53 protein-coding genes and 3 tRNA genes are annotated in these 56118 nt (G+C 63.0%); 11 read left to right on the top strand and 45 right to left on the bottom strand.

All coding sequences use genetic code 11. The annotated features are described in order from the left end of the window. The first annotated feature begins 210 nt into the window (after window positions 1-210). Window positions 211-957 (top strand): SCP2 sterol-binding domain-containing protein, encoded by a 747-nt coding sequence (locus AB5I84_RS06175; protein ID WP_369454982.1) that lies wholly within the window; start codon window positions 211-213, stop codon window positions 955-957. Between the two features lie 4 nt (window positions 958-961). Here AB5I84_RS06175 and AB5I84_RS06170 read toward each other — a convergent pair whose 3' ends face one another. The 23 genes from AB5I84_RS06170 to AB5I84_RS06060 form a co-directional block, all read right to left on the bottom strand. Next, window positions 962-1291 carry a hypothetical protein gene (locus AB5I84_RS06170; protein WP_369454981.1) on the bottom strand — a complete coding sequence of 110 codons (330 nt, stop codon included), beginning with the start codon at window positions 1289-1291 and terminating at the stop codon, window positions 962-964. Window positions 1292-1422: 131 nt separating this feature from the next. Beyond that, window positions 1423-2430 (bottom strand): zinc-binding alcohol dehydrogenase family protein, encoded by a 1008-nt coding sequence (locus AB5I84_RS06165; RefSeq protein ID WP_369454980.1) that lies wholly within the window; start codon window positions 2428-2430, stop codon window positions 1423-1425. 13 nt (window positions 2431-2443) lie between these two features. Further along, window positions 2444-3403 (bottom strand): tRNA 5-methoxyuridine(34)/uridine 5-oxyacetic acid(34) synthase CmoB, encoded by a 960-nt coding sequence (gene cmoB / locus AB5I84_RS06160; RefSeq protein WP_369454979.1) that lies wholly within the window; start codon window positions 3401-3403, stop codon window positions 2444-2446. Then, window positions 3400-4125: a carboxy-S-adenosyl-L-methionine synthase CmoA gene (cmoA, locus tag AB5I84_RS06155; protein WP_369454978.1), complete on the bottom strand. Its 726-nt coding sequence runs from the start codon at window positions 4123-4125 to the stop codon at window positions 3400-3402. Before cmoA ends, cmoB begins: the two co-directional genes overlap by 4 nt. 69 nt (window positions 4126-4194) lie before the next feature. Beyond that, window positions 4195-5778, bottom strand: a complete 1584-nt coding sequence (locus tag AB5I84_RS06150; protein WP_369454977.1) for a Na/Pi cotransporter family protein — start codon at window positions 5776-5778, stop codon at window positions 4195-4197. Between the two features lie 257 nt (window positions 5779-6035). Continuing rightward, window positions 6036-6112: transfer RNA gene (locus tag AB5I84_RS06145), tRNA-Pro, on the bottom strand. Between the two features lie 82 nt (window positions 6113-6194). Further along, window positions 6195-6554 carry a MerR family transcriptional regulator gene (locus AB5I84_RS06140; protein ID WP_369454976.1) on the bottom strand — a complete coding sequence of 120 codons (360 nt, stop codon included), beginning with the start codon at window positions 6552-6554 and terminating at the stop codon, window positions 6195-6197. Beyond that, complete coding sequence (ihfA, locus tag AB5I84_RS06135; protein ID WP_369454975.1) at window positions 6535-6837, bottom strand: integration host factor subunit alpha; 303 nt, start codon at window positions 6835-6837, stop codon at window positions 6535-6537. Before ihfA ends, AB5I84_RS06140 begins: the two co-directional genes overlap by 20 nt. A 15-nt stretch (window positions 6838-6852) precedes the next feature. Next, window positions 6853-9243, bottom strand: coding sequence for a phenylalanine--tRNA ligase subunit beta (pheT, locus tag AB5I84_RS06130; protein ID WP_369454974.1), 2391 nt, complete (start codon window positions 9241-9243; stop codon window positions 6853-6855). Window positions 9244-9313: 70 nt separating this feature from the next. Continuing rightward, window positions 9314-10333 (bottom strand): phenylalanine--tRNA ligase subunit alpha, encoded by a 1020-nt coding sequence (gene pheS, locus AB5I84_RS06125; protein ID WP_369454973.1) that lies wholly within the window; start codon window positions 10331-10333, stop codon window positions 9314-9316. Window positions 10334-10489: 156 nt separating this feature from the next. After that, window positions 10490-10849 (bottom strand): 50S ribosomal protein L20, encoded by a 360-nt coding sequence (gene rplT / locus AB5I84_RS06120; protein ID WP_369454972.1) that lies wholly within the window; start codon window positions 10847-10849, stop codon window positions 10490-10492. Between the two features lie 50 nt (window positions 10850-10899). Continuing rightward, window positions 10900-11094: a 50S ribosomal protein L35 gene (gene rpmI / locus AB5I84_RS06115; protein ID WP_369454971.1), complete on the bottom strand. Its 195-nt coding sequence runs from the start codon at window positions 11092-11094 to the stop codon at window positions 10900-10902. A 48-nt stretch (window positions 11095-11142) separates the two neighbouring features. Beyond that, on the bottom strand, window positions 11143-11697 hold the full coding sequence (gene infC / locus AB5I84_RS06110; RefSeq protein WP_369454970.1) for a translation initiation factor IF-3: 555 nt from the start codon (window positions 11695-11697) through the stop codon (window positions 11143-11145). Between the two features lie 149 nt (window positions 11698-11846). After that, a complete protein-coding gene (locus AB5I84_RS06105) occupies window positions 11847-14006 on the bottom strand; it encodes an insulinase family protein (RefSeq protein WP_369454969.1) in 2160 nt (719 codons plus the stop codon). Then, window positions 13979-16351: a S9 family peptidase gene (locus AB5I84_RS06100; protein ID WP_369454968.1), complete on the bottom strand. Its 2373-nt coding sequence runs from the start codon at window positions 16349-16351 to the stop codon at window positions 13979-13981. The genes AB5I84_RS06105 and AB5I84_RS06100 overlap by 28 nt, the downstream gene beginning before the upstream one ends. Beyond that, window positions 16317-17459: a pyrroloquinoline quinone biosynthesis protein PqqE gene (gene pqqE, locus AB5I84_RS06095; protein ID WP_369454967.1), complete on the bottom strand. Its 1143-nt coding sequence runs from the start codon at window positions 17457-17459 to the stop codon at window positions 16317-16319. Before pqqE ends, AB5I84_RS06100 begins: the two co-directional genes overlap by 35 nt. Next, window positions 17431-17703 carry a pyrroloquinoline quinone biosynthesis peptide chaperone PqqD gene (pqqD, locus tag AB5I84_RS06090; RefSeq protein WP_369454966.1) on the bottom strand — a complete coding sequence of 91 codons (273 nt, stop codon included), beginning with the start codon at window positions 17701-17703 and terminating at the stop codon, window positions 17431-17433. The genes pqqE and pqqD overlap by 29 nt, the downstream gene beginning before the upstream one ends. Beyond that, on the bottom strand, window positions 17700-18464 hold the full coding sequence (gene pqqC / locus AB5I84_RS06085; protein ID WP_369454965.1) for a pyrroloquinoline-quinone synthase PqqC: 765 nt from the start codon (window positions 18462-18464) through the stop codon (window positions 17700-17702). Before pqqC ends, pqqD begins: the two co-directional genes overlap by 4 nt. Next, window positions 18461-19369 carry a pyrroloquinoline quinone biosynthesis protein PqqB gene (gene pqqB, locus AB5I84_RS06080; protein ID WP_369454964.1) on the bottom strand — a complete coding sequence of 303 codons (909 nt, stop codon included), beginning with the start codon at window positions 19367-19369 and terminating at the stop codon, window positions 18461-18463. The genes pqqC and pqqB overlap by 4 nt, the downstream gene beginning before the upstream one ends. 47 nt (window positions 19370-19416) lie before the next feature. Continuing rightward, entirely contained in the window at window positions 19417-19488 is a 72-nt protein-coding gene (gene pqqA, locus AB5I84_RS06075; protein ID WP_369456067.1) for a pyrroloquinoline quinone precursor peptide PqqA, read from the bottom strand. Window positions 19489-19644: 156 nt separating this feature from the next. Beyond that, a complete protein-coding gene (locus AB5I84_RS06070; protein ID WP_369454963.1) occupies window positions 19645-20550 on the bottom strand; it encodes a c-type cytochrome in 906 nt (301 codons plus the stop codon). Next, the gene (locus AB5I84_RS06065; RefSeq protein ID WP_369454962.1) at window positions 20547-21329 is read right to left on the bottom strand and encodes a c-type cytochrome; all 783 of its coding nucleotides are present in this window, start codon (window positions 21327-21329) and stop codon (window positions 20547-20549) included. The genes AB5I84_RS06070 and AB5I84_RS06065 overlap by 4 nt, the downstream gene beginning before the upstream one ends. After that, on the bottom strand, window positions 21226-21909 hold the full coding sequence (locus AB5I84_RS06060) for a c-type cytochrome (RefSeq protein WP_369454961.1): 684 nt from the start codon (window positions 21907-21909) through the stop codon (window positions 21226-21228). The genes AB5I84_RS06065 and AB5I84_RS06060 overlap by 104 nt, the downstream gene beginning before the upstream one ends. A gap of 206 nt (window positions 21910-22115) precedes the next feature. On the opposite strand from AB5I84_RS06060, the gene AB5I84_RS06055 reads away from it, so the two are divergent. Next, window positions 22116-23180, top strand: coding sequence for a linear amide C-N hydrolase (locus AB5I84_RS06055; protein WP_369454960.1), 1065 nt, complete (start codon window positions 22116-22118; stop codon window positions 23178-23180). A 55-nt stretch (window positions 23181-23235) separates the two neighbouring features. Here the strand turns inward: AB5I84_RS06055 and AB5I84_RS06050 are convergent. Together AB5I84_RS06050 and uvrB are read right to left on the bottom strand one after the other, a co-directional pair. Continuing rightward, window positions 23236-23312, bottom strand: a tRNA-Val gene (locus AB5I84_RS06050). Window positions 23313-23367: 55 nt separating this feature from the next. Continuing rightward, window positions 23368-25425: an excinuclease ABC subunit UvrB gene (uvrB, locus tag AB5I84_RS06045; RefSeq protein WP_369454959.1), complete on the bottom strand. Its 2058-nt coding sequence runs from the start codon at window positions 25423-25425 to the stop codon at window positions 23368-23370. Between the two features lie 89 nt (window positions 25426-25514). On the opposite strand from uvrB, the gene AB5I84_RS06040 reads away from it, so the two are divergent. Further along, window positions 25515-26699, top strand: a complete 1185-nt coding sequence (locus AB5I84_RS06040; protein ID WP_369454958.1) for a pyridoxal phosphate-dependent aminotransferase — start codon at window positions 25515-25517, stop codon at window positions 26697-26699. 69 nt (window positions 26700-26768) lie between these two features. Beyond that, window positions 26769-26844 (top strand) — tRNA-Asn (locus AB5I84_RS06035). Window positions 26845-27088: 244 nt separating this feature from the next. Here the strand turns inward: AB5I84_RS06035 and AB5I84_RS06030 are convergent. From AB5I84_RS06030 to AB5I84_RS06015, 4 genes are all read right to left on the bottom strand, one after another. Further along, a complete protein-coding gene (locus tag AB5I84_RS06030) occupies window positions 27089-27904 on the bottom strand; it encodes a heme ABC transporter ATP-binding protein (RefSeq protein ID WP_369454957.1) in 816 nt (271 codons plus the stop codon). An 8-nt stretch (window positions 27905-27912) separates the two neighbouring features. Beyond that, on the bottom strand, window positions 27913-28941 hold the full coding sequence (locus AB5I84_RS06025; RefSeq protein ID WP_369454956.1) for a FecCD family ABC transporter permease: 1029 nt from the start codon (window positions 28939-28941) through the stop codon (window positions 27913-27915). Then, window positions 28938-29804, bottom strand: a complete 867-nt coding sequence (locus AB5I84_RS06020; protein ID WP_369454955.1) for a heme/hemin ABC transporter substrate-binding protein — start codon at window positions 29802-29804, stop codon at window positions 28938-28940. Before AB5I84_RS06020 ends, AB5I84_RS06025 begins: the two co-directional genes overlap by 4 nt. Window positions 29805-30025: 221 nt before the next feature. Continuing rightward, entirely contained in the window at window positions 30026-30634 is a 609-nt protein-coding gene (locus tag AB5I84_RS06015; RefSeq protein WP_369454954.1) for a biliverdin-producing heme oxygenase, read from the bottom strand. Between the two features lie 382 nt (window positions 30635-31016). On the opposite strand from AB5I84_RS06015, the gene AB5I84_RS06010 reads away from it, so the two are divergent. Then, on the top strand, window positions 31017-31679 hold the full coding sequence (locus AB5I84_RS06010) for an epoxyqueuosine reductase QueH (protein WP_369454953.1): 663 nt from the start codon (window positions 31017-31019) through the stop codon (window positions 31677-31679). A 473-nt stretch (window positions 31680-32152) separates the two neighbouring features. Further along, on the top strand, window positions 32153-32347 hold the full coding sequence (locus AB5I84_RS06005; protein WP_369454952.1) for a hypothetical protein: 195 nt from the start codon (window positions 32153-32155) through the stop codon (window positions 32345-32347). A gap of 10 nt (window positions 32348-32357) precedes the next feature. Here AB5I84_RS06005 and AB5I84_RS06000 read toward each other — a convergent pair whose 3' ends face one another. The 6 genes from AB5I84_RS06000 to AB5I84_RS05975 all read right to left on the bottom strand — a co-directional run bounded on the left by AB5I84_RS06000 (window position 32358) and on the right by AB5I84_RS05975 (window position 40487). Next, complete coding sequence (locus AB5I84_RS06000) at window positions 32358-33023, bottom strand: class I SAM-dependent methyltransferase (protein WP_369454951.1); 666 nt, start codon at window positions 33021-33023, stop codon at window positions 32358-32360. Between the two features lie 68 nt (window positions 33024-33091). Further along, window positions 33092-35020 (bottom strand): polysaccharide biosynthesis protein, encoded by a 1929-nt coding sequence (locus AB5I84_RS05995; RefSeq protein WP_369454950.1) that lies wholly within the window; start codon window positions 35018-35020, stop codon window positions 33092-33094. A 243-nt stretch (window positions 35021-35263) separates the two neighbouring features. After that, the gene (gene cysN / locus AB5I84_RS05990; RefSeq protein WP_369454949.1) at window positions 35264-36928 is read right to left on the bottom strand and encodes a sulfate adenylyltransferase subunit CysN; all 1665 of its coding nucleotides are present in this window, start codon (window positions 36926-36928) and stop codon (window positions 35264-35266) included. Window positions 36929-37003: 75 nt separating this feature from the next. Next, complete coding sequence (gene cysD, locus AB5I84_RS05985) at window positions 37004-37918, bottom strand: sulfate adenylyltransferase subunit CysD (RefSeq protein ID WP_369454948.1); 915 nt, start codon at window positions 37916-37918, stop codon at window positions 37004-37006. A gap of 225 nt (window positions 37919-38143) precedes the next feature. Further along, window positions 38144-39682 (bottom strand): MFS transporter, encoded by a 1539-nt coding sequence (locus tag AB5I84_RS05980; RefSeq protein ID WP_369454947.1) that lies wholly within the window; start codon window positions 39680-39682, stop codon window positions 38144-38146. A 79-nt stretch (window positions 39683-39761) separates the two neighbouring features. Next, on the bottom strand, window positions 39762-40487 hold the full coding sequence (locus tag AB5I84_RS05975; protein WP_369454946.1) for a spermine/spermidine synthase domain-containing protein: 726 nt from the start codon (window positions 40485-40487) through the stop codon (window positions 39762-39764). A gap of 190 nt (window positions 40488-40677) precedes the next feature. On the opposite strand from AB5I84_RS05975, the gene AB5I84_RS05970 reads away from it, so the two are divergent. Next, window positions 40678-42273 carry a DNA recombination protein RmuC gene (locus tag AB5I84_RS05970; RefSeq protein ID WP_369454945.1) on the top strand — a complete coding sequence of 532 codons (1596 nt, stop codon included), beginning with the start codon at window positions 40678-40680 and terminating at the stop codon, window positions 42271-42273. Between the two features lie 66 nt (window positions 42274-42339). On the opposite strand, the gene AB5I84_RS05965 is transcribed toward AB5I84_RS05970, so the two are convergent. Continuing rightward, on the bottom strand, window positions 42340-43758 hold the full coding sequence (locus AB5I84_RS05965; RefSeq protein WP_369454944.1) for an alkaline phosphatase PhoX: 1419 nt from the start codon (window positions 43756-43758) through the stop codon (window positions 42340-42342). A gap of 158 nt (window positions 43759-43916) precedes the next feature. Here AB5I84_RS05965 and galE point away from each other — a divergent pair, with 158 nt between their 5' ends. Then, entirely contained in the window at window positions 43917-44939 is a 1023-nt protein-coding gene (gene galE, locus AB5I84_RS05960) for a UDP-glucose 4-epimerase GalE (protein ID WP_369454943.1), read from the top strand. Between the two features lies 1 nt (window position 44940). Here the strand turns inward: galE and AB5I84_RS05955 are convergent, their stop codons facing one another. The 4 genes from AB5I84_RS05955 to AB5I84_RS05940 form a co-directional block, all read right to left on the bottom strand. After that, window positions 44941-45549: a hypothetical protein gene (locus AB5I84_RS05955; RefSeq protein ID WP_369454942.1), complete on the bottom strand. Its 609-nt coding sequence runs from the start codon at window positions 45547-45549 to the stop codon at window positions 44941-44943. 92 nt (window positions 45550-45641) lie between these two features. Continuing rightward, on the bottom strand, window positions 45642-45947 hold the full coding sequence (locus AB5I84_RS05950; protein ID WP_369454941.1) for a helix-turn-helix domain-containing protein: 306 nt from the start codon (window positions 45945-45947) through the stop codon (window positions 45642-45644). Further along, window positions 45928-46311 (bottom strand): type II toxin-antitoxin system RelE/ParE family toxin, encoded by a 384-nt coding sequence (locus AB5I84_RS05945; RefSeq protein ID WP_369454940.1) that lies wholly within the window; start codon window positions 46309-46311, stop codon window positions 45928-45930. The genes AB5I84_RS05950 and AB5I84_RS05945 overlap by 20 nt, the downstream gene beginning before the upstream one ends. Window positions 46312-46746: 435 nt before the next feature. Beyond that, a complete protein-coding gene (locus tag AB5I84_RS05940) occupies window positions 46747-47013 on the bottom strand; it encodes a DksA/TraR family C4-type zinc finger protein (protein WP_369454939.1) in 267 nt (88 codons plus the stop codon). A gap of 459 nt (window positions 47014-47472) precedes the next feature. Between AB5I84_RS05940 and AB5I84_RS05935 the strand changes: the two genes are divergently transcribed. Further along, the gene (locus AB5I84_RS05935; RefSeq protein WP_369454938.1) at window positions 47473-48780 is read left to right on the top strand and encodes an MFS transporter; all 1308 of its coding nucleotides are present in this window, start codon (window positions 47473-47475) and stop codon (window positions 48778-48780) included. A gap of 6 nt (window positions 48781-48786) precedes the next feature. Here the strand turns inward: AB5I84_RS05935 and AB5I84_RS05930 are convergent, their stop codons facing one another. Beyond that, complete coding sequence (locus AB5I84_RS05930) at window positions 48787-49056, bottom strand: hypothetical protein (protein WP_369454937.1); 270 nt, start codon at window positions 49054-49056, stop codon at window positions 48787-48789. Between the two features lie 163 nt (window positions 49057-49219). On the opposite strand from AB5I84_RS05930, the gene AB5I84_RS05925 reads away from it, so the two are divergent. Further along, window positions 49220-49891, top strand: a complete 672-nt coding sequence (locus tag AB5I84_RS05925; protein ID WP_369454936.1) for an AzlC family ABC transporter permease — start codon at window positions 49220-49222, stop codon at window positions 49889-49891. Further along, window positions 49881-50210 carry a branched-chain amino acid transporter permease gene (locus tag AB5I84_RS05920; RefSeq protein WP_369454935.1) on the top strand — a complete coding sequence of 110 codons (330 nt, stop codon included), beginning with the start codon at window positions 49881-49883 and terminating at the stop codon, window positions 50208-50210. The genes AB5I84_RS05925 and AB5I84_RS05920 overlap by 11 nt, the downstream gene beginning before the upstream one ends. A 23-nt stretch (window positions 50211-50233) precedes the next feature. Here AB5I84_RS05920 and AB5I84_RS05915 read toward each other — a convergent pair whose 3' ends face one another. The 4 genes from AB5I84_RS05915 to AB5I84_RS05900 form a co-directional block, all read right to left on the bottom strand. Further along, window positions 50234-51991 (bottom strand): hypothetical protein, encoded by a 1758-nt coding sequence (locus tag AB5I84_RS05915; RefSeq protein WP_369454934.1) that lies wholly within the window; start codon window positions 51989-51991, stop codon window positions 50234-50236. Between the two features lie 67 nt (window positions 51992-52058). Next, entirely contained in the window at window positions 52059-52643 is a 585-nt protein-coding gene (locus tag AB5I84_RS05910) for an outer membrane beta-barrel protein (RefSeq protein ID WP_369454933.1), read from the bottom strand. Between the two features lie 589 nt (window positions 52644-53232). Continuing rightward, window positions 53233-55425, bottom strand: a complete 2193-nt coding sequence (locus AB5I84_RS05905; RefSeq protein ID WP_369454932.1) for a sensor histidine kinase — start codon at window positions 55423-55425, stop codon at window positions 53233-53235. Next, the gene (locus AB5I84_RS05900; RefSeq protein WP_369454931.1) at window positions 55412-56071 is read right to left on the bottom strand and encodes a response regulator; all 660 of its coding nucleotides are present in this window, start codon (window positions 56069-56071) and stop codon (window positions 55412-55414) included. Before AB5I84_RS05900 ends, AB5I84_RS05905 begins: the two co-directional genes overlap by 14 nt. Between the last annotated feature and the right edge of the window lie 47 nt (window positions 56072-56118).

Below are 56118 nucleotides of genomic sequence, written 5' to 3'. Positions count from 1 at the left end.
GGCGGGACGCGCTGACTGCCTGGACTGGCCCCAGCGCTGTAAAATTGGCGCAAGTCAACGGTGATTCTCCGGCGGCGCGATAGTATAACGGAGCGGTAAAAACCGGTAAGTATTTGCGGATAAGTGGTCGGCGACCAGTGCTTTTGCGTAACCTGCCCGATATGACCGATCCACATCCTGACCAGCTCTGAGGACAGTTCTCTGACGCCCATGCAAGAACGTTCATCTTCCCTCACCCACTTCTTGGTGCTCGGCGCGCTGGAAGGCTTGCTCAACCAAGTGGCGGAGCATGACCCGCGCGCCCGGGCACGGCTGGCAGCGCTGGACGGCACCGTAGTGCGGGTGCGCTTGGACCGGCCACAACTTATTTTCTATGTGCTGGTCCACGCCGACGGTGTCGAGCTGATGGCCGACTTCGAGGGCCATGTGCATGTGCGCATCCGCGCCGCCACCGGCGCCTTGATCCAATGGGCGCTGGCGCCGAATGCACCCTTGCCGACGGAAGATCGGGTGCGCATTCTCGGCCCGGAGGAGCGTATCGAACTGCTTACCGCAGCGGTCAGCGAATTCAGCCTGTGGCAGCTGGTGCGCCAATGGCTTGATGCCCACGTACGGCTCAATGACCTGCTGACCTTGGTACGGCGGGAAGACCCGGTGTGGCTGGAACGCCTGCATGCTTTGCCGCAGCAACTCGACCGGCTGGGCGAAGAACTCGCCCACCAACGTCTGCTGCAGGAAGACACGCTGGCCGCGCTGGGCAAGTTGCGGCGCGACCTGCGCCACGCTCAGAAACTCGATCTGCTGTTCCTGATCTTGGCACTGGCGCTGCTGTTTGGCGCCTTCGCCACCCTCACCGGCCAGCTGCCGTTGGTCGGCTCGCTGTCGTTGGTACTGCAGGTGGTGGGCCTGGCCAGTCTTGGCCTTACGCTGGTGGCATCGCGACTGCTGGCGCGCTAAGCGCTCAGTCTTCGTCACGGGGACGACGCTTGCCAAACAGCTGACCCAGACGCTCTTCAACGATCTCCACACTGGTGCGGGCGATATTGCGCGTGGTGCCTTGCAGCACTTCACGGGTGGGTAGCGCGGTGACACCACCGACGATGCCGCGACGCACCGCCGCTTCCACTTCCGCAGCAATGGTTTCCGCCGCTTTTTCCGCCTGCTCAGTGAGCAGACCGCGGATCTCACGGGCCATGCGCGGACGCACCACCAGTGTCAGCCACGCCGCCAGCAGCACCAGCGTCAGCAGTGAGGACGTCGCGGCGATGGCCAGCATCCACATCAAATCCATGGGTTTCTCCTCGGGACTCACACCGCAGCGCCCTCGCCACGGCAATCCACGCGGCAATTATGGGAAGCTGTGGCAGCCCCGGCTATGACTGGTGCGCACCCGCCTGCGGGTACCCAACGCCAATGGCGTCCTCAGAACCCTTCCAGCACACACTTGCCGTGGTGCTTGCCGGCTTCAAGGTCAGCATGGATGGCACGCAATGACGCGGCATTGATTCGGCCACCATGGTGAGTGCGAGTGCTGCGCAACTGGCCGGCTTCGGCCAATCGGGCCACCTCCGCGAGAGTTTGTCCCTGCGCTGCCAGATCCGCCGTACCGAATAACGCACGGGTGAACATATATTCCCAGTGCAGACTCAAGCTCTTGCGTTTGAGTTTGCCAATCTGGAACTGTTGCGGGTCGTCGATCAGCGCCAATTGCCCGAACGGCGCCAGTATCTCGACGATGGCGTCCAGGTGCTGATCAGTGTGGTTAAGGCTGATCACCCGCGGCACGCTGGCAATGCCCAGCGCCCGCACCTGTGCCACCCAATCACCGTGATGATCGACAACGTGGTGTGCACCCAATGCCTGCAGCCACTGCTGGCTCTGCGGGCGCGAGGCGGTGCCGATTACCGTCAGGCCGGTACGAGCGCGCAACAGCTGCACCAACATGGAACCTACGCCGCCGGCGGCACCAATAATGACCACCGCACTGCCCTGCTCGTCCGGCTGGATAGCGAGACGGTCAAACGCCAACTCCCAAGCGGTCAGCGCCGTCAGCGGCACCGCCGCCGCGTCGGCATCGGACCAAGACGCCGGCGCCTTGGCAGCAAGCCGGTAATCGACACATTGCAGCTCGGCATTGCTACCCTGTCGCTTCAACTCGCCGGCGTACCAAACCCGATCGCCAGGTTGGAAACTGCTCACCTGCGCGCCGCAGGCCACTACCGTGCCCACGGCATCCCAGCCCAGCACACGCTGACCCGATGTTGGGATCGGCAGGTTGCGGCGCACCTTAGTGTCCACCGGGTTCACCGACACTGCTGCCACCTGCACCAACAGATCCGTTGCCGTGGGCAGCGGCGCCGGCAACTCAAGGTCCAGCAACGCGTCGGGATGATCGATCGGATGGTTGGCGGTGATGGCCACGGCTTTCATATCGCTCTCCGAGTCAGGGTTTGCGCGCCACCAGCGTGGCCCGGCGCGGGGCCGGGTAGCCCTCGCAGGTGCGCTGCGGATCAGCAGGGTCGAGGAAATCTGCCAGTGACTGGAACTGCATCCAATCGCTGGCGCGTTGCTCTTCCAGCGAGGTCTGGTTCACGTCCACAGTCCGCACGTCGGTGAAACCGCTGCGGCGCAACCAACGTTCCAGCAGTGGCACACTGGGCAAAAAGTAGACATTGCGCATTTGTGCGTAGCGATCTTCCGGCATCAGCATCTGCTGGTCATCGCCCTCCACCACCAACGTCTCCAGCACCAACTCACCACCCGGTACCAGCGCATCACGCAGCTCCAGCAGGTGGTCCAGCGGTGAGCGGCGGTGGTACAGCACGCCCATGGAAAACACCGTATCGAAGCAGGCGCTGGCCGGGGGCAGCTCTTCCATGCGTACCGGCGCCAGCCACACCGGCGCCGTCGGCGCGTAGCGTTTCAGCGCAAGAAACTGCATCAGGAACAACAGCGTCGGGTCGATACCGAGCACCCAGCGAGCACCAGCTTCCCACATCCGCCAGCAGTGGTAACCCGACCCGCAGCCCACATCCAGCACCCGCCGTCCGGCCAGCGGACTCAGGTGTGGCAGCACCCGCTGCCATTTCCAATCAGAGCGCCATTCGGTGTCGATGGTGCAATCGAACAGTTGGAATGGACCTTTGCGCCACGGCATCAGTGTTTGCAGATTGGCGCGCAGCGCCGGTAGGTTCGGCGCCACACCCGCTACGGTGACGGTATCACCTGGCAGCAGCGTCGCCGGCCCGGCTGGCAGCGCAGCCAGTGCGGACAGCCACTTGTCCTGATCACCGTGCGGATGCCGCACCAACCGCTCACGAGCCAATTCATCCAACGCCGCCGCCATAGGTGCCGGCAGCACTTCCGCGCAGGCCTCATGTAAGGCATCGCAGTAGGCCTTCATGCCTTGACCGCAAGCAGTGACATGAAATTGAAGCAGCGGAACCAGACATGCACGCTGTCAAAGCCTGCAGCCTGCAGCCGCTGGCGGTGGGTGGCGAGCGTCTCCGGGATCAGCACATTTTCAATGGCGGTACGTTTCTGGCTGATTTCCAGATCGCTGTAGCCGTTGTTGCGTTTGAAGGCATGGTGGAGCGCCTGCTGCAGGCTGTCCTCCGCAGCGTCTTCGAAGCGGATTTTCTCCGACAGCACCAAGATGCCGCCTGGCACCAGCGCTTCAGCGATGCGCGCCATCAGGGCATCACGGTCTGCCAACGGCACGAACTGCAGGGTGAAATTGAGTACGGCGACCGAAGCATTGGACAGCTCGGTGCTGCGGATGTCCTCGCAGCGCTGCTGCAGCGGTTGGGTCAGCCCAGCCGCCCGCAGCAACGCCTCGGCGCGCTCGATCATGGCGGCAGAGTTGTCCACAGCTACCAATTCGCAGTCCTGGTGCGGCAGCAGCGCGCCCATCGCCAGCGTCGCCGCGCCGAGCGAACTGCCGAGGTCATACAGGCGCGTGCCCGGGCGCGCGTAGCGGGCAGCGAACACGCCGATCATGTCGATGATGGTGCCGTAACCCGGCACCGAGCGACGGATCATGTCCGGGAACACCGAGGCCACCTGTTCATCGAAGCGGAAGCCGACCACCTGGGCGCGCGGCTCCGCGTAAATGCGATCTTTCATCGGCACTCCGCAGCTGTCTGAATCGGCGCCATGATACGCGCCGCTGTCACGGACTTGAATCGCGCCGCCTTACTCTAGCCCCGGCTCCCGCACCGCCACCGCTTGGTGACGATGCCAAGCAAGACTGCGGCCGTGATGTAGTGTGCGATACAGCCAGCGCATGGCGTCAGTGCGAGCAAACTGTACTTCCACCGAGGCCGCATGTCGGCGTGCCACGTCCAAGGTGCGACGGCGGTGCCGGTCGAGGCGGCGGCGCAGCAAGGCCTCTGCACGATCAAGCCGCAGTAGCAGCGCCTTGTCCACCGGCCCCTCGGCCAGCCGCCCGAGCAGCCCTCCTACCAACGTCGCTGTGCGGCAGATGCCAGCATCGCCGCGCAGCACCGCCGTCGGCGGCACATTTTCCGCACGCTGACCAAGCCGCCTTAAGTGGTCGGTCCAGTGCATCAGTACCCCATAGCGCTCCACCTGCCCGGGCACGTCGGTGCTCACCGGCACCTGGATCAGATAACGCTCAATCTGTGCCAGCATCATCGGCGCGTTGACCGACAGCGCCGCCACCGGCTGGCGCTCCCAGTCGCCCCCCAAGGCTGACGCCAGCGCCTCACACCAGTCGCGGGACAACTGCCCGCAGGCGTCCTGCACCGCATCCAATGAGGCGCCGGCATCTTCCAGCAGCGCCGCGTCCGGCATCGATATACCGGAGGATTGCTTGTCCGGCGCCACCCAAGCGATGAAACGGCAAAAGGGCTCCAGCAAGGGCAGGAACAACACAATCCCGAGCACACTGAACCCGGTATGGAACAGCGCCAACGCAGTCTGTTCAGCGCCGCCGGTCAGCCACAGCGCCGCATCCGCCGCTGGTGTCAGCATGAACCCAACCATCGCCGCGGTACCGAGGTTAAAGAACAGGTGCGCCAGCGCCGTGCGCCGCATCGCCACCGAGCCGCCAATCGACGCCAGCAACGCCGTGAAGGTGGTGCCGATGTTCAGCCCCACCACCACCGCCGTGGCCTGCTGGAACTCAATACTGCCGTTGCCAAGCAGTGTCAGCGTGATCGCCACCCCGGCACCGGACGACTGCAGCAGCGGCACCAGTGCCATCCCCAGCACTACCAACAGCGCACGACCAAGTAGGCTGTCATCCGGCATTTCGGCCGGCAGCAACCAATCCACGGCACCGGACGCTGCCGCGTCCTGCATCCACTCCAGCCCCATCAATAGCAGCGAAGCGCCGGCCAGCACCCGGCCCCACAGCACGGTGCGGCCGCGTCCCAGCAGCGCCAACATGGCACCACCAAACAAACTGGCGGCAGTCCAGCGCATTAAGCCGTCCGCCTGCCCGGCTCCGGTCACCAACCAACCCATCGAACTGGAGCCGAGGTTGGCGCCGAACACCACCCCCACCGACTGCTGGAATGTCAGCAACCCGCCGCCCACGAATCCCACCGTCATCACCGTGGTCGCGGTCGAACTTTGCAGCAGCGCCGTCACCCCAGCCCCCGTGGCGACGCCCATTAGTGGCGTCCCGGTGGCGCGCGCCAACCAGCGGCGCAGGCGCTCACCCGCCACCTCCCGCAGCGCATCAGACAGGGTTTTCATGCCAAACATGAACAGGCCGACCCCGGCCAACATGCCAAGCACTGCGTCGAGCATAGTTAGTGACTCCCACAACGGCAGACGCCGCGGCCCGGACAGGGTGGCGCGGCGAAGACAACAATCGAATTGAACAACCGGGAAAAAATGGTGGGCGGTGCCAAACGGAATGTTCTCACCCGTTCGCTAAGCAGCGATCATCAGCCGCTGCTGCTGACTTGTCCATCCATCGACGGCGTCGAAGGCCGCATCGAGCAACACAAATCATCCACGCAAAAAAAATCCAACCACTTTTCAGTGATTGGATTTTTTGAATTTGGTCGGGACGGAGTGATTCGAACACTCGACCCCTTGCACCCCATGCAAGTGCGCTACCAGGCTGCGCTACGCCCCGACATTTGCGACCTCGCCCCCGTGTGGGAAGGCGTTGAAGCGGCGGGCATGATAGCCAATTTCCACCGTCTTGGAAACACCCGTCAGGGCTTTTCCAATGACTGCAGCACTTCTTCCAGCTCGGACACCATCTGGCGAATCAGCTGTTGGTAGTGGCTGGCCTGCTCGCCGCTGTTGGCTTCCACCAGCTGCTGGCGGGCACCGCCAATGGTATAACCCTGCTCGTACAGCAAGCTGCGGATCTGACGGATAACCAGCACGTCTTGGCGCTGGTAGTAACGGCGGTTCCCGCGCCGCTTCACCGGCTTCAGCTGCGGGAACTCCTGTTCCCAGTAGCGCAGCACGTGGGGCTTCACATCGCACAGCTCGCTGACTTCACCAATGGTGAAATAGCGCTTGCCGGGGATCGCCGGCAGCTCGCTGTTATTCCCCGGTTCCAACATAGTCGTCTACCCGCTGCTTGAGCTTTTGCCCCGGCCGGAAGGTCACCACACGGCGCGCGGAAATGGGGATTTCCTCGCCGGTCTTGGGATTGCGCCCGGGACGCTCATTCTTGTCGCGCAGATCAAAGTTGCCGAACCCGGACAGCTTCACTTGCACGTTTTTTTCCAGTGCGGAGCGGATCTCCTCAAAAAACGCTTCCACCATTTCTTTGGCTTCACGCTTACTGAGTCCGAGCACTTCGTGCAGGGTTTCAGACAGATCCGCCTTGGTGAGTGCGGCCATAGACAGTCCCTCGCGTCACTCCCTCAAAGAGGCGTTAAACTCTTGTTTTACAAGCTGAATTACCGCCGTTACCAACTCATTGATATCGGCCTCGCCAAGCGTGCGCGAACGATCTTGGAACGTCAAGCCCAGCGCTAGGCTCTTCTGCTCCGGCGCCATGTGCTCGCCTTGGTAGACGTCGAACAGCCGCACATCGCGCAGTTGTTCGCCGCCCGCGCGGCGTACTGCGGTCAGCACGTCACCGGCCAGTACTGCGCGATCAACGACGAAGGCCAAGTCGCGGCGCACAGACGGCTGATCGGACACCGGCGCGAACCTGGGCAGCGGCCGCTGTGCCAGTGCGTCGGCGCACAGCTCGAACAGGTATAGCTCATCGGACAGATCCAGCTTGCCCGCCACCGCCGGGTGGATGCGGCCAAGCCAGCCCAGCTCGACCTCACCGTCAACGGTGTCACGCACCACGCGCGCGCTCTGCCCCGGATGGAGCACCGGATGTTGATCCGGCACGAAGCGCACCGGCTCTGCGCGCCCCGCCAAAGCCAGCAATGCTTCCACATCACCTTTGAGATCGAAGAAGTCGACTTTGCGGGCGGCATCATCGAAATGCTGCGGCCGGGCGGAGCCGTAAATCAGGCCGGCCACCATCGGCAGCTGCTCAAGCTGATCGCCCTGCGGCACAAAGCGCAGTCCCTGCTCGAACAGGCGCAGCCGGGTGATTTGGCGGTTGAGGTTACGCTGAGCCGCCGTCAACAGACCGGCCCACAGCGTGGTGCGCATCACTCCAAGTTCGCTGGAAATCGGATTGGCCAGCGCCAACGGCGTAACGTCCGGCGCCAGGGCGTGCTGCATGGCGGGATCGACGAAGCTGTAAGTAATAGCCTCCAGATAACCCCGGTCCACCAGTAGATTCGCCACCTGCCGGCCGGGAATACGGTTTTCCGGAGCGGTGTCGGCACTGCTGCGCACCGCCGGCAACCAGGACGGCAGCAGGTCATAGCCATAGACTCGTGCCACGTCCTCAATCAAGTCGGCCTCGATCGCCATGTCAAAACGCCAGCTCGGCGCCGTGACCAACCACTGGCCGGGCTGCTGCGGCGCCAGCGTCATGCCGAGCCGCTGCAGCATGTCCTCAATGTCGGCATCGGCGATATCCAGCCCTAGCACCTGGTTAACCTTGGCGGCGCTGAGCGCAATCGGGGTGGCAATCGGCAGATGTGCCTCGCTCACCACTTCCACAATCGGACCGGCTTCGCCGCCACTGATAGACAAAATCAGTGCCGTGGCACGCTCCATCGCCAGCCGCTGCAACTGCGGATCAACGCCGCGTTCGAAGCGGTGGGACGAATCCGTGTGCAGACCATAGCTACGCGCTTTGCCGGCCACCGAGAGCGGCGCAAAAAAGGCGCTTTCCAGCATCAGGTCGGTGGTGTCGGCGGTGACTGCCGATGCTTTACCGCCCATGACGCCCGCCATCGCCAGCGGGCCTTGGGCATCGGCAATCACCAGCGTATCGTCGCGCAAGGCGACCGACTGGCCATCGAGCAGCTCCAGCTTTTCACCGCTGCGTGCTTTGCGGACTTCAATGCCCTGCTGCAACCGTGCCAGATCGAAGGCGTGCATCGGCTGCCCCAGTTCCAGCAGCACATAGTTGGTCACGTCCACCACCGCGTCGATGCTGCGGATACCGGCGCGCCGCAGACGCTCGACCATCCACAGCGGCGTCGGTGCAGACAGGTTCACACCGCGCACCACGCGGCCGAGGTAGCGCGGGCAATCTTCAGGCGCACTCACCGCTACCGGGAAGCTCTGATCGTGGCTCGCCGTGACCGCATCGATGCGCGGCTCGGTGACCGGCACTCGGTTGAGCACGCCGACCTCACGGGCCAAGCCACGCAGGCTCAAGCAGTCAGCGCGGTTCGGTGTCAGATCCACTTCGATGACGGCGTCATCCAGTTGCAGGTATTCCCGTACGTCGACGCCCAGTGGCGCGTCCGCCGGCAACTCCAGCAGACCGTCAATTTTATCTTCCAAACCCAGCTCGCTGGCACCGCACAGCATGCCTTCCGACGGCTGGCCGCGTAGCTTGGCCGGCTTGATACGGAAGTCGCCCGGCAGCACCGCCCCCACACGGGCGAACGCCACACGCAGACCGGCGCGCACGTTCGGCGCACCGCAGACTACCGGCACCGTGCTGCTGCCGTCATGCACCTGGCACAGCGTCAGTTTGTCGGCATCGGGATGCGGCGCCGTGCTGAGCACTTCCGCCACCACCACGCCGCTGAACGGAGCACAGGCCGGCGCTACGCCGTCCACTTCCAGACCAGCCATGGTCAGCTGGTGCATCAGCGCCGCGGTATCAAGCTCTGGGTTGGCCCATTCGCGGAGCCAGGATTCGTTGAAAAGCATGTTGACCTCGTTGCCAATTGGGCGGTGGCGGCATCACGCCGCCCTGCGCCGGCCACGCCGGCGAAATGACTCAGGCAAATTGCCCAAGCACACGCACGTCATTCTCGAAGAACAGCCGCAGATCGTTGACCCCGTAACGCAGCATGGTCAGGCGCTCAATACCCATGCCGAAGGCAAAACCGCTGTACTGCTCCGGATCAACGCCGCCATGGCGCAGCACGTTGGGGTGCACCATGCCGCACCCCATTACTTCCAACCAACCGGTTTGCTTGCACACGCGGCAGCCATTGCCCTGACAGTGGGTGCAGCCAATATCCACCTCTGCCGACGGCTCGGTGAACGGGAAGTAGGACGGGCGGAACCGCACCGCCAAGTCGTCCACTTCGAAGAATTCACGCAGGAACGCGGATACCGTGCCGCGCAGGTCGGCAAACGAAATGTGTTCGTCCACCAGCAGCCCCTCCACCTGATGGAACATCGGCGTATGGGTCAAATCAGAGTCGCAGCGATAAACGCGACCCGGTGCAATAATGCGGAACGGCGGCTTGCCGGCTTCCATCACCCGCACCTGCACCGGCGAGGTGTGGGTGCGCAGCAGGCGCCCATCACCGAAATAAAAGGTGTCATGCATCGCCCGCGCCGGGTGATGGGACGGAATATTCAACGCCTCGAAGTTGTGGAAGTCGTCTTCCACTTCCGGGCCTTCGGCAATGGCATAGCCAAGACCGGTGAAGAAATCTTCAATGCGGCGACGAGTGCGGGTCACCGGATGCAAATTGCCGAGCGTTTCGCCGCGCCCCGGCAGTGTCACGTCAACGCGCTCACCCGCCAACTGCGCGGCCAGTTTTTCACTCTCCAACGCTTCACGGCGCGCATCCAGCGCTGCCTGCACCTGATCCCGGGCCACGTTGATCAGCGCACCCGCCGCCGGGCGTTCTTCCGCCGACAACTTGCCGAGTGATTTCAGCAGCGCACTGATCTCGCCTTTCTTGCCGAGGTATTGGACCCGGACCTCGTCCAGGGCACGCAGGTCGGTGGCAGCGTCGACGGCCGCCAGTGCCTGTTGGGTGACCTGTTGCAGATGCTCCATGACTCTCTCCGAACGGCTGCCCCAGCAGCCCGCTAGACCGATGGCGCAGGCTGCGCCGGCTTCAAAAATGACAACGGGGGAAGAGCCCAAGCTCTTCCCCCGTTGTTCACCGCCCCGCAAGCGGAACGGTGGGTCGTGCAGTCAGCATGCAGACGCTCAGGCGGCGAGGCTCGCTTTGGCCTTTTCAGCCAGCGCTGCAAACGTCACTTTGTCGCGGATCGCCAGATCGGACAGCACTTTGCGGTCGATATCGATGGCCGCTTTCTTCAGACCATTGATCAGACGGCTGTAGCTCAGACCGTTAGCGCGGGCAGCGGCGTTGATACGCACGATCCACAGGCGACGGAACTGGCGCTTACGGACTTTACGGTCGCGGTAAGCATATTGGCCGGCTTTGATGACCGCCTGGACCGCTACGCGGTACACGCGACTGCGGGCGCCGTAGTAGCCTTTTGCTTGCTTGAGGATTTTCTTGTGCCGGCGACGCGCCTGCACACCACGTTTTACTCGAGCCATGTCAGATCTCCAAAAACCTGTTCAATCAAAAAAGAGCGTGGAATGCGGACTTAAACGCCCGGCAGCATGCGCTTGACCAGTGCTACATCAGATGCATGCACTTCGGTCTTCGGACGCAGCTGGCGAATACGCTTCGCGCTCTTCTTGGTCAGAATGTGGTTTTTGAACGCCTGCTTACGCTTGAAACCGGAGGCGGTTTTCTTGAAACGCTTGGCTGCCCCGCGGTTGGATTTAATCTTTGGCATTGAACTGATCTCTAACGGTTTGGGTTAGGCTCAAGCAACCTTAATGGGTCACTTGTTCTTGCGCTGGGGCCCGATGACCATGACCATTTGACGCCCTTCCAGGCTTGGCCGCTGTTCAACAGTACCCAGTTCTGCGAGGTCCGCTTCCACGCGCTGGAGCAACTGCAGCCCCAACTCTTGGTGCGCCATCTCGCGGCCACGGAACCGTACGGTTACCTTGGCCTTGTCCCCGCCTTCGAGGAAGCGCACCAGAGAACGCATCTTCACCTGGTAGTCGCCGTCATCGGTGCCGGGACGAAACTTGATTTCTTTCACCTGGATCTGGCGCTGCTTCTTGCGCCCTTCTTTCGCCTTTTGCTTCAGGTCGAACAGGTGTCTGCCGTAATCCATGATTCGGCATACCGGCGGCTCCGCATCGGGAGAAATTTCCACCAGGTCGAGTTCTTTGGCCTGGGCCGCAGCCAAGGCTTCTTCCAGAGACACAACGCCTACTTGGTTGCCGTCCTGATCAATCAGGCGCACCTCGGACAGTTGGATCTGGTCATTGATACGGGCGCGTTTATCACCGCCCTTGCCAGCACCTTTAATGTTGGCTACCTCCAATCGGTTCTTGTATTCGCAGGGACCGCAGCCAGCGCCGTCGCACCGGGGGCCACCCCGCACCGGGTCATCCTGACCCCAGCCTTTTATGGCCGAGCGCGAATTGTATAGATCGGACCGGCGCGGCACAAGTCCCGCTCGGGGGCCGGGAGTCAGGATTCATCAGGGTTGCATGGGGTTTGCATCGCTACCGAAGGCACCGTGTGCCAGCGCCGCGACGCCCTTGCGGCCAGCGGTGGCAGCAGGTTGGCGAAGCCCTCCCCTGCACGCGTGGTCTCAGCCCATGCGGCGGCAACGGCGGTCTCCAGACGCTGCAGCAGCGCCAGCCCGCCTTCTGTGGGCGACTGCGCCCACACCAGCAGCCCTGTCTGCCCGGCAGCATGCTCCGCGGCGCGGCAATCGACCCAGTAAACCGGTTCGGTGCTGCCTCTCAGCGCGGTATAAATGGTCGGATACAAGCTCCGCGCCCAATGCTCGGCTGCCTCACCAGACAGCGGCACCGGCATCCACAGCAGCGCTGCATGACCGGGCATTTGAGTGGGAACCGGCTGTGGCGGGTCGCCTGGCGCCGGCGCTAAGGGCGGCGACAATGCTGGCGGCCAGTCGTCGGGCACCGACCACTGCCCACTTAACTGCGCCTGCCAGCGCCCGGCACGGCCCTGCCACTCTGGCGGCACCTGCCAGCTTTCAACCTTAAGGGTCACGGCGGACGGGCCAGTCACTGCCGCGCCAGCCGCCAGCCATCGCCGCACCTGTTGCAGCAGCTGCGGCCCGGGCGGGGTCTGCTGTGCACGACGAGCACGACACCGCTGCAATGTGAGCAGTCCCGCTGCGGTGATTCGGGCAGTTCGCCAGGACAGCGCCAGATCAACCTGATCGGGGCTCGCCACCTGCAAGCGCAGCTGCCAGCTGTCGGGTTGCTTGTCGATCACAAGCTCCGCCCCGGCCTGCCACGCCTGCCAGCGCATCACAGCTTCCAGCGCTTCCAATAACGCCGGCGCGGCGACTGTAAAGCGCCACTGCCAGCACAAAGTGTGCTCAGCTGGCGTCGGCGTTTCGATCACCAGCGGCTCCGATACTGTGCTGGCCACCGCCACTGCATCAGCAATGTAAGGCGTGCGAGTTTCGCGAGTGTAATGCGTCGCAGCGGAGCCACCGTCGGCCAAGAGCGACCAGTGGACCCCACTCAGTCGCTGCCCCAACTGACCCCAGCCTGCTGGTTCGGATTCGGCGCAGGTTATCGCCTCCCGCAAGGCGGCGCGCATCCGCGCCAATTGTGGGTCGGGCGGCCCCGGCGCGCCCTCCGGATCGCCCTCGGTCATAGGTTGCTGCGGCGCCAGCTGATGCCGGCGAGCAAACCACTGCTGCACTAAGCGACGCTGCTCTGCCAGCGCCCCGAGGGCATCAAGCTGGCACTGCAGCCACAGCTGGCCGCCACTGAGAAACTGCCCCTGCACCTGCAGCGACGCTGTCAGCCCCGCCCGCCGCAGCTGTCCAAGTAGTCCCGTCGCACTGCAATCGAGCATCGCGGCACGCCAAGCGGGCCAGGCGCGCCGTTGGGTAGCAGACACGCTCTCCAGCGTTGCCAGCAGCCAGGTGTCGGTATCAGAGCGCGGGCCGCGCCAAAGCAGATCTGGTAACGCCGGCGCCGGCGGTACCGGCAACCGCCGCCGCGACGGCCCCCCCGGCCAACGCGACAGTAGAGCCGCGATCGCCCGCTGTGAGGCTGCATCCACCGTGCCCGCGATCGCCACCTGCACATTGGCGGCGCCATATCCGGCGTGATGGAAGGCCTTGGCGGCCTGCGCCAACTTGTGTTCGTCACCGGCCAAACTGGCGGCATGGCCAGCGCTGAAACGCGACAGCGGATGGGCGGGTGGCAGCTGGGCCGCGATCAGCTGCTGCCGATGCAGCGCCGGATCCCCGAGCCGGGTCAAAAACTCGGCCTGCAACACCGCGCGTTCACGCGCCACCACCGCGGGCGTAGGCGCCAAGCGCCAAATGCGCGGCAACCAACGCGCTAATTGGGTCATCAGCGCCGACGCCGGCACTTGCAGATGGTATTCGGTGTATTCGGCTTGGGTGCTGGCGTTCCAACGGCCGCCGTAGTCGGCCACGATACGCAGCCAATGGCGCCCGTCCGGATCCCGACGCCGTCCGGCAAACACCAAGTGCTCCACCAGATGTGCCAGACCCGGCCATTGCTGCGGCTCGTCATGACTGCCGCTGTCGACACTGACCAACACCCTCACCGACGTCCCAGCGGCCGGCAACCACAGCAGCGTCAGGCCATTGTCGAGCTGCTCGCGCATGGCGACCTCCGCGGCAGCAGCTGTTGGTAGAACTGCCACTCGGCCTGCAACGCATGGGTTTGGTTGGCGCGCTTGCGCAGACCATGGCCTTCGTCTGGGTAATAGTGGGCAGCGACCAGGGTGCCTTGACGCCGCAGTGCCGCTTCAAGATCACGGGTTTGAGCCGGCGGCACGATGGCGTCTAGCTCCCCCTGAAAGAAAATCATCGGCGTGCGCAGCTCATCGACCCGTGCCAACGCCGAACGAGCCACGTAGCGCTCCGGCACCCGCACTGGATCGCCGATCAGCCAATCAATGTAATCCGCTTCCAGCTTGTGGGTCTGCTCGCGCAAGCGCAGCGGATCGGCGACGCCGTAACGGCTGGCCGCAGCGCGAAATAGGCCCGGCGCGCGCAGCAAGGTATTGAACAATGTGTAGCCGCCGGCACTCTGGCCGCGCAGGAACAGCCGCTGGCGATCCAGCACGCGCCGATCGGCTAACGCCGTAGTCAATGCCAACACGTCTTCCACCTCGCGCTCACCCCACTGCCCGGCTAACGCCTGCCGCCAGCCGCGGCCATAACCGGTGCTGCCGCAGTAATTCACCGCCAACACTGCCCAGCCTTGGGCAGTCCAGAACCCAGTATCCGCAGACCAAACGGGGTGGCTGGCAGACACTGGCCCGCCATGCAGCACCACCACCGCCGGCAATGCTGCGCCATGGCCACTCGCGGGCCGATACAACCAACCCGGCACGCCGGCGGCTTGGACCGGCTCAGGCATTGGCGGCGTCGCAATAAATGGTGTTGACGTCTGCCCCTCCTTGCCGCTCTGAACTGACCAGCGCGGACATGCCGATGACGGCTCTGCGCTTCGCCCCCGCGCCGCAGTTGGAAGTAAACCGCGTGCTTGGATTGGCGGCGTTCCAGCCATCGATGGCGCAACTTGCCGCTCCTCGCCAATCTGATCTGGCCTGTGCGAACGCGCCGATGACTGCTCTGCGCCTCGACCTTGCGCCGCAGTTGCAAGTACGCCGATTGCTTGGGCGGCAACGACCGGCTGCTGCTCCGCTTCTGTCATCGGACTGCCCGGATGGCTGGCCTGTTGCGTCTGCAAAGGTGCGACGGTTTCCCAAGCCGCTGCTGCTTGGTCTACCCCATGGCCAGCAGCTGGCCGGCCCAAATCGGAGGTATCCGCGGCTGCCGCCGAGAACAGTCCGACGTCGTGTTCAAGAGAATCAGACGCCAATAACGGCGACTGCGGCATCACAGCAGCCGACGGTATCAGCGACGCTGCTGTCGAAGCACCACCTAGTTCATCAGGCTGCCGAGGGCGCTGCACGGCAACCGCGTCCTCCACCCTGTCCAGTACCTGTGCAGGGCCGCCATCAGGCAGCCACAGAAGGCGGGCCGGCTGCTGATGACCATGAGTAATCACCGCGCACCCACCGGGCGCCGCCGCAATGGCGTGCAGCAGTCCGTGCTCGGCGCTGCCTAAACGCTGAATGGTGTCGTCGAAAAAGCGATGGGGTGTCATGCCGCGCGGACTTTTAGCGACGCCAAACCACCCGCCGGACGGTGCCGCCGCCAGATGCCGGCGTCCCAATAGCCACGCCGCCGGGGTCTGGTCAGCGGCGCTTCCGAGCGGACCATGCCAGCCGCTGTGCTGCCACACCCACAACCGCCAGTGACCGCAAGCGTCCCACAGGCAACCGAGTCGCCCCTGAGCATCAAAACAAGGCTGCTGCACCGAGCTGTCGGTCTGCGCCAGACCCGGCAGCGGTTGCAGCAAACCGCCCTCCGCGTCCAACTGCCAATGGCATAAGCGGCTTTCAGTCCAAGGTTGATGCGGGCGCTGCCAGCTGACCCAGGCCAGCTGCTGGCCATCGGCGGACACCGCCGGACTGGCATAAAAATCCGCGCCCTGGTGGAGCACGTGACGACGGCCTTCCCTGTCCACCGCCACCAATCGGTGGGTCCAGCCCGCCTCTTCCTCTACCGCCAGCACCCGTTGCCGCCAGGCATCCCAAGCCAAGCCGCCATAACGGCGACGGCGGTCTGTAGTCAGCGGCCGCGGTGCTTGGCCAGGCTGTAACCAATAAAGCTGCTGATCGTGTTCGCCTACGCAAACAAGGCTGTCGCCAGCCAGCGCCATGGCGCCGCCACCATATTCATAGACACGGGAACGGACCGAAAACTGTTGCGAAGTGAGTAGCTGTAGTTGCCCGCCCTGCCACTGCCAAACGCTGCTCTGACCATCGGCGTCGCAGCGCAGCCACACCAGTCGCTGGGCATCCCCATGCAGCTCCGCCAGCTCGGTGGCTGGCGGCCGCTCAACCGCGGTAAAACAGTTTGGCGTTGTGGACATTGCGGTACACCAACGGCGCCGCCTCCGGCTGCAAGGCTTCGGCACGCGCCGCCAAGATCAGATCGTGGTGGGGTGACTTGCTGCACACCGGGTCTGCCTGGGCAGCGTCGCCGGTCAGCGCCCAAGCTTGGCAGCGGCAACCGCCGAAATCCTGGTGGCGCTCGTCGCAACTGCGGCACGGGGCCGGCATCCAATCGTCGCCCCGGAATTGATTGAAACCGCCAGATCGGTACCAGATGTCACGCAGCGGCGTGTCACGCACATTGGGAAAGCTGATCGGCAACTCGCGAGCACTGTGGCACGGCAACGCGGTGCCATCCGGGGTCACAGTAAGGAAAATACTGCCCCAGCCGCCCATGCAGGGCTTCGGCCGCTCCTCGTAATAATCAGGCACCACGAACAGCAGCCGGCATTTGCGGCCCTGCTCTGCAATCTTCTGCCGGAACGCTTCAGTGGTGCGTTCCGCTGCGCGCACCTGCTCCAGCGTCGGCATCAGCCCTTGGCGATTGAGTTGCGCCCAGCCGTAGTACTGGCAGCTGGCCAGCTCGACGTAATCGGCGTCCAGATCTAGACACATTTGCAGGATGTCGCCAATGCGATCGATGTTGTGGCGGTGGATCACCACATTCAGCACCATCGGAAAACCGGCGGCTTTGACCACCCGCGCCATCTCGAGTTTGTGCTCAAACGCCTTGCCGGTGCCAGCGAGATAGGCGCTGGCGGCCGCCTCGGCATCCTGGAAACTGATCTGGATATGGTCGAGCCCGGCATCGGCCAGGGTTTGCACCCGTCGCTCGGTGAGCCCCATGCCGGACGTAATCAGGTTGGTGTAGTAACCCAGCTCGCGGGCGCAAGCCACCAATTGTTCAAGGTCCGGCCGCGTCAACGGCTCGCCGCCGGAAAAGCCCAGTTGCGCCGCGCCCAGTCCACGGGCTTGGCGCAACACGTCACGCCATTGATCGGTGCTGAGTTCGGCGCCACCCTCGAGCTGCACCGGGTTGGCGCAGTAGGGACACTGTAACGGGCACTTGTAGGTCAGCTCGGCCAGCAGCCACAGCGGCGGCCCCGGCGGGGTGACGTCAGCGCAAGATGAGCCATTGCTGGTCATGGGCCACCTCCAGAAACGCCATCACATCGGTGGTCAGATCGCCGGCCTCGGGAAACTTCTGCTGCAACGCGGTGACGATGGCGCCAGCGGTGCTTTCGCCGTTGACCTGCAACAGAATCTCAGCAGCGCTGTCGTTGAGCTTCACCATGCCTTCCGGGTACAGCACCACATGGGCGTGTTGCACCGGCTCCCATTGCAGCCGATAGCCCCGACGGAACGCGGGCACTACATCGGTGGGGATCATGACCACAGCCCTCGGTGCCACGGCTGGCCGTTCTCTACAGTGTGGTAGGGCGGCCGCGCCAGCTCATAGGCCATGCTCATGGCATCAAGCATGGTCCACAGGATGTCGAGTTTGAATTGCAGAATTTCCAGTGCCCGCTGCTGCTGAGCACGGGTGGTGAAATGGTCGAGTGTCACCCGCAGTCCGTGTTCCACATCGCGGCGCGCTTCGCTGAGACGGGTGCGGAAATACACATAGCCTTCCGGCTTGATCCAAGGGTAGTGCGTCGGCCAACTGTCCAGCCGCGACTGATGGATATGCGGTGCGAACAATTCGGTCAACGATGAGCAGGCCGCTTCCTGCCAGCTGGCCTGGCGCGCGAACTGCAAATAGGCGTCCACCGCAAAGCGCACACCGGGCAGCACCATGGCTTCGGAGCGCAGCGTGTCGGCGCTCAACCCCACCGCCTCGCCCAATCGCAACCAGGCTTCGATGCCGCCGTCACTGCCCGGCGCGCCATCGTGGTCATGGATGCGCTGAATCCATTCACGCCGCACCTCGCGGTCACGGCAGTTGGCCATGATCGCCGCATCCTTTTGCGGAATGTTGATCTGGTAGTAGTAGCGGTTGGCCACCCAGCCTTGGATTTGCTCCCGCGTGGCACGCCCTTCATACATGGCGCAGTGGTAGGGGTGATGGATGTGGTAATAGCGCCCCTTGTCACGCAGCGCCTGTTCAAACGCGGCGCGGCTCAACGGCGCCTCAGCAGCAATGGCGGTCATAGCGCAATACTCATGCCGTCGTAAGCGACTTCGATGCCCTGTTGCTCCACCTGCGCCCGCTCGGGCGAGTCCGGATCCAGGATCGGGTTGGTGTTGTTGATGTGGATGAGGATCTGGCGCTGGCCATCGGGCATCCGCGCTAATTCGGCGAGCATGCCGTTGGGACCGCTCTGCGGCAGGTGGCCCATCTCGGCCGCCTTTTTGGTGCCCACCCCAGCGCGGGCCATTTCGTCTTCTTGCCAGAACGTGCCGTCCACCAGCACGCAATCGGCGGACGCCATCAGGCGGCGTAGGTCGTCATCCAGTTGGCCCAGCCCAGGGGCGTAGAACAGCCGCTTGCCGGCAGCGTTTTGCACTAGCAGACCAATGTTGTCGCCGGGATGGGGATCGTGGCGGTGCGGCGAGTATGGCGGCGCCGCGCTGCGCAGCGGAATGGCTGCAAACTGCAGCCCCGGACAACAAGCGATAGCGAATTCGCCAGCCAATGGCACCGGATTGCGTACCAGCCCGCCCCAGTGGGAGAGCATCGGAAACAGTGGAAAGCCGTGGCTCAAATCTTGATGTACGGCGTCGGTACACCAAATCTGGTGCGGGCAACCTTCGCGCAGCATCAGCAAGCCAGTGGTGTGATCAATGTGGCTGTCCATCAACATCACGGCGCCAATGGCGGTACCGCGAGCACCGCTGGCACGGCGCAACACCGGATGCGCCTCCAGCTGGACACGAATATCGGGGGACGCGTTGCACAGCACCCAGCGTTCGCCATCATCGGACAGCGCGATCGACGATTGGGTACGGGGCTCGGCACGAGTGGTGCCGGCACGCACACCTTCACACTGGGCGCAGCGACAATTCCACTGTGGAAATCCGCCGCCCGCAGCGGAGCCAAGAATACGGATCTGCATGATTGCACCGGTATCCCGGCTCCAAGGCTGGAGCCGGGAGGGACCGCTCAGCGGTTGGCGATGTAGAGGGTGACTTCAAAGCCAAGGCGCAGATCTTCGTAGCGGGGTTTGGTCCACATGGGAACCTCCTGAATATTGTTGTTAGGTAGGGATGTCGCTCAGGCGACCCTGACACTTCACCATCCACCCTGCCCCGGCTCCATCAAATTTTCGGACTACATCCAAAGCACAATGGCGTCCCCGCGCCATTGTTGTTAGCTCCTGAAAAGCGCCCGTCAGTAGCGGGCGTCCACCGGTTTATTGCCGTGTGGCCAGTCGCCGTCTTTACCGGCGAAGTCCGGGCGCGGCTGGTGGGTGAAGAACTGCGCCACATCCACCGCCTCTTGGGCGCTGAGCACACCGCCCTGACCCAGCGGCACGTGCAGCCCGGTGCCCATCGGCATGTTGTGCTGCACAAAGGTGGCCGCTTTGTACACCCGCGCCATGCCGGCGCCGATGTTGAACGAGTCGGGCCCCCACAGCGGCGGGAAGATGTAATCGCCGAACTGGTCCTTCATGCCTTGCCCCTGGTCACCATGGCAACTGGCGCACTGGCCGGCATAGACCACCTGCCCACGCTGGGCATTGCCCACCAACGCGGTATCAAATGCGGCCTCTCCTGGTGCCTGCACCACTCCGGCTTGGGCCGGTGCCAACCAGCGGTAGTAGGCTTGCATCGCCGCCATTTCTTCGCTGTCCACCGGCAGCGGGGTGCCGTTCATGGAGCGCTGGAAGCAGCCGTTGATGCGCCCGGCCAAGTCCACCTCGCGACCGGCCCGTGGCATCACCCGCGGATAACGCTGAGCGGTGTTGAAATAGTTAGCACCGTAACGCAACCGCCCTTGCGCCATGTGGCAGCTGTTGCAATTGAGGCCGCTGCCAACATTGTCGGGCAGTAAACGTGCGGTCTCGTTCAGCAGTCGCTTGCCATACAGGATCTGCTCGGCATTCGGCTGCTGCACAATGGCGGTATCCGCTGGCACCCGATAACGGCCCAGTACGGCACCATCCGCCGCGTGCAGCGGGTACTGCTGGGCCACCCGCACAGGCACCGCGTAGCCGAGTGCAGACCACTGCCAACCAAGTACCCCCAGCACTGCCGCCAGCGCTAGCACCACCACAGGAATCAACAGGCGCTTCATGGCGTCACCTCCGGCACATGATGGGTAGGTTTGTGGGCCAACTCTGCGCGCATGCGGCGGATATCCCATTCCGATACCGGACCCGCATTGTTGCCCCACCCGGCGCGCACATAACTGAGCACCTGGGCCAGTTCGCCGTCGCTGAGGTGGTCGAACGCCGGCATTGCGAACGCCATGCGGTCAGCGTCGGTCAGTGGCATGCGGTCACCGGCCAGCGTCACTTGGATCAAGGAGCGAGCATCTTCGGCAAATACGATGGAATTGCCGGCCAAGCTTGGGAAGATACGCGGCGCGCCCTGCCCGTCCAGACGATGACAGAGGCTGCATTGCTCCACGTATAGCAGCGCGCCCGGCGAGGTGTCCGTGCCGCTGCGCAGCGCCGCCGTGGTCAGGTCTTCGCCACGCTGCCAAGCGCCCCGGCCGCCAGGCTGCGGCGCCAGTTGCTTGAGATACGCCGCAATGGCGCTCAGATCATCGACGCTCATATAGCGCGAACTGTGCGCCACCACGTCCGCCATGGCACCGAACACCGCCACCCGATCGGTGCGGCCGGTGCGCAGGAATTCGACAATTTCCGCCTCACTCCAGGTGGCCAGCCCGAGCCCTTCATTGCGCAGGTTCTTGGCAAACCAACCCTCGACCGCAGAGCCTGACAGATAGCGGCCATCATCACTGTCATGCAGCGATTGTTCCTGGAAACCAATACCGCGCGGGGTGTGGCAGGCACCGCAATGGCCCAGCCCTTCCACCAGATAGGCCCCGACTGACCGGATCAGCATTGGCTTGCGGCTCTGACCAGGGTGCCCGACTCGGCACAAACAGCAGCTGCCAGGCCGCTTGCGGCCAGCGCAGACTTAACGGCCACGGCATGGTAGTGGGCGGGTTTTCTTGTCGCACCGGGGCCACCGCCGTCATGAAGTAGGCGTAAAGTGCCTGCATGTCGGCATCCGACACGATCTGGTACGACGGATACGGCATCGCCGGGAACAGGACTTGATGATCCGGCCGCACGCCGCGACGCACTGCGCGCTCGAAATCGCCATAGCGGTAGGCACCGATGCCGGTGTCCGGGTCCGGGGTGATATTGGTGGAATAAATAGTGCCGACCGGCGTCTGCAGCCCCCGCCCCCCAGCATAGGGTTGCCCGCCCGGCGCACTGTGACAGGCGGCACAATCCCCCAGCCGCGCCACATAACGGCCGCGCTCGATCAGCTGCGGATCGCGGATGTCCACCGCGGCGGTGTCACGATAGGGCACCGCCCAGCGCGGCAGCACCATGCAGCTGGCGATCACCACCGCTCCAAGCACGGCACCCACCGCCACCCCTTGCAGCAGGCGGCGCCTTCCGATTCGCTTCATTTTTCCCTCCCCGGGCATTTCCGCCGCGCCCGTTATTGCAACACGGCATATCGATATGCCCATCATCCCCGGCCTACCGAACAGCGGTCTGACATGTATCAAGAGCAGGCCGGAAAAAACCACTGGACCTGCCGGGCCACGGGTTTGCAAACGCGGGTACCGGGGGGATGATGGGGGCTGTTTTCTTGCCGCCATGGAGAGCACCAATGCACCCTCTCGTTTCTCGTTGGGTTCGGCCGTTGACCGCCGCCCTGTCGCTGACCCTGCTGGCCACGTCGGTCAGTTACGCTTGCACCCGGGTGGTATATCAAGGCCAACAAGGCCAGGTACTGACCGCCCGTTCGATGGACTGGAAGCTGGATGTCGGCACCAACCTGTGGGCGTTCCCGCGCGGCATGGAGCGCAGCGGCCAAGCCGGCCCGAACTCGATCAAATGGACTTCGCGCTACGGCAGTGTGGTGGCCACCGGCTACGACATCTCCACCACCGACGGCGTCAACGAAAAAGGCCTAGCCGCCAATATCCTGTGGCTGGTGGAGTCGGAGTATCCGGCCTACGACGGCAGCACGCCGGGCTTGTCCATCGCCGCTTGGGCGCAATTTGTGCTGGACAACTTCGCCAGCGTGGAGGAAGCGGTGAACGCCTTGAAACAAGAGCCGTTCACGCTGGTGACCGCCGAAGTACCAGGGGAAACCCGCCTCGCCACGCTGCATCTGTCGCTGTCCGACGCCAGCGGTGACAACGCCATCATCGAATACATCGATGGCAAGCAGGTGATTCATCACGACCGCAGCTACCAAGTAATGACCAACTCGCCGACTTTCGAAAAACAGCTGGCACTGGATGACTACTGGCAGCAGATCGGCGGCACCGTGATGCTGCCGGGCACCAACCGCGCCGCCGACCGCTTCGCACGGGCGTCGTTCTACATCAACGCAATTCCCAAGGACGCCTCGCCAGAGCACACCCTGGCCAGCGTGTTCAGCGTGATCCGCAACGTGTCCGTGCCGTTTGGCTTGAACACCGATGAGCAGCCAAATATCTCCTCCACCCGCTGGCGCACGGTGGTGGACCATCAACGGCAGCTGTACTTCTTCGAGTCGGCGGTGTCACCGAACCTGTTCTGGGTAGACCTGAACAAACTCGACTTCTCCGAACGCAGCGGCAAAGTGCGCAAGCTGGAGTTGGGTGAAGATCAGGCGCGGGTGTTTGCCGGCGAAGTGTCGAAACAGTTCAAGGTCACACGGCCGTTCGAGTTCGCCGGTCTGTAATACGGCGGAAAACAAAAAGGCCCGGCAGATGCCGGGCCTTTTTGTTGAAGGAATGTGGTAGGCACGAGTGGACTCGAACCACCGACCCCCACCATGTCAAGGTGGTGCTCTAACCAACTGAGCTACGTGCCTTCAATCAAGGCCGGCGATAATAGACATCCCGCCGGTCGTTGACAAGCATTTCCCATCAGCCAGCCATGAACGACAGTTCACGCAGCTGCTGGATGCGGTCGCGCACCGCCGCGGCGTCCTCGAATTCCAGATTGCGCGCGTGCTCCAGCATCCGTGCCTCCAGTACCGCAATCTCCTTGGTGGCGGCCGCCGGATCGGCCGGCATCGGCGCTGCCGCGTCCTCGCTGCGGCGGCCGCGGCCTTTGGCGTGCTTACCGCCGGCACCGCTTGTGTAGCTGTCTTCGAGAATGTCGCGGATCTGCTTGTTGAGCGCCTGCGGCGTAATGCCATGTTCGGCGTTGAACGCCTCCTGCTTCTCACGGCGGCGCGCGGTTTCCTCCATCGCCCGCTCCATCGAGCCGGTGATGCGGTCGGCGTACAACACCGCGCGGCCACGCAGGTTACGCGCCGCACGGCCCATGGTCTGAATCAGTGAGCGCTCAGCGCGCAGGAAGCCTTCCTTGTCGGCATCGAAGATCGCCACCAACGACACCTCCGGCATATCCAGCCCTTCGCGCAGCAGGTTGATGCCCACCATGACGTCGAACTTGCCCAGCCGTAGGTCGCGAATCAGCTCCACCCGCTCCACGGTATCCACATCGGAATGCAGGTAACGCACGCGCACATCGTGCTCTTGAAGGAACTCGGTGAGGTCTTCCGCCATGCGCTTGGTCAGCACGGTGATCAGCACCCGTTCGTTGCGGGCCACTGTGGTGCGGATCTCACCTAGTACGTCATCCACCTGGGTCAGCGCCGGGCGCACCTCCACCAACGGGTCAAGCAGACCGGTGGGGCGCACCACTTGCTCCACCACCTGACCGGCGTGTTCATGCTCGTAAGGGCCCGGGGTGGCGGAGACAAAGATCATCTGCGGCGCCAGCGCTTCCCACTCTTCGAACTTCAGCGGCCGGTTGTCCAGCGCCGACGGCAGCCGGAAGCCGTACTCCACCAGCGTTTCCTTGCGTGAGCGGTCACCTTTGTACATGGCGCCAATCTGCGGCACGGTGACGTGGGATTCATCCAGCACCAGCAACGCGTCCTTCGGCAAGTAATCAAACAACGTCGGCGGCGGTGCACCCGGCTCGCGGTCAGTGAACAGGCGCGAGTAGTTCTCGACGCCGTTGCAGTAACCCAGCTCCTGCAGCATCTCGATATCGAACCGGGTGCGCTGCTCTAGGCGCTGAGCTTCCACCAGTTTGTTGTGATCGCGCAGCTGTTTGAGCCGATCGGCCAGCTCATCCTTGATGCGCTCAATGGCGGCCAACACCACCTCGCGCGGTGTCACGTAATGGCTTTTGGGGTAGATGCTGATGCGCGCCACTTTGCGCAGAATTTCGCCGGTGAGCGGATCAAAGATGGCAATGTTCTCTACTTCGTCATCGAACAGTTCCAGCCGCACCGCCTCGCGGTCCTCATCGGCGGGAAAAATATCGATCACGTCGCCGCGCACCCGGTAGGTAGCGCGGCGGAAATCCATTTCATTACGGGTGTACTGCAACTCCGCCAAGCGCCGTAGCAGCGCACGCTGGTCGATGCGGTCGCCGCGCACGACATGCAGCAGCATCGACATGTAGCTGTCCGGGTCGCCAAGGCCGTAAATGGCCGACACCGACGCCACGATAATGGTATCGCGGCGTTCCATCAGCGCCTTGGTGGCGGACAGCCGCATCTGCTCGATGTGCTCGTTGATGGCGGCATCCTTCTCGATGAAGGTGTCCGACGACGGCACATAGGCTTCCGGCTGGTAGTAGTCGTAGTAGGAAACGAAATATTCCACCGCATTGTGCGGAAAGAACTCGCGGAATTCGGCGTACAGCTGGGCAGCCAGAGTCTTGTTCGGCGCCATCACTATGGTGGGCCGCTGCAGCTGCTGAATGACGTTGGCGATGGTGAAGGTCTTACCGGAGCCGGTTACGCCGAGCAGGGTCTGGTGGGCGAGACCATCCTCGATGCCTTCCACCAGCCCGGCGATGGCAGTGGGCTGGTCGCCAGCCGGTGCGTAGTCCGCCCGCAGGATGAATTCGCCCGGGGTTTCCCGGTGCCGTTGTCTGTCTTCCTGCGGGGTGGATGCCATTTCGCCGCGACCTCGAATCCGATACCATATCGGCCGCCCGCGTGCGCCCAGCGCACCCATTTCACCTCTACTCGAAAGACGAGGAGTGCATGTCCGAACTGCAGCTTTCCGACCGTGTTCAACGTATCAAGCCCTCCCCCACCTTGGCCGTGACTTCCCGCGCCGCAGAACTGCGCGCTCAGGGCAAGGACATTATCGGTCTTGGCGTTGGTGAGCCTGATTTCGACACGCCGGATCATATCAAAGAAGCCGGGATCGAAGCGATCAGCGCGGGTAAAACCCGCTATACCGCAGTGGACGGCACTCCGGGTCTGAAGAAAGCCATCATCGGCAAATTCCAGCGTGAAAACGGCCTGACCTACGAGCCGTCACAGATTCTGGTGTCCAGCGGCGGCAAACAGAGCTTCTTCAACCTCGCCCTGGCTTACCTGAACAACGGCGATGAAGTGATCATCCCGGCGCCCTACTGGGTGTCCTACCCGGACATGGTGCTGGTAGCCGGCGCTAAGCCGGTAGTGATCGAAACCGACGTCAGCGCGCGCTTTAAGATCACCCCGGCGCAGTTGGAAGCGGCCATCACCGATAAGACCCGTCTGTTTGTGATCAACAGCCCGTCCAACCCGTCTGGCATGGCCTACACCAAAGACGAACTGGCCGCGCTGGGCGACGTACTGCGCAAGCACCCGCAGATCCTGATCGCCACCGACGACATGTACGAGCACATCCTGTGGACCGGCCAGCCGTTCGTAAACATCCTCAACGCCTGCCCGGACCTGTTTGACCGCACCATCGTGCTCAACGGTGTATCCAAGGCCTACGCCATGACCGGCTGGCGCATCGGCTACGCCGGTGGCCCGGCCAAGCTGATCAAGGCGATGAACAAGGTGCAGAGCCAGAGCACCTCGAACCCGTCCTCGGTGAGCCAGGAAGCGGCTCAAGCAGCACTGAACGGCCCGCAAGAATGCGTGGGCCACATGGTCAAGGCGTTCAAAGAGCGCCACGACTACTTGGTTGCTGCGCTGAACGCCCTGCCCGGCGTGACCTGCGCTGAGGGCGACGGCACCTTCTACGTGTTCCCGGACTTCCGCCAGGCCATCGCTGATCTGGGCCTGGAAAACGACATTGCCTTGGCGGAGCGTCTGCTCGAGTTCGGCGTGGCGTTGGTGCCGGGCTCTGCGTTCGGGGCAGAAGGCTGTCTGCGTCTGTCGTTTGCCGTCAGCATGGATACGCTGAAGGCGGCAATTGAGCGTATTAGCAACGCTTTGTCGAAATAAGCAGCAAACGCGCATCGGGGTGTTGACGAACCCCGGTGCGCTCAATAACATACGCGCCGTTCCCGACATTCCGCCTTAGCTCAGTCGGTAGAGCAACTGACTGTTAATCAGTGGGTCGCTGGTTCGAGCCCAGCAGGCGGAGCCAAATATGGCAAGCACTCGGAAATGTAGAGCAACGGCTCTGCTGGTCCGACCACAAGCCAACAAAAAAGCCCGATTTTGATCGGGCTTTTTTGTGTCTGCGTTTCAGGATTTTTTGCTGTGGCCAAGCGCAGTGTTTTCCCCAATCTATGCTGCCGGCCGAGTCGTCTTCGCTCCCCGCTTGGCAACAACTTCGCACACGCCTCCAGCAGCTACTGGCGCCTCAATCAGCCTTGGCGTGCTACGTCCTAAGGCATTGATCCCGGCGGCGCCGGAGCGCGCCGCAGAGCGCCTTTAATGTGCAGCGACGAACGGCCCTCCAGCGGCAAGCGGCAGCAATCCAGTCCATACACCTGCGCCAACCGCTGCGCGGTGAGCACCGTATCCGGCGAACCGTCCGCCACCAACCTGCCCTGCTGCAACATCAGCACCCGCGAAGCAAAGCTGCTGGCCAGTGACAGATCGTGGCACACCAGCACCACCGACCAATCGCCAGTGGCAGCCAATGACGCCAACTTTTCTACCGTCAGATATTGCTGGGCGGGGTCCAGCGCCGAGGTGCTTTCATCCAGCAACAACAGACGCGGGCCGCTGGCGTCCCAAAGCTGCGCCAACACCCGCGCTAATTGCACCCGCTGCTGTTCACCACCGGACAACGACGGATAAGCACGGCTGCGCAGGTGCGCCACTTCCAGCCACTCCAGCAAGCTAGCCACCAGCGGATCGCGCACATTGCCGCCGCGACGACCCGGCAGCCCCAGCGCTACCACTTCGTCGACCCGGATCGGAAACGCCACCGTGGTGTGTTGCGACATCACCGCGCGGAAACGGGCCAATTCGGCTCCGGACCACTGCGCCAGCGAGCGGCCACGCAGCCAGATCCGGTCACGCACAGTGCTCGCGCCGCCAGACAACGCATGGAGCAAGGTGGACTTGCCGGCGCCGTTGGGGCCCAGCAGTGCCAAGCACTCCCCCGCGTTGACGGAAAAGTCGATGTCGCGCAGCAGCTGTTTGTCACCGACACTCAGCGACAGATTACGGATATCCAAAAGGGGCGCAGTCATGGCTCTGCTCACAACGGCCGCTGCCGCAGCAGCAGGTAAAGGAAAAACGGACCGCCCAGCAGCGCCATCACCAAGCCGATTGGCAGTTCCGCGGGCACCACCAGGGTGCGCGCCAGCACATCGGCAAACACCATCAGCAATGCGCCCATGGCGGCGGCACCGGGAATCAACCAACGGTGATCAACGCCCAGTAGTAGGCGCACCAGATGCGGCGCCACCAGCCCGATGAAACTGACTTGCCCGGCGGCCGCCACCGCCGCGCCCACCGACAATGCACTCAACACAATCACCGCACGCTTCACCCACACCACCGAAAAGCCCATGTGCGCGGCAGCCTCTTCACCAAGGATTAGGGCATTGAGCGGTCGCGCCAGCAGTGGCAACAGCAGAATGCTGGCCAGCAACCAGGGCGCCGCCAACGCCACGTCCTGCCAGCGACTGTGGGCCAAACTGCCCATGCTCCAGAACGTCAGCGAGCGCAGTTGCTGGTCGTCAGCGAGAAAAGTCAGCAATCCGGTGAGCGCCATGGCAATAGCGCCGATGGCAATGCCGGCCAATAGCAGCATCGACACTTGGGTGACGCCGCCGCGGCTGGCCACTCGCCACACCGCCCAAGTGGTGATCAGCGCACCGGTGAAGGCAGCCACCGGGATCGCCTGGGTCGGCAACTGCACCTGAAACGCCGTGGCGATACTGGCGCCGAGCACGATCACCGTCACCGCTCCCAACGCCGCTCCAGCAGAAATGCCAATCAGCCCGGGATCGGCCAGCGGGTTGCGGAACAACCCTTGCAGCACTGCGCCGGTGGCGGCCAAGGCGCCGCCGACCAAGGCGCCCATCACCACTCGCGGCAACCGCAGATCACGGATCACCAGATAGCCGGGGTCGGTGTTGCCGCCCGACACCCCCTGCCAAAGCTGGCCGAGCGACACCGCCATCGGCCCGGTCATCAGCGCTGCGGCCATGGCCACCACCAACAACAACATCAAGGCGCACAAACTTGGCGCCACCGGCCAGCGCCGCGGATCAGCGGTCATTGTGCCGCTGCGCCCTGGCCTTGTGCCGCATCCAGCACTTGGTGGAGCGCTTCCGGCATGCGTGGACCAAAGCCCAGCAATAACATGGCATCGGCCACCAGCACTCGCCCGGACTTGGCGGCGCGAGTTTGCTCCAGCAGCGGCCAGTCACTGCGGCGGAAACTGCCAGGCACGGTTTCGGCTACGACGATCAACTCAGGATCCAGCGCGATCAATGCTTCCGGGCTCATCGGTTTGAAACCGGCCCCCTCAGTGACATTGGACAGGCCGAGATCGTCCAGTAACGCCTGCGCCTGAGTGCCACGGCCCCCGATCTGGGTTCCGCGCCGGCCATCAGTGAGCAGGAACAAGGTGCGCGGTGGCGTTGCCAGCGGCAGGCGCTGGTCCACAGCGGCGAAGCGCTGGGTCAATGATGCTGTTAGCGCCGCGGCGCGCGGTTCGATGTCCAGCACTTTGCCGACACTCGCCACCCGCGCCAGCAGCCCTTCGCGGCTCCAGCGTGCGTCAATGGTTTCCATGCGCAGCAAGGCTGATAACTGTGCCACCGCCTGCGGTGGGCCGGCCTCTTCGGTCAGCAGCAGCAGATCCGGTCGCAAGCTGATCACGCCTTCCACCGGCAGCGCGCGCACATAGCCGATCTGCGGCAACGCCGCCGCAGCGGGCGGATAGTTGCTGGTGGCGTCAACGCCCACCAACCGCTGCTCAGCACCGAGGGCGTAGACAATCTCGGTGATTTCGCCACCGGCCACCACCACCCGCTCCGGCGCCGACTGGGCCACGCCCGCGCTCAGCGCCAGCGCCAACCCCGCGCCCAGCAGCGCCCTCCTACCTACGGCCCGCAGCCGCCCTATCGCTTCAGACACGTGCATCACCAGTCAGGGTTTAAAAACAGTAATGATAACCATTAGCGATTATTAAATCGACGTCGCCTGCACTTTGCAGCCGCTGGCGACGATCTCGAAAGGATGAGATTGGCGGCGCGGAAGCGCCCCGCCGGGTGTGCTTGGACCTACGCTGGCTACCACACACGCCGCCAAAACCAGCACCCTGCGCACACTGGTCAGCCGGCGCCGCAGGGCAAAACTCAGACTGCCTCGGCTGCCACGCCGGCCAGCAGCGCCTCAACCCCTTCACGGGCGAGCATGAAGGCATCCAGTGCGCCTTGCAGCGCTCGCTGACGCTGTTCTGCGCTCAGCTCCAGACCATCCATGGTGTCTTTGAAACGGCGCCAGTGCAGGCCGCGACCGTCATCGTGGCCAGCCAGATGGCGAGCCCCGAAGGTCTCGGACAACTCCAGTTGGCTCTTGGCATGTTTGAGCAAGAACGCGGCACCGAGATTGGAGCCTTCCACGGTGTAGAGCCAGCCGAGCGCAGCGTAATCGTCGCTGACACTGACGCCAGCAGTGGCGAGGCGGTCTTCCTCCAACGCCTCCGCGGTCACCCCAAGGTCGGCACAGTCGGCCAGCACCGCAGCCAGCCGGTCACGACCGGCAAGGTCCGGCAGCCATTGGCCCAGCTGCTCGGATTGAAACAGCGGCGACGCCACCCGCTGCAGGCGCGCCTGGGTACGCACGAACAGTGCATAGCGCTCACGGTCTGCAAACGGGGACAGCGCCATGATGCGCGTGTCCAGCAGCTCGTGTTGCGCGCGGGTGCCGTCTTTGAAGAATTCGGAGAGAGGGGTGTTCGACATGCTCGCTAGTCCTGTTGAGTGGATCAAACCGTGACTTCTGACCGGCCGCAAAGCGGCGGAGAAAACCACGCCTGTCCTATAGAGACGAACGAGAACCGGATTTGTCTTACTTTTTAGCGAATTCAGCTTATTTTTTTGTGCCGCCCGTGCGCAGCAATGCCATCGAAACGGAGCAAATGCCGCCGCTGAACCTGCCTCGCAGCCATGTAGGTGCTGGAACAACGGCCCTAAAGCGGTTCGCTGCCTACCACTTACAGCGGCACTCCGCTCAGTCGCCGGCGTTGCCTGGCAGAAATCGGACGCTTTTTTAGGCACTAAACTGCACCTGCAGCGGAGTGATGGTTACACTGGCGTTCGTCCTGAACCTGCGCCGGAGGCGAACATGGAACGTGATGCCCTGAGCCTCCCCCAAGGCCATGACCGCCTGCTGCTGCATTCCTGCTGCGCCCCCTGCTCCGGCGAAGTAATGGAAGCGCTCACCGCGTCTGGCATCGATTACAGCATTTTCTTCTACAACCCCAATATCCACCCGGTGAAGGAGTACCTGCTGCGCAAGGATGAGAACATTCGCTTTGCCGAGCAGCACGGTATCGAATTCATTGACGCCGACTACGACACCGACAACTGGTTCGAGCGCGCCCGGGGCATGGAGAACGAGCCCGAACGCGGCATCCGTTGCACCATGTGCTTTGACATGCGTTTTGAGCGCACCGCGTTGTACGCCTATGAACATGGCTTCAAGGTCATCAGCAGTTCGCTGGGGATTTCCCGCTGGAAGAACATGGCGCAGATTAACGACTGCGGCCACCGGGCGGCAGCGCCCTATCCGGAGTTGGTGTATTGGGATTACAACTGGCGCAAACAGGGCGGCGCCAGCCGCATGATCGAAATCAGTAAACGCGAGCAGTTTTACCAGCAGGAGTATTGCGGCTGCGTTTACTCATTGCGTGACACCAACCGCCACCGCCGCGCCCAAGGCCGGGAGCGGATCAAGATCGGTGTGCAGTATTACGGCATGGACGACGACGGAACCGCTCGGAGCTGAACTGCGACGGTGGACGCTGCTGGCTTTGCAGTACCATCCCGCTATGCGGCAACTTTGCCGGGCTGGTCAGCATGACCCGCGTGGTAGGGCGAAACTGTCGCCACATGCGGGTAGACCTCCGCCTCTGCTGCACTGGATCCACCTCGTCACCAAGGTTTCCCGCTGTGGATGCTGGCGACATGCATGGGCCACGGTGCGCAGCCACGCCGACCGCGCCTGCTCGGTGCAATCCCTTCGCGGCCCACTCCGGTTGCCCGACACCGCCTCACCGCACCGGCCTCGGCCACTGCTGCCCGCCCTACCCCGCGCCAGCGCCGCCGCCTGCCCGCCAAGGCCCACCACAAGACGCATTGCCCAAACGCGCCAGCCCTGCCTAAAACGCTGGCGCTGTTAGTCGGTGGCATCTTTTTTACCGCAACGGTTCGCGCGGTCGGCGATCATCGACGCTTCCCTACCACGTAACCGGAGCGCGGATGCCGAAAATGCCACTGCTGTGCCCCCACTGCGAAAGCCGTGATTTGGATTATCCGTGGCAGCTGGACGACGACAGCCTGATCCACTGCCAGCGTTGCGGCACCGAAGCGCCCTACCGGCAAGTGCTGAAATATTCGATCCAGGCCCGCATTGAGCGTATGGCACAACCGCGCCCGCCACGCCGGCGACGTTGAGCGCGGACGCTTAGAGACGCCCCACCACCACATCGAAGGTGCGCTCTAACTGACCGCCCGGGTCGACCTTACTCGGCACCCACTCGCGATGGCGACGGCTCTCAACCTCCCGCAGTCCAACCTGCGACAACAGGTCGGCCACTTGCTCGCCTTCATACAGACGGAAGCCGTGGGCGGTGAAGGGCAGGTTCTGCATAAACGCCGCCGACCCCACTGCCAGCGCCAACCGACCGCCGGGCACCAAACAGCGTTTCAGCGCGGCCAGCCACGGCTCGGGGGGTTGGATAAAATACAGCACATTGACCGCCATGATGGCGTCGAACTGCGGCGCCTCAAACGGCCAGTCCCCGTGCTGCAGCGTGAACTGGGCCTGGCCGGCGGCCACCGCCGCCGCATTGTGCTGGCGCGCTTCGTCGTGCATCAGCTCGGAAACGTCCAACCCGTGGTAATGCAGCCCCGCCACGGTCGCCAACAATGCCGATACATGGGCGCCGTTGCCGTGGCCAATTTCCAGCAGCCGCGCCGGGCCCGACAGCGCCAAGGCGTCGAAACATGCGCGCGTCATGCCCAGATTGCTAGCGTGCATCATGTCGCCGATCTTGCGGCCGTGGTCGCCGCGCGGATGCTGCAACTGCGCCGCCAAAGCAGCGATATGTGCGTGGTCGGTGTCGCTCATCGGAACTCCCAAACGCAAAAAAGCGCCCGCAGGCGCTTTTGCATAAACCTCGAAGGAGCCCTGTTTTATCAGTGCAGCACGGCGCCGTCGAGGCTACTGCCTTCCTTGTGCTGCGGCATAGGTTCGCCACTCGCGCCAGGCACATAGCCCGCCACAAAGCGGCGCAGCAAGGCGCGCATGGCAACCGTATCATTGTGGTCCAACGCCACGCGGAACTCGTCCAGCGCCGCACTGATTTGTTCCCAGGAGAAGTGCTCTTCGCGGGCCTGCATGATCATCGGGTGATCAGTGCCGACCCCGTCATCGTTGAACAGCAGCTCCTCGTACAGCTTCTCGCCGGGGCGCAGGCCGGTGACCTTGATTTCGATATCGCCTTCCGGGCAACGCTCATCTTTCACCCGGCGGCCCATCAGACGAATCATGGTGCAGGCCAGATCATAGATGCGCACCGGCTCACCCATGTCGAGCACAAACACTTCACCGCCACGGGCCATGGCCCCGGCCTGGATCACCAGCTGCGAGGCTTCCGGGATGGTCATGAAATAGCGCGTCACATCAGCGTGGGTCACGGTCACCGGCCCACCCTTATCGATCTGCTTGCGGAACAGCGGCACCACCGAGCCGGACGAACCCAGCACGTTGCCAAAGCGCACCATCGAGAACACCGTTTCCGAACCACGCGCCGCCATCGCCTGCAGTATCAGTTCAGAGAAGCGCTTGGTGGCGCCCATCACGTTGGTGGGACGCACTGCTTTGTCGGTGGAAATCAGAATGAAACGCTCGACACCGGCGACGTCCGCCGCTTCGGCAGCGGTGTAAGTGCCAAGGATATTGTTGCGCACACCGGCGGATGGGTTGTGCTCCACAATCGGCACGTGCTTGTAGGCCGCAGCGTGATAGAGGGTATGGATACGGTATTGGCGGCAAACGTCCACCAGCAGCCCCCGGTTCACCACCGAACCGAGAATCGGCACGATCTCAATGCGACGACCGCCGAGCATCTGGCGCAGCTCCTGCTCCATGCTATAGAGGCCGAACTCGCTGTGTTCCACCAACACCAGCCGGCGCGGATTGCACTGCATGATCTGGCGGCACAGCTCGCTGCCAATGGAACCCCCAGCGCCGGTAACCAACACATTCTTGCCGGTGATGCAGGTGGTCAGTAGCTCTGCGCGAGGCGGCACCGGATCACGACCGAGCAAGTCTTCGATCGCCACATCCTGCACCTGCTCGATGCGCGCGACCCCGGCCACAATGTCGCCCAGCGCCGGCACCGACTTCACGGTGACCGGCAGCGTTTCTAAGAAGGAGATGATACGCAGCCGCTGCGCGCGGGTGGCCGAGGGCATCGCCAGCAGCACCGTGCGCACGCGACCGCGCTCTACCCAGCTCGACAGGGCCTGCGGGCTCAACACCGGCACGCCTTCGATGCGTGAGCCGTGCAAAGAGCTGCGGTCGTCGACAAACACCACCGGGTCGAATTTGTAGCCGCGCTTCAGCGCGGTCATCAGCTCGATGCCAGAATAGCCGGCACCATAGATCGCTACTGCGGTGAGCGGACGGCGGCCATGGATGGCCCAATTGAGGTAACCACGCAGTGCCAAGCGGCTGCCGGTGAGATACAGCAAGCCCAGCGCCCAATAGATGAATAGCACCGAGCGCGGCACGCCCTTCCAGCCCATGAACGCCATCACACCGGCCATCAGCGCGGTGCCGAGCGTCATTGCCAGCAGCGACAGCACCACCGAATCACGGCCGGAGTAACGCACCATGCCTTGGTAGAAGCCCATCAGGCGCAGCGCCGGCATCGTCAGCAACGGTGCCAGCAGCAACAACCACCAGGGTGAAATAGTCGGCCACAGTGCACCGGTGCGCACCGCATAGGCCAGGAAGAACACCAGCATCAGGCCGAGCACGTCGCCTGCGATCAGGATCCGCCGCTTAGTGCCTCGTGAGAGGTCCAGCAACCAGCGGTGATACTGTTCGAACTGCTCCATCAGCTATCCCCTCGCAACCCTGCAAAAGCCGCAACCCAACCGGCCCGGGGAGTGAGGGGACATGGCGCCAACGCAAAGTGGCGCCCCCTCGATCGGCTGACGTCTTTGTCACCGCACTCCGGGCAGAGCACAGCATGATACGCCCGGAATATGAACGGACCATAAGAAGAACGGCCGACACCGCCCTTGAAGCAGACAGGATTTGACGTCGCCCACCCTTGCGGGCGACGCCATTGCTGCGCTTCAGCCGAGCAACTGGTGCTGGTGAAGCTGTTGCAAAATTTGCGATATGGCGTTGTCGGGTGAGTCCAATGCGGCCGTAACCACAGTGTCGCCATGCAAGCAGATCTCCAATATGGCCGGTGCCGAGGTGGTGGTCGCATGTACCACCAGCACACCTGCACGGCTCAAGGCACTGCGCTCGGCGGCGGTCTCGGCGTCAGCAAAGTACGGATAGGCCCCGGCATCAAACAGGGCCCGCTCCAGTTGCTGCGCCAGCGCCGACGCCTGTACTCCCTGCACATGGACGCTGGCTGGTTGCTGGCCCAGACGGCGGCTGCGTTCCTGCGCAGTCACTGGTTCAGCACTGCTACTGGCCGCCGCTTCATCATCCGGTCCATCGATCATGCCGGCCGCCACGGTGGCATTACTGAGCCGGTCAATCAGGATCAGACTGCCGGTGGCGCGGCAATCTCGATAGCGGTCGCACACCACCGGGCTGGTGAGCTGCAACCGCACCAGACCGATGCCGTTCAACGGCAAGCTGTCCGCCGGTTGGTGCGCCAGCGTGTTCACATCGACCTGGTAAAGGACCTCGCTGACCAGCGCGCTGCCAGAGGTGGCGCCCAGTTTGAAGTCATAGACTTTACCCAGTTTCAGCGGCGCTTCATGCATCCACACCAAATTAACCATGAAATTGTGACCGGTTGATGCTGCCGACTGTGCGCTGATGATCATGTCCCCGCGGGAGATGTCGATTTCATCCTGCAGCGTCAGCGTTACCGCCTGCCCGGCCCGTGCCTGCGGCTGCTCACCATCCCAAGTGACAATGCTGCGCACGCGCGAACGTTGGCCTGATGGCAACACCTTGATCTCATCGCCTGGCGCCACAGTGCCGGCTGCCACGGTGCCGCAATAGCCACGGAAATCCAGGTGCGGCCGGTTGACGTATTGCACCGGGAACCGCAGCTCTTCCAGCGCATCGGTATCGCTTAGCGGCAGGTGGTCAAGGATCTCCAGCAATGCCGGGCCGGTATGCCAAGGCATACGAGTGCTGCGTTGGACAACGTTCTCGCCGGCCAACGCGGACAGCGGTACATAGTGGATGTTGGCCACTCCGAGCGGCGCCACAAACGCGGCGTACTCGGCGCGAATGGCGTCAAAGCGCGCCTGGTCGTAGTCCACCAAGTCCATCTTGTTGATGGCGATGATGAAATGCCGGATACCGAGCAGCGCACAAATGAACGAGTGGCGCCGGGTCTGCACCTGCATGCCATGGCGGGCGTCGATCAGCAGGATGGCGGCATCGGCAGTGGAGGCACCGGTGGCCATGTTACGGGTGTACTGCTCATGGCCGGGGGTATCGGCAATGATGTATTTACGCTGGTCGGTGGCAAAGAAACGGTAGGCCACGTCGATGGTGATGCCCTGCTCACGCTCGGATTGCAGGCCATCCACTAGCAGCGCCAAATCCACCTCTTCGCCGGTGGTGCCGTGGCGTTGGCTATCGCGGGTGATGGCGGCCAACTGATCTTCGAACACCACCTTGCTGTCGTGCAGCAGCCGGCCAATCAGCGTCGACTTGCCGTCGTCCACGCTGCCGCAGGTAATGAAGCGCAGCAGTTCCTTGTTCTCGTGCTGACGCAGGTAGTCTTCGATGTTGTCGATTTGGGGGGCTTGGTAGGCCATGCAGGTGGTGCTCCTGGCAACCGCCGCAGCCGGCGGCGGTGATACTCAAACAAGGGGGCGGCAGACCGCTGGACGTCAGAAGTAGCCTTCGCGCTTTTTCTTTTCCATGGAGCCGGCTTCATCGTGGTCGATGGCACGGCCGGAGCGTTCCGACGTTCGCGCGACCAACATTTCCTGGATGATGTCCGGCAAAGTAGTGGCTTCCGATTCCACCGCGCCGGTCAACGGGTAGCAGCCAAGGGTGCGGAAGCGCACGCTCTTTTGCATCGGCACCTCGCCTTCACGCAGCGGCAGGCGTTCGTCATCGACCATGATCAGCATGCCGTCGCGCTCCACCACCGGGCGCTGCTCGGACAGGTACAGCGGCACGATGTCGATGCCTTCCAGATAGATGTATTGCCAAATATCCAACTCGGTCCAGTTGGACAGCGGGAACACACGGATCGACTCGCCCTTGTTGATGCGGCTGTTGTACAGGTTCCACAGTTCCGGACGCTGGTTCTTCGGATCCCAGCGGTGAAAACGGTCGCGGAACGAATACACCCGCTCTTTAGCACGCGACTTTTCTTCGTCACGGCGGGCACCGCCGAACGCCGCGTCGAAGCCGTATTCGCTAAGCGCCTGCTTCAGTGCTTGGGTCTTCATCACGTCGGTGTACTTGGCACTACCGTGGTCGAACGGGTTGATCCCCGCTGCCACGCCTTCCGGGTTGCTGTGCACCAGCAGCTCCATGCCCGCCTCCGCCGCCATACGGTCACGGAATTCGATCATCTGGCGGAATTTCCAGGTGGTGTCCACATGCAGCAGCGGGAACGGCGGCTTGCCCGGCGCAAACGCTTTGCGCGCCAGATGCAGCATCACCGAGGAGTCTTTACCAATGGAGTACAGCATCACCGGGCGGTCGAACTCGGCGGCCACCTCACGGATGATGTGAATGGATTCGGCCTCCAATGCTTGGAGGTGGGTCATGCGGTCTTGGGGGAGCACCATAAGGTTCCATCTACGCGTCAAAGCGGGCCCGGAAGGCCCGGGAAAAAGCCGGGTTTGGATAATAACCAAAGGCTTTTCAGCGTATAGGGGCGGCCGCTGGGCCGCCCCGCACGATGGAACCAAAAAAAACGCAGACTTTTCTCTATTTTTATATAAATCAACTACTTAAATATAAAAAACAACCGCCACTTATTCCCAAATCAAATAAATATAGACGCACATATTCTATTTGACACTGGCGCCAGCGGCTTTTTCGGCCCGCCAGTGATGCCGCCCCAACCACAGCGCCACCACCACCACCAGTGCTGCTCCCCACAGCGCATTGAGCGCCAGTGCATGGCTGAAGGCCGCCTCTGCCGCAGCCACTACCAACTCTGGCTCAGCGGTCTGCGGCGCCAGTTCCAGCGCGGCGCTGAGGGTTTCACCAGCCTGCGCCAACAACGTCTCCGGCAACACCGACGACAGCGCTGCGGTGAGTTCATCGCGATACAGGCGCGCGCCGAGGCTGCCCATCACCGCGATGCCCAGCGCCATGCCCAGCTCCACCGCCGTTTCCGAGGTGGCTGAGGCGACGCCGGCTTTTTCCGGCGGCACCGAGGTCACCACCTGCTCGGTGGCGAGAATCATCATCGGCATCAGGCCACTGCCCATCAGCAGCGCTCCCACCACCAACAAACCGATCCCGCCGCCGTGACCAACGCCGGCCATCAGCACAAAGCCCAGCGCCGCCACCAGCATCGATACCGTGACCAGCACGCTGTGGCGGATGCGGCGCTGCATGGCCGGCACAAATTGGGTGATCAGCACCTGCGCCACCGCCGCCGGCAGCATTACCACCCCGGCTTCCAGCGGCGACAATTGCTGCACACCTTGCAGGTATTGATAAACCAACAACCAGGCACCGGACATCGCCAGCAGCGAAATCATCATGCCGCCCACCGCCACCCGGAAGCCGCCGTGGCTGAGCAGCGCCAGATCGAACATCGGCTGCGCCAGCCGCTGTTGGCGGCGTACGAAAATTAAAGTGGCCGCCGCCGCCAATAAGGAGGCGCCGATCACATCAAGGGTAAAGCCGGAACGCGTCACTTCCTTGAGCGCGTAGGTCCAGCCGAGCAGTGCCAGCACACACTGTACCGCGCTGGCCAGATCCAGCGGTCCGGCGTCGGGGTCACGGTACTCCGGCAGCAGCTTCGGCCCCGCCACCAACAACAGCCCCATCACCGGCACGCCCAGCAGGAACACCGTCTGCCAGCGGGCAAACTCAAGGATGACGCCGCCCACCAACGGGCCAATGGCGCCGCCGACCAGAAAACCGGTGGTCCAGATGCTGATCGCCACCGTACGTTGGTCGTCGCGGTGAAACAGGTTGCGGATCAATGCCAAGGTCGACGGCATCAGCGTGGCACCCGCCACGCCCAGCAAAGCGCGGGTGATGATCAGCATGGTGGCACTGGTGGACAGCGCCGCCAGCACCGAGGCGATGCCGAATGCGGCAGCGCCCCATAGCAACAGCCGGCGGCGCCCCCAACGGTCGCCAAGCGCCCCCATGGTGATCAGGAAGCCCGCCACCATGAAACCGTAAACATCGAGGATCCATAGCAGTTGGTTACTGCTCGGGTGCAAATCGCGCACCAGATGCGGCACGGCCAAATGCAGGACCGTCAGGTCCAGCGACAACAACAGGGTGGGCAGCACCAACACCGCCAGGCCCAACCACTCGGTACGACCGGCGGCCGGCGGCGACAACGACGACGGGGGCGACATGACATCACCAACAGGCAGGAACGGGCCGGAATGATAACGGCCCCAGAAATCCGCTGCTAGCGAAGAATGATGATGCTTTTCAGTCGGCTTGAACGCTGATGAAGGTCCACAATTCGCCGTAGGATGGCACCATCACGGTCTGCTCACGCACCTCGCCGAACATGGCGCCCAAGCGCTCGCGCAGTGTCGCCAGCAAGGCGCTGGAATCAGGATCCCACTCCCCACAGGCCTGCAGGCTGAATACCCCGCCGGGTCGCAAGGCGGCACGCACATGGGCGAACAGCTGATCAATAAACTGGCGCTGGCTAAGGTCGTCTCGCACCGGGTCCATGGTCAGATCGTAAATCACCGCATCCAAATCACGAGCCTGTTCGATCCAGGCGAATGCATCCCCCACCACCACCGCGGCACGCGGGTCATCAAATGCGTCGCCCCACTGCACCGGCATCCATTTGCGGCACAAGTCGATTACGGCGCCGTCAATATCGATCAGCGTGGCGCGCGCCAAGGGCCGTTGCAGCTGGTCCCAAGTAGCGAGCAGGTAATTGAGCACACCGCCGTCGCCGCCTCCAAGGATTGCCACCTGCTGGCAATGCTCCAGCGTCAGTAGCGGCGCCACCATGGCACTGTTGTAGGCGAAGTCGGATTCGGAAATCTGCAGGTCGTCATCGATCCACAGTTGATTGCCATACACCGGGTGCTGGTAGATGGCGATGTGCTGCCACTCACTGCGGCGGCGCTCAAGCAGGAACCGGTCCGGCGGTACCGAGCCGTCGGTGGGAAACAGGAAATGTTGTTGATTCATGGCATCCAGGCTGGCACCTGCCACAGCAGGCCCGCCCGCTCTTTCCAAGCGGTGAATGAAGTGCAGCGGCCGACGCACACTGCTCGAAAGATGGGCCCGAGCATACAAAATACGTGGCCCGTCAACAAACTAGGGCCGGCGCCGTTATACTGCCGCGATATCGTATTTTCTGCTGACAGGAATCCTGACCATGACGTTAACCGCGCAGGCCATCGGGCTGATGGGTGTGCTGGCACTGCTGGCCTTGGCACTGGGCGCCGTAATCGGCCGCTGGCCGGTCGGTCGGCTGGCGAGCCGGTTGGAACAGTGTGAGCAGCAGCTGGCGGCCGCACGCCAGCTCACTGACAGCCAACAGCAACAGCTGACTGCCTTGAGCGCCGAGCAACGCACCTTGCATACCGCCCATCAAGTGCAGCAAGCGGAACTCAATCACAGCCGTGATGCACTGGCACTCAGCCAGCAGCGAGAGCAACAGCACAGCACCGCACTGGCCGATGCTCAGCATCGTCTCAGTCAGCGCGCCGAACAGCTGAGCGCCGAAACCACCCGTGTGGCCGCGTTGCAGGAACAGTTGCAACAGCTGCTGGCGGAGCTGCAACAACAACGTCAGCAATTTCAGCAACTGCAACAGCGTCACGCCGAACTACAAAGCCAGCACGCCGAACAGGAGGCCCGACTCACCGAGCGCGACGCCCACCACCAGCAACAACTGGCCCTGTTCGAACAACAAAAGCAGCAGCTGTCAGAGCAATTCAAACTGCTGGCCAACGATATCCTCGAAACCAAGAGCAAGGCGCTGCAGGAACACAGCCAAGCCAGCCTCAGCGGCGTGATGCAGCCGTTCCAAAAGTTCATGGATGACTTCAAAAAAGAAGTGCAGGACATCCACCACCGTGAAACCGCTCAGCAAGGCGCCATGCGCCAAGAACTGGCAACGCTGAAAAGTCTCAACCAGCAGATCACCCAAGAAGCCCACGAATTGGCCACCGCCCTGCGTGGGCAGAAGAAGCTGCAGGGCAACTGGGGTGAGCTGGTGTTGGACAACATCCTTGAGCGTTCCGGTCTGCGCCGTGATCAAGACTACCGCCGCGAGGTGTCGTTCCAGACCGAAGATGGTCGCCAGCGCCCGGATGCCATTGTTTACCTGCCGCAGAGCAAGCATCTGATCATCGACGCCAAGGTGTCGCTGGCGGCTTATACCCGCTATGTGAACAGCGAGGACGAGCTGGAGCGGCAGCAGGCGCTGCGCGAGCACGTGCAGGCGTTCCGCGACCGCATCAACGAATTGGCTGATCGCGCCTACGACAAAATCGAAGGGCTGAACTCACCGGAAGTGGTGTTCATGTTTGTGCCGATCGAGTCGGCATTCGTGGAAGCGCTGAAGGCCGATGAGCAACTGTTCCAGGTGGCGATGGCGCGCAATATTTTGGTGGCCACGCCCACCACCCTGCTCACCAGCCTTAACATCGTGCGCCAGCTGTGGCGGTTTGAGGACCAGAACAAGCACACCGCCGCGCTGGCGTCGAAAGCGGACCAAGTGTTCCGCAAGCTCAACACCTTCTTGGCCAGCTTCGAGCAAATCCGCCGCAGTCTTGATCGCGCCAGCGAAGCCTATGTGAAAGCCGAGGGGCAGTTGGTCAGCGGCCGCGGCAACCTGGTCAAACAAGTGGCCGACTTCAAGCAGTTGGCGCCCGCCATTCAAGGCGAACTGCCGGAATACTTTGTCGAGAAAGCATCGCTGGAAATTGACCTGGTACCGCCCACCGACGACCACGGCGAGAGCTAACGGCGCCACGCGGGCAGCGGGTTGCCACCCGCCTTGCTCCAGGCTCAAAGGGCCAGCGTCGCCCGGTCAAGCGCTGCCCGGGCGGAACGCCGGCGGCAACGTCAATTCATACGTGGCGCCGCGATTGACCAACATGGCGGACGGACCGCGTTGGGAGCTGAAATACAGCCGCGAACCATCCGGCGTGAACGCCGGGCCGGTCAACTCCGAACCGCCATGGTCGATCTGCAGCAGGATGCGCGGCACACCGTTCGGCACCATCACCATCAGCCGCATGGCATCACCGTCTTCGGCCACGATCACATCGCCGGCCGGGCTGACCACCAAGTTATCCACGTCCTTAAACGGTGCTTGCCCGGTGCCGATCAAATGCTCGTTGTCGAACACCACTTCAATCTGATCGTTGTCGATGTCGAGCGCGTAGACCCGGTTGTCGCCCTTGCAAGCGAAAAACACCACCGCCCGCAATGGCCGCTGACCGTCCGGCAACAGCGGCTGCTGGCCGTCAGGGAAGTGCTGGATCCACAACCCCTCGCCGCCATTGAAGCGGGTGCCGGGCGCACCCTGTCCGGTGCTGGCGCGGTACTGGTCACGCACCTCGCCCTGCGGGTGTTGGGGTTGCAGCACCGGCTGCCAGCGCACCTTGCGCAGCACCCGGGCACTGGCGAGATTATCGTCGTAACCACCGTGGGCAAAGCCGTCAATTTCCAGCACTTCCAACACGCCCTGGCTCAGGTCCAAGGCACTGCGTCCGTTGATGCCGGACACCCGGCCGAACGAGCGGAAGCGATAGAAGCGACCGTCGCCGTGGTCTTCAGTGAGGTACACCGTGCGCGTCTGCTCATCCACTGCCGCCGCCTCGTGGCGGAAGCACCCCAGCGCCGGATGCACCACCGCCTGCGCCGGCGTGCCGAACGGATCGCATTCGTACACCAGCCCATCCGACAGTTCCTCGCAGGACAACCAAGTGCCCCACGGTGTCGGCCCGCCGGCGCAATTGCGGCGGGTGTTGAGCAGCACCGGATAGGCATCGATCAAGCTGCCGTCGGCGGCAAAGCGCAGTGCGCCGACACCACCACTGCGGTTGGTCTCGCTGTTAGACACATACACCCAGCCGCCATCTTCTGCACCGAACACGGCGCCGCCGTCCGGTGCCCGATGCCAGCTGTAACCGAGCAGCCCACCACTGGGATCAATGCGGCCGCTGACCGGGTTGGCCAAGTGGCGCGCCACACAGCGCACCGAGAAGCCTTCCGGAATCCAGATGCCATCGACGCCGGAATTCTGCAGCAGTCCAATTTGCGACAGTGGCCCGGCCACCAGCGGCAACTCGCGGCCTGGCAGTTTATCCAGCGGCGGCAACGCGCCGGGGACACGGCTGAGCGGCAGGTAGCCGGACGGGCGGTCCAACCCCCATGCCACAGCAGCGGCGGCTCCGGCACCGTAAAACAAAGTGCGCAACAAGGCGCGGCGGGTATAGGCCATGTCGATTCCATCCCAGCACTGGTTCATCGACTTCTAACGCGCCATCACGACAACGTCATAACTAGACCGTGACAACTCGGTGACAAGCAACCGCCCTCATCCAACCCCGCCCAATTGCGTTATGCTTGCCGCCTTCTGCTTACACCACAGGGATGACTATGCGCAGCGTTCTGGTTACCGGCGGCGCCGGCTACATCGGCAGCCACACTGTGCTGCAATTGCTAGAGGCCGGCTGGCACGTCCACGTGCTGGACAATTTCGCCAACAGCGACGCCGAGGCCCTGCGCCGGGTGCAACAGTTGGTACCGGACGGCCACTTGTCTTGGACTGCAGGCGACATGGCAGACACCGCACTGGTGACCCAGTTGCTGGGCGACACCCGGCCGCAGGCGGTACTCCACTTTGCCGGCCTCAAGGCGGTGGGCGAATCAGTGGCCGAGCCGCTGCGTTACTACCGTGTCAATGTCGGCGGTACGCTCAGTGTGTTGGAAGCCATGCAAACCACCGGCGTGCGGCAGTTGGTGTTCAGCTCCTCCGCCACCGTTTACGGCATTCCAGAGCAGCTGCCGCTGACCGAACAGGCGGCGCTCGGCGTCACCAACCCCTATGGCGCCACCAAGCTGCACATTGAGCAAATGCTGCGCGACCTGCACCGCGCCGAACCGGACTTCCGTATTGCGCTGCTGCGTTACTTTAATCCTGTGGGTGCCCATCCGAGCGGCCGTATCGGCGAGGCCCCGCAGGGCACGCCGAACAACTTGATGCCTTATATTGCTCAAGTGGCGGCTGGCTTGCGGCCGGCGTTGACGGTCTACGGCGATGACTACCCCACCCCGGACGGCACCGGGGTGCGTGACTATATTCACGTGATGGACTTGGCGGCCGGCCATCTGGCGGCCTTGCAGGCGCTGCAGAACGGCGACGGGGAATTGATCGTCAACCTCGGCACCGGCCGGGGTTACTCCGTGCTGGAGATGGCGAAAGCCTTTGAAGTCGCCAGCGGCCGCCCGGTGCCGCTGACTATTAGCGCGCGCCGTGCGGGTGATGTGGCCGCCTGCTACGCCGACCCCTCCTTTGCCCGGCAGGCATTGGGTTGGGAAGCACAGCGTTCATTGACAGACATGTGCCGCGACCATTGGCACTGGCAGCACAGCAACCCACACGGTTACCGCAGCGAGTGACTCAGAGCGTGTCTTGGTAGGCCGCCAACTTGGCGGCCCAGGCCTCACGGTTACGCCAGTAATGGGGCACCCGGCGCTGGAACCAAATCCAGGCCACATACACCACCACCTGTAACAACAGCCCGGCCAACACCGCGTCGGGAATAGCGCCGTCCTGCCATACATCGGCGAACAGTGCAGTCCCCAACACCGCCATCACCAACACCAGCAACACGCACACCACACCGAGGAACACCGCTTCCAGCCTCAGCAGCCAGCTGACTGGCAACACAAAGCGGCCGCCTTGATAGCTCCAGTAGCGGGTCAAGGTGCGCAGATCGTTCTGGGTAAAGCGGTGGGTGCGGAACAGCCCGAGAATGGTGTCCACCTCCTCCACCGTGACCGGCTTCTGCACTAACCGTTCTGCCGCCAAACAGCGGCGCTGCTGCTGCGCCACTTCCAGCAGCTCCGGCACATCACCAGCGAGCTGCACCAACGCATCCGGGCGATCCCGGCGCAGGTAGCGCGGCGCGCGATTGATCAGGTGCCAACACGCCGGAATGATCGACACCAACGCCGCCAATACGGTGCCGATGCTGCCTGCCAAATCAATGAATGAATCGATGCCCATGGTCCCCGGTCCCACACCCCTGTGATGGCGCGGCTGCGCTGGCTGGCAACATACGACAGCGACTGCGGCAAGCCAAGCACGGGTCGGTGATCTCAGATGATGGCCTGCAGCCCCTTGTCTGCCAGGATGTTGAGCAGCTTCAGCGCCGGCCCCGCCGGACGGGTTTCACCCTGCTCCCACTTGCGCACCGTTGATGCCGTGGTGTGCAGGAACAGCGCAAACACTGGCTGGCTGAAATTCAGCGTTTCACGCAGTCGCTTGATGTCGTCCGCATCGAACGGACGCACCGGCGGCGGACAGATGGCGTCGAACTTGCGCATGGTCACCTTGCTGACCGCCCCGGCTTCATGCAGCGCGGCCAAGTCACCACGCAGCGATTCAATGATCTTGCTTGTCACAACACACCTCCAACAGGACTCCCGCCTGCAATGCCTTGATCAACTCCATACCCGACAGCTCAAGGAACACCCGGCCTGCATAGCGCAGTGCGAGGCCCTCGTCGGGAGTGATATTTCCCTTGTCGCCTTTAGCGAATCCATGCAGGAACACATAACGCTGGCCGATGCGCGCGGACAGCAACATGCGCCAACCGCAACGCTTGCCAACACCAGGCCGAGCGATGCGCATTTTGTAGAGCAGACCACCCAGCTCAGCATCGATCAGCCCGCTTTCCATTGCCCTCACTGCTTGGCACAGCACGGCGTCCGGGACGCGCTCCATCGCCTGCCAACGGGCGAAATCCTTCCGCTTCAAAATGTTCATGGCCGCACCCGACAAACATACCCGTAACGGGCATGAATAACCACCCCACCTGATGCCACCGGGTCAGAAGCCCGGCAGCCAGGACCTAGCCCGCCATGATTACGTTGACGCCGCCCGAACCCTGTCAGCATTTGCGGGTCATCTGCGTCCGGGATTTGCTGATCTCCAATGTGTCACCTGGTGTCGCAACGGGCACATCACTGCAGCAACAAAGCAGACCCGCGGACACCGGCCAGCCAGCTCAATCGACCATAAAAAAACGCCCTGTTCGGGAACGGAACAGGGCGTCTGGTGGTGACAGTGCGCCGGAAGGGAGGCGGCGAACTGCCCAAGGAGTGGACCACCGCATTCAGCATGGAAGAGCCCGGTGTAGCCGGCATTGGCCTGCTGGCTGCACCATCGGCGCCGGCGTCAGACCAATGGCGTTTACGCTGCTCAGCGCAGTTGGCTGTCCTTACTGCCGCGGCGGTTGTAGCCGCTGAAAACACGTTGCTCGTTGTCTTCTTGCTCCTGACATGGGACACACAGACGCACCCCAGGCACCGCCCGGCGCCGAGCTTCTGGAATCAGCGCCTCACAGGCTTCGCAATGGGTCAGGCTTTCCCCTTGCGGCAGTTGGCTGCGCACCCGCTGCACCGCATCTTCGATGGTGCTATCAATCTGGTCCTGTACCGCGCCCTCATGGGCCCATCCTGTCGCCATGGCACACCTCCCGGAACGCTCCACAGACCTGATCCATAATGGCTCCTGCCCCGTGCCTTGCAAGCCCTGGGCCGATCTCTGTTGCGGCGCAGCGCCGGCGTTACCGACACCGCATTCAGAGGAACGAGCACAGCACCGCGCTGGCCACATACCTAGGCGTCGGCACTCCGCCAGCAATGATGTTGCCCCCAAGTGCCTGCCTGCTCTCACCCCATTTAGAGTGAAGGTGCTGTCGCAACCGCTGCCGGCATCCAGCGGCCACTGACGTGGCAGCCATCGGCCGGTTGGTGTACAACAGCGCCTTTGCGCGGCATCAGCCCGCGCCCCGCATGCGGATTCGCTCATGATTGCTGACGGCCGGCTGGCCTTTGACGCGCGCCCCATTTGGAGTGCCGCCCCCGCTCCCACTGCTGCCACCGCAGCAGGCAGTGGCTGCCTCACGGTTATCGGAGCACTGCGGTGAGCGGCGCCCGAGCTCTTACCCGTCACGACGCCAAGGTGTTGGGGCTGTCCGCTCTCGGCGGCGCGCTGGAGTTTTACGACTTCATCATCTTCGTGTTCTTCGCCAGCGTCATTGGACCGCTGTTCTTTCCGCCAGACATGCCGGAATGGCTGGTACTGATCCAGACCTTCGGCATCTTTGCTGCCGGCTATCTGGTGCGGCCATTAGGCGGCATCGTGATGGCCCACTTCGGAGACCGAGTCGGGCGCAAACGCATGTTCGCGCTGTCGGTGTTCCTGATGTCGGTGGCGACGCTGGGCATGGCCTGCCTGCCTACCTACGACCACATCGGTCTGGCGGCGCCGGTGCTGTTGATCCTACTGCGCATGCTGCAAGGTGCCGCGATCGGCGGTGAAGTGCCCGGCGCCTGGACATTCGTCTCCGAGCACGTGCCCGCGCACCGGGTCGGCATGGCGTGCGGTTTCCTGTGTTCCGGCCTGAGCCTCGGCATCCTGCTCGGCTCGCTGATCGCCGCCGGCATCAACTGGGTGTTCACCGAACAACAGGTCAGCGATTACGCCTGGCGCATTCCGTTCTTCCTAGGCGGCATTTTCGGCTTGATCAGCGTTTACCTGCGCCGCTTCCTCAGCGAGACCCCGGTGTTCACGGCGATGCAGCAAGATCCACGGCTGCAAGACAAACTGCCACTTAAAACCGTGCTGCGTGACCACCGCCATGGCGTGGTGATTTCGGTGCTGTTGACCTGGGTGCTATCGGCCGGGGTGGTGGTCACCACGCTGATGACTTCCACCTTCCTAGAAAAGATCTACCACTACACCGCCCTGCAAGCGCTGCTCGGCACCAGCTTCGGCACGCTGTTCATGCTGGTGGCGACGGTGATCGGCGGCATGTTGGTAGACCGCGTCGGCAGTGGGCGCTTCTTCCTGGTCGGCGGGCTGGTGTTTGCTGCCACCACTTTCAGCTTTTACTCGTTTGCCGGCGTGTCGCTGCCGGTGATGTTCGCGCTCTATGCGCTAATGGGGCTGGGTGTGGGACTGGTGGGCGGTGTGCCCTATGTGATGGTGCGGGCGTTCCCGGCACCGGTGCGATTCAGCGGACTGTCGTTTTCCTATAACGTCGCCTACGCGGTACTCGGCGGCCTGACGCCAGTGGTAGTGACCACGCTGGTAGCGGTAAATCCGCTAGCGCCGGGCTGGTACCTGCTGTTCATCGGCGCGCTGTCCTGCGGCCTAGGCCTGTACCTGATGCACCACAGTGAGCGGGTGGAAGGCGAAATCGGACTCGACACCGCCCCCCGCCGCTGACGTGATTCAATCATCGTCCTCGGTGGTCAGCGCCAGTAAATCACGGGCGTAACCATTGAGGTCGAACGGCTGGTCGGAGGCCATCGCTTGGCTGATGTGCTCGGCCAGCACCTGCGCCATGGCCCACAGCACGTCGTCCCGTTCGAGCCCTTTGGACAGCAGCGCCATCAGCACCAGCCCCGCTTCACGGGGGTGGCCGTCAGCGATCTGGTTTTCCACCGCTTCCACCAACTTGCGGCGGGCAAACTCTTCTTCCAGTTGTTCCTGGTCCTGCATCGGGGCATGTCCTTTGTGGGCCGGGCGCGGCATCGCCGGCATTTGACTCGAGCGTGACGATCTCGCTTGATAGCGGCCGCCGCAGATGGGCCCGCCCGGCAGCGCCGGCGGGGATCACGCACGTTATGGGAAACAGGCGACGCTCACAAGCATGCACACTTCGATGTCCTGGCGGGCCTTGTTCCGCCTTACCACCCCGGTGCTGATGGGCTACCTGCCGCTGGGTTTTGCGTTCGGTCTGGTGGCGGCGCAGATGGCGCTGCCGGTGTGGGTGCCGGTACTGATGTCCGTGCTGGTTTATTCCGGCACCAATCAGTTTTTGCTGCTCTCGCTGTGGGGCGCTGGCGTCGGAACGGTGCAGATTCTGGTGGCGGTAGCGCTGCTCAGCTCGCGCCATCTGTTCTACGGTCTGTCGCTGCTGCATCACCGCTTTCGCAGTCGCGGCCAGAAGCACTACACGCTTTACGCGCTTACCGACGAGACGTTCTCGCTGCTGGTATCGCTGCCGCCGGAACAAGGACTGGCCAACGCCGGGCGCATTGCCTTTCTCAACCAATGCTATTGGGTCGGCGGCGTACTGATCGGGGCGTTGGCCGGCCATGAATTACCGCTGGCACTGGACGGGCTGCCGTTTGCCCTCGCCGCGCTGTTCATCGTGTTGATGGTGGAGCAGTTCATGCAGGTGCGGCAGCCCCGCTATTTCGTACAAGCGTTACTGATGGGCCTACTGTGCCTGTGGCTGTTGCCGCGCGAGCACTTCCTGCTGGCCGCCATCGGCGGCTGTCTGTTGCTTGTCGCCGGCGATTACCTGCGGAGCCGCCGCCATGAGCATTGAGTTGCTATGGCTGATGGTGGCCGCCGGCCTGATCACCTACGCCAGCCGGGTGCTTCCGTTTGTGCTGCTGAAGCAGACCGACCAGCCCTTTCTGCGCCACGCGGGCCGCCAGATGCCGGCGATGATCCTGACGTTGCTGGTGCTGTACAGCCTCGCCGACGTGAACCTGCTGCCGGGTCAGTGGCAGCAGGCACAGGGTTTGCCGCTGCTGATCCCGGCGCTGCTGGCGTGGGTGCTGCACTGGCGCTGGCGCAACGTGCTGCTGTCGATCCTCGCTGCCACCGGGTGCCACATGCTGCTGTTGCAATGGGCGGGCTGAGGCCGCCCATTGCAACGCCCCCGTCAGAACCCGGAGACCGGCCGGGTGAGGAATGCGTCCTGCTCCCCCGCGGCAAGTTGATCGAGCAGATGCACCATCGAGTCCGTTGCACGCGTGTCGACCGCCACCACTTCGTAGCGGTTGCCATGGACCAACTGCAACAGCCGGTGCGGCCCCGCTCCAACATTGGACATGTTCACTTCAGTGACACTGTCCGGCAGGGTGCCAAGACGTACACGTCCTTGCAGCGGCGCACTGGCTTCCACTGCGCCCACCTCTTTAGCCGCGGCGTCCCAGAAAAACACTTCACTGATTTCCAGATCACTCAGATTACCCAGCAGCGTGCCGCGACCACTGGTGGACGCACCGACCCAACGGGTGTCTGGCAGCAGCACGCTGGGCTGGCCACCTTCATGCATAGCGATAGCCTGGTAGTCATCGTGGGTGAGACGCCGGTTGAAGAACAACCACCCGTCGCGGCGCGCCACCAGCTCAGGCAATGCATCGAAAGCACCATCCACCGCCTCTACCCACACCGAACGGGAATAGGGGGCCGTTTTGGAGACTTTCTCAATCGCTCCATTCAGGGTCCACAGCAAATGCCCATTACTGGCGACTAGGAAGTTGCCCAGCACCGCGTGGTTCTGGAAGTCCATGACATCAGCGCTGCCAAGCGACAGCAGCTGTTCCCAACCATTGCGGCTGATCCGGTAGAGCTGGGCATCAGTGGTGATCAGCAGCCCCGGCGAAGTGGTGGCGATATAAAAGTCATCGCCATCGAGTGTTCTGTGATTGTCGCCAGGCACGGCTAGGGCATCGCTCCAAAGACTGCGTGGAAACAACAGTTGCTCGCCCGCTACATTACGCAAGTCGGTGGCAGATCCGGCAGTGTTGGAGTCTGCGCCAGGACGGTAGCGCCAAAGCACTCCTGCCGCGTCATCTTCACCCGCCATCACCAATAGTTGTGAGCCATCGCGGAAGGTTTCCAGCAGCACCACTTCGTCGATGTCCACGGCCAGAACCTCTGGCAGCACCGTACCGTCCATGGTTACCTGTTTGAGCTTGCGCTGGGCGTCCACCACCAACCAACCGCCCGGCTTCAGTGAGCTTGGGTCGAGCACAGTGCTAACGACTCTGTGTCCCGCCGCGAAAGACAGCGGCGCCTGTTGCGCAGTGGTGCCCAACCGCAATTGCTGCCAACGCGCATTGCCCCCGCTTCCCAGCTTGAACGCGTAAGCCGTCTGCAACGGATCACTGAGGTCATATTGAAATACTTGTAGATCCGAGACTGCATCGATCAGGTTCGCGGACGCTGACGATACCTGCTCGCGCTCCACCGCCAACGGCGTCGGATCGGTGGCGACGCGTACCAACTGATCCGGTACCCAGTTATTACTCTGGTGACGGAAGTAGAGCACCTGATCAATCATCAGGTTCGACAACGTCACGCCATCGGCAGCCACATCTGCCCGGTGAATAGGGTGCAAACTGGTCAGATGTCCATTCAGATAGGGTGTGCTGTCCACTAATTCAGACTGTTGACGCTCCGGGTGGTAGGCAAACAGTCCGCGCTTACCGCTCTCCGTGCTGCTATAGAAAAGGCGGCCATGAACATCTGCATCAGATGACAAGCCACTCAACTCAGGCAACTGCGTGGGTGCCGGCGGCGCTAGGGTGCCGCCACCGGGTGCCTTGCTGCTGCCACCACCGCTGCTGCCACCGCAGCCAGATAAGACCAGGACCAAGGCCAAGGCCAGGCCATCCCGTTTCCAGGTTTTCATAGGATATTTCCTGCTGTGATGCCGCCCCGCCCCTGGCTTGCGGGCTGGGCCGAGGCCGCAAGGTTGGTCAGAAGTTGAAGCGCCCGCCCAGTTCGAACAGAAACTCAGAAGCATCCATCAGGCGGCTGGCACCGGCATGCAGCGCGAACTGTTCATGGAGTCGGTACACCCCTTGACCGCCGATAAACGTTTCATCCGCGTCGCCCACGTCCATGTAGCGCAGGAATGCGCGTGCTTCCCATTGCGGTGACAGCATCATCCGACCGCCTGCCTCAACCTGGAAACCAGAGTCGGAGTCACTTACGGAGCCGATCCATGGCATTTTCACAGTGATTTTGGCGCGGACGAGACGCAACTCTCCGTAGACATCAGTACGGCTGTCCACAGGCATGACCATGCCGCCGCCCAACGACATCACTTGTTGCTTGACGCCACTTTTTTCCAGCTGATCGACGCCACCTGCGACATAGAAGCGCTCATGGAATCCATAGGAACCGCGCAGGAAAAAACCGTCCGGCCCCAAGTCCCCGGTCATTTTCTGGTACCCGCCGTCCAGATAGCGGTAGCTCACCTGCGGGGTATCCGCTACCGCCTCTGCTCCCACCAGCGTCAATGCCACAAGCACCCAACCGAGCTTACCCAGCCACCTCATCCCTCGTTCCCCTTGCCGACGCGTCCACGCGTGATTGCTCATCCTGCTGCAGCCGCCTCTTACCGAGTGGTGCAACGCTCAGCGGGAACGATAGGGAGCCAAGCGAATAATCCCCATCCCCCAAACGAGTCCCCCCGGCGCACCCCCGCTCAGATCGGCACCCGCCTAGGAGGAGTTAGCAGCGCACTTGAACGCGATAGCCGCCTGGACCGGACTGGCCCAACCCGCTGCCCTGGCACGGCACCTTGCCGCCTTGGCACGAAGCGGGAACATGCCTCGAGATAGCCGCGCAACAACGGCGAAAATCAGCGTGCACAATCGGCAACAGAGGGGGGAGGATGAGGTTGCCACCTCAGCCACCACTGCGCTTCAGCTCGGCTAGCAGCCGCCAGGGGCGCAATAAATGATCAGAGGCATGCGGCGCACGGCGGTCGCCAAAGCGGCTCGATCGGGTCACACATCACAAGACGGGAATTGAAGCAGCAACGCCGATGCGCGCTGCTGCCCTAACGTATTCCGTCTAGTGACCGCGACTGATGCAGTGAAGGGTCTGTATGCATGGAGCGCCCTGGCCCAACGACGATGGCAGTCAGAGCGGCATCCGCACCTGAAGGCTGAAACAAGCGGATGCGCCGGCCGAGTGGATCACTTCCGCGGTTCCATCCAACTCGGCCATGCGATTGCGGATATTGTCCAAGCCATGGCCCGGCAACAGGTCATCGGGCTCGAACGCTGTCCCACTCCGACATGGGTTGGTAAGGGTGAGTTGCAAGCTGGGGGACGGCTCTGATTGCAGCGCCACCACCAGCTCCATACGTTTGTCGCAGCCGTGCTTGAGAGCATTAGTCACCGCCTCATCCAGCACCCGGCGCAAGTTGACATACTGCCTTGGCGTTAAATGGTGATGTGCGGCGGCGGCTTCCGCAGGCCAACTCGCTGACAAGCTGCAATCCAGTGGCGCAAGACGTTCGAGCAAGTCATCGCGCCAGTCGTCCAGCACTTCATCGAGCCGATAGCGACGATTGTGGTCGAGCACATAAATCGTTTCCCGCAGCGCAGACATTGCTTTACGCGCCAGCTTCTCCGAATTTTCATCCGGAGCGGTGAGGATCAACGACAGCAATCTGCCGCCGACTTCATCATGCAAGTCCCGCATGATGCGGTGGCGCTCCTGTTGCGCGCCACTCTCACGCGCCTTGCGCACCTCGTTGATGCGCGCCGCCGTGGCGGCCAGTGCACGCGCAATGGCCTGATCCCGAGCGCTGAACAAACGGCGACCGCCCTGGCTGTAGCGCAAGCTCAGTGAACTGTCAGCGCATTCCAGATCAGGCACCAGCAGCAAGGCGCCATTTTGCGCCAGTCGCGCCTGCTCCAGCGGCTGCGGCACCTGATCCAGACTCAACGGGCGGAACAGTTGCTGCAGCAACTCACGCCACAACTCGCCCACCCGTTCCGGCGCGCAGTCGTACAGCGCCGCCACGAACACCGGCATGTAATGCTCCATCGACGTGGCCGGCACCGACGACAGGCGTCGCAGCGCCCATTGCCGCGCTGGAAAATATCCCCAGCCCACCAGTAGCACGGACATCCCCAAGGCCAACGCTGGCTGCAAACCAAAAAACGTGATGATGGCAGCATCCACCAGCAGCACACTAAGGCCGCCGAGAAACCATAACCAGGCGACAAACCACCAACGCTCCAGCTGGAACAACCGGTAACGCAAAATGCCCAAGGCGAAGCCCAAATAGAGAGTCACCACCAGCCCCACCATGGTGGACGGCGACGCCATCGGTGGCACATCTAGGATCACCGGCAGGAAATAGACCACCATGCCCATACCCATGGTCAGCAGGGTCGACAGAATCACCCAGCGTAATGCCCCGCGTTCCTCCGGCAGATGTCGGGACCGCCGCCATTGGCGGATGGCCACCCAGGTACCACCCACATAGTAGAAAAGAAGAGGCAGATAGAACGTATGGAAAGGCCATTGCACCACGCCAAAGGCCTCGTTGAGCAGCACCAGGGCGACCAACAACGTGGATAACAGGATCCAGCGACGGGCGTGGGGCAACGGCTGAGGGTAGAGCACCATCAAATGCAACAGGCACAACAGCAGGCCATGGAGTGCCAAGTGATTGCCTTGCATCAACGCATCGAACACCGCGCCCGGCAGCGCCAGCTCACGCGCCTCCCACAAGCTATGCTGCCACGTGGCGACGAACATGCTGAACCCGGACAACGCCAGCAGCCGCGCCGGCCAGCTGTGTGGCAGAAATACCCACACCGACACACCGATCATGCAGGCCAGCAGTCCGTAGAAATGCAGCAGCCAAAACTCCAGTGGCAACGAGGCAAGGCGACGATCCCGGCTGGGCGCTACGCTCACCGGCAGTTGCCCGGCACGTTGCAGCACCACCTCCTCACCACGCAGTGCAGAAGCGACTTGGTCTTCACGCTGGAGAAAATCGTGGTAGCCGGCAAAGGTCGGCGACGCATGCGGCTGGGATGACAACCAGTAGCCTTCAAGAGAGAGCAACCGCCCCGCTGCCACTAGGCCGGTCAGCTGATCACCCTCGGCAATACGCTGGAACGAGGGCCCATGCGGGTCCACCCGCACTACGCGAACGCCGTGTTCATACTCGTCCAGCGTCAGGCCCAACCAAGGCCCCTGCAGCGCGCACAGCACCGCAACAGCGGTTGCACACATCAACGCAATCAGCACCAGCAACAAACTTTGCAGCGGCGCCAGTGCCCAGCGCCGGCGTCTGTCAGGGCGATTCACTGGGCACCACTCCCAATCGCACCGCTTCCAGCGTCGCTTCAGCCCGGCCCGATACATCCAGCTTGCGGTAGATGTTCTTTACATGGCCGGCCACGGTATTAGGGGTAATCGCCAACGCTTGAGCGATATCGCTGCGAGTAAAGCCGCGTGCCAGCAGCCGCAGCACTTCGGTTTCACGCTCGCTCAAGCCCTGGCTGTTTCCCGGCTCGCGAGTTGGCGCCGCCGGCGCTGCGCGGAAATGCCGCAACATACGGCGCGCAATGCTAGGCGACAGCGGCGGCTCTCCGCGCACGATGCCCTGCAGCTGGGACAGTAACCGGCTGCGCGGCTGGTCTTTGAGCAGATAGCCCTGCGCACCGGCCTGGAGTGCCGAGAAAAGATGCTCGTCGTCGTCAAAGATGGATGCCATCACCACATAGGTGTTGGCGGCGCTGCCCCGCACCACTCGAACCAGTTCGGTGCCACAACCGTCGGGCAAGCTGATGTCTACCAACGCGATGCCGAAGCAGCGGCTCGCGACCTGCTCCAGCGCCTCCGCCAGCGTACGCACCGCCACCACCTCAATACCCGGATACGCGTCGTGCAACAGGCCAGTCAGCCACTCTCGGCTTTCGGCGTGGTCTTCCAACACCAATGCGTCTTTCATTCCACGCCCTCCCGGCGACGGCGCCAGCCGAGAGTGCCATCCCCTGC

It is taken from the genome of Alcanivorax sp. REN37 (genome assembly GCF_041102775.1).
Taxonomy (GTDB): Bacteria; Pseudomonadota; Gammaproteobacteria; order Pseudomonadales; family Alcanivoracaceae; genus Isoalcanivorax; species Isoalcanivorax beigongshangi.
The sequence above is the reverse complement of the archived record's forward strand: the minus strand, read 5'-3'. Positions and strand labels throughout refer to the sequence as shown.

What these genes read in the sequence shown, in the direction of transcription:
- pheS (WP_369454973.1), bottom strand. Translation starts at nt 10,333, where the DNA reads ATGGAGCATCTGCAACAGGTCACCCAACAGGCACTGGCGGCCGTCGAC.
- AB5I84_RS06065 (WP_369454962.1), bottom strand. Translation starts at nt 21,329, where the DNA reads ATGCTGATCCGGTCAGTCGGGGCCTATCTGGTGGAAGGGCTGGGCCAT.
- cysN (WP_369454949.1), bottom strand. Translation starts at nt 36,928, where the DNA reads ATGGCCTACCAAGCCCCCCAAATCGACAACATCGAAGACTACCTGCGT.
- AB5I84_RS06070 (WP_369454963.1), bottom strand. Translation starts at nt 20,550, where the DNA reads ATGAAGCGCCTGTTGATTCCTGTGGTGGTGCTAGCGCTGGCGGCAGTG.
- AB5I84_RS06105 (WP_369454969.1), bottom strand. Translation starts at nt 14,006, where the DNA reads ATGCGCGAGCAGCTCGACAATGGCCTGACGCTGCTGTGGTTGCCGGCC.
- AB5I84_RS06165 (WP_369454980.1), bottom strand. Translation starts at nt 2,430, where the DNA reads ATGAAAGCCGTGGCCATCACCGCCAACCATCCGATCGATCATCCCGAC.
- cmoA (WP_369454978.1), bottom strand. Translation starts at nt 4,125, where the DNA reads ATGAAAGATCGCATTTACGCGGAGCCGCGCGCCCAGGTGGTCGGCTTC.
- AB5I84_RS05970 (WP_369454945.1), top strand. Translation starts at nt 40,678, where the DNA reads ATGACGTTAACCGCGCAGGCCATCGGGCTGATGGGTGTGCTGGCACTG.
- AB5I84_RS05925 (WP_369454936.1), top strand. Translation starts at nt 49,220, where the DNA reads ATGTCCTGGCGGGCCTTGTTCCGCCTTACCACCCCGGTGCTGATGGGC.
- rplT (WP_369454972.1), bottom strand. Translation starts at nt 10,849, where the DNA reads ATGGCTCGAGTAAAACGTGGTGTGCAGGCGCGTCGCCGGCACAAGAAA.
- pqqE (WP_369454967.1), bottom strand. Translation starts at nt 17,459, where the DNA reads ATGACCAGCAATGGCTCATCTTGCGCTGACGTCACCCCGCCGGGGCCG.
- AB5I84_RS05980 (WP_369454947.1), bottom strand. Translation starts at nt 39,682, where the DNA reads ATGTCGCCCCCGTCGTCGTTGTCGCCGCCGGCCGCCGGTCGTACCGAG.
- AB5I84_RS05945 (WP_369454940.1), bottom strand. Translation starts at nt 46,311, where the DNA reads ATGAACATTTTGAAGCGGAAGGATTTCGCCCGTTGGCAGGCGATGGAG.
- cmoB (WP_369454979.1), bottom strand. Translation starts at nt 3,403, where the DNA reads ATGAAGGCCTACTGCGATGCCTTACATGAGGCCTGCGCGGAAGTGCTG.
- AB5I84_RS06000 (WP_369454951.1), bottom strand. Translation starts at nt 33,023, where the DNA reads ATGAGCGACACCGACCACGCACATATCGCTGCTTTGGCGGCGCAGTTG.
- pheT (WP_369454974.1), bottom strand. Translation starts at nt 9,243, where the DNA reads ATGCTTTTCAACGAATCCTGGCTCCGCGAATGGGCCAACCCAGAGCTT.
- AB5I84_RS05915 (WP_369454934.1), bottom strand. Translation starts at nt 51,991, where the DNA reads ATGAAAACCTGGAAACGGGATGGCCTGGCCTTGGCCTTGGTCCTGGTC.
- pqqB (WP_369454964.1), bottom strand. Translation starts at nt 19,369, where the DNA reads ATGCAGATCCGTATTCTTGGCTCCGCTGCGGGCGGCGGATTTCCACAG.
- ihfA (WP_369454975.1), bottom strand. Translation starts at nt 6,837, where the DNA reads ATGGCCGCACTCACCAAGGCGGATCTGTCTGAAACCCTGCACGAAGTG.
- AB5I84_RS05975 (WP_369454946.1), bottom strand. Translation starts at nt 40,487, where the DNA reads ATGAATCAACAACATTTCCTGTTTCCCACCGACGGCTCGGTACCGCCG.
- AB5I84_RS06030 (WP_369454957.1), bottom strand. Translation starts at nt 27,904, where the DNA reads ATGACTGCGCCCCTTTTGGATATCCGTAATCTGTCGCTGAGTGTCGGT.
- AB5I84_RS06015 (WP_369454954.1), bottom strand. Translation starts at nt 30,634, where the DNA reads ATGTCGAACACCCCTCTCTCCGAATTCTTCAAAGACGGCACCCGCGCG.
- AB5I84_RS06060 (WP_369454961.1), bottom strand. Translation starts at nt 21,909, where the DNA reads ATGAAGCGAATCGGAAGGCGCCGCCTGCTGCAAGGGGTGGCGGTGGGT.
- AB5I84_RS06055 (WP_369454960.1), top strand. Translation starts at nt 22,116, where the DNA reads ATGCACCCTCTCGTTTCTCGTTGGGTTCGGCCGTTGACCGCCGCCCTG.
- AB5I84_RS06010 (WP_369454953.1), top strand. Translation starts at nt 31,017, where the DNA reads ATGGAACGTGATGCCCTGAGCCTCCCCCAAGGCCATGACCGCCTGCTG.
- AB5I84_RS05965 (WP_369454944.1), bottom strand. Translation starts at nt 43,758, where the DNA reads ATGGCCTATACCCGCCGCGCCTTGTTGCGCACTTTGTTTTACGGTGCC.
- AB5I84_RS06005 (WP_369454952.1), top strand. Translation starts at nt 32,153, where the DNA reads ATGCCGAAAATGCCACTGCTGTGCCCCCACTGCGAAAGCCGTGATTTG.
- AB5I84_RS05900 (WP_369454931.1), bottom strand. Translation starts at nt 56,071, where the DNA reads ATGAAAGACGCATTGGTGTTGGAAGACCACGCCGAAAGCCGAGAGTGG.
- AB5I84_RS05910 (WP_369454933.1), bottom strand. Translation starts at nt 52,643, where the DNA reads ATGAGGTGGCTGGGTAAGCTCGGTTGGGTGCTTGTGGCATTGACGCTG.
- AB5I84_RS05995 (WP_369454950.1), bottom strand. Translation starts at nt 35,020, where the DNA reads ATGGAGCAGTTCGAACAGTATCACCGCTGGTTGCTGGACCTCTCACGA.
- galE (WP_369454943.1), top strand. Translation starts at nt 43,917, where the DNA reads ATGCGCAGCGTTCTGGTTACCGGCGGCGCCGGCTACATCGGCAGCCAC.
- pqqD (WP_369454966.1), bottom strand. Translation starts at nt 17,703, where the DNA reads ATGATCCCCACCGATGTAGTGCCCGCGTTCCGTCGGGGCTATCGGCTG.
- AB5I84_RS06025 (WP_369454956.1), bottom strand. Translation starts at nt 28,941, where the DNA reads ATGACCGCTGATCCGCGGCGCTGGCCGGTGGCGCCAAGTTTGTGCGCC.
- AB5I84_RS05930 (WP_369454937.1), bottom strand. Translation starts at nt 49,056, where the DNA reads ATGCAGGACCAGGAACAACTGGAAGAAGAGTTTGCCCGCCGCAAGTTG.
- AB5I84_RS05920 (WP_369454935.1), top strand. Translation starts at nt 49,881, where the DNA reads ATGAGCATTGAGTTGCTATGGCTGATGGTGGCCGCCGGCCTGATCACC.
- pqqC (WP_369454965.1), bottom strand. Translation starts at nt 18,464, where the DNA reads ATGACCGCCATTGCTGCTGAGGCGCCGTTGAGCCGCGCCGCGTTTGAA.
- AB5I84_RS06100 (WP_369454968.1), bottom strand. Translation starts at nt 16,351, where the DNA reads ATGTCCACAACGCCAAACTGTTTTACCGCGGTTGAGCGGCCGCCAGCC.
- AB5I84_RS06150 (WP_369454977.1), bottom strand. Translation starts at nt 5,778, where the DNA reads ATGCTCGACGCAGTGCTTGGCATGTTGGCCGGGGTCGGCCTGTTCATG.
- AB5I84_RS06040 (WP_369454958.1), top strand. Translation starts at nt 25,515, where the DNA reads ATGTCCGAACTGCAGCTTTCCGACCGTGTTCAACGTATCAAGCCCTCC.
- AB5I84_RS05955 (WP_369454942.1), bottom strand. Translation starts at nt 45,549, where the DNA reads ATGGGCATCGATTCATTCATTGATTTGGCAGGCAGCATCGGCACCGTA.
- AB5I84_RS06170 (WP_369454981.1), bottom strand. Translation starts at nt 1,291, where the DNA reads ATGGATTTGATGTGGATGCTGGCCATCGCCGCGACGTCCTCACTGCTG.
- uvrB (WP_369454959.1), bottom strand. Translation starts at nt 25,425, where the DNA reads ATGGCATCCACCCCGCAGGAAGACAGACAACGGCACCGGGAAACCCCG.
- AB5I84_RS05940 (WP_369454939.1), bottom strand. Translation starts at nt 47,013, where the DNA reads ATGGCGACAGGATGGGCCCATGAGGGCGCGGTACAGGACCAGATTGAT.
- rpmI (WP_369454971.1), bottom strand. Translation starts at nt 11,094, where the DNA reads ATGCCAAAGATTAAATCCAACCGCGGGGCAGCCAAGCGTTTCAAGAAA.
- AB5I84_RS06175 (WP_369454982.1), top strand. Translation starts at nt 211, where the DNA reads ATGCAAGAACGTTCATCTTCCCTCACCCACTTCTTGGTGCTCGGCGCG.
- AB5I84_RS06140 (WP_369454976.1), bottom strand. Translation starts at nt 6,554, where the DNA reads ATGTTGGAACCGGGGAATAACAGCGAGCTGCCGGCGATCCCCGGCAAG.
- cysD (WP_369454948.1), bottom strand. Translation starts at nt 37,918, where the DNA reads ATGGTGCTCCCCCAAGACCGCATGACCCACCTCCAAGCATTGGAGGCC.